This is a genomic window from Kitasatospora sp. RG8, from assembly GCF_017813315.1.
GTDB lineage: Bacteria > Actinomycetota > Actinomycetes > Streptomycetales > Streptomycetaceae > Kitasatospora.
In genome coordinates, this window is record NZ_JAGIYX010000010.1 from 54,671 (window position 1) to 112,183 (window position 57,513).

Sequence of the window (57,513 nt, forward strand, 5' to 3'; positions counted from 1 at the left end):
CTCCAGGTTCTGCCGGCGGTAGGGCAGCGGGAGGCCCGTCAGGCGGCGCGCCGGCCAGAGGTCGGAGCGCTCGCTGAGGCTCAGCTCGCCGCCCTGGCGGACCAGCCAGACCTCCTCGTAGTCGAGGTGCAGCACGGCGTCGCCCGGGACCTGGGCGAGCAGGCCGAGCGTCAGCCGGACGGCGTCGTCCTGCTGGCCGGCGACGTCGGCCGTCTTGTCGAGGCGGAAGGCCACCGCGACGGTCGCGCCGAAGGGGCGGCCGCCGATCTGCGGGTCCCCCCAGGGGACCGGCTTCACCGGGACCACCCGGACCCAGGTGCCGTACGCGGTGACCGCGCCCTCGCCGAGCAGCGGGCCGGCGGCCTCGGGGGTGCCGAACAACCGCTGCGGCCGGGCGATCTCGTCGAGCTTCTGCGCGACCTCGGACGGGGTGAGCGGGGTCACCAGGTCGAGGCTGTAGGAAATAGCCATGCTGGCCGTCTTTCTCGGTATGTCTAGGGGAAGAAGTGGACCACGTTGCCGGAGGAGTCGATGACCTTGACCTCCTTGAGGCCGTCGATCGGCCATTCCGACAGCTGCCTGCGCATGGCGGCCGCGTCGACGCCGCTGTCGGAGAGGTTCAGCACGATGCGGTCGGCCTGGCCCGAGTCCACCTTCTTCTGGATCCCGGTGGCGATGGAGCGCGGGTTCGAGGCGGTGGGCGCGTAACAGTCGAAGACCTCGCCCTCGATGCGGTAGTCGGGGTTCTTGGTCGTGCCCGGGACGTCCGGGTTCTGCTCGACCTTGTAGCCGTTCCGCGCCATGATCTCGGCGGACTCGTTCTCGCGCTGGAACGCGCGGACCGTCGTCTGGTCGGCGTTCTTCGGGATGCTGGTGGTGTGGCCCTCCGGTGTGGCGGCGGGGTCGACCCCCTTCGACGGCTGGGTGTGGAGTTCGGGCGAACTGCCGCCCCCGCCTCCGCCCTCGCCCTCCATGTGGACCCGGTCCTGGCCCATGGCGTCCTTGGCGATGTCGCTCGCGCCCATGCCGGCCACGCCGACACCGGTCGCGATGAGGCCGGCCGAGAGCACGTTGACCGGGACGCCGACCACGGCGCCCACGCCGGTGAGGTCCAGGCCGACGCCGAGGACCTCGCCGCCCGCGCCGACGGTGGCCAGGGCGAGGCCGCCCGCGACCTCCAGGGCCGCGCCCGGGTTGTGCAGCATGGCGTTGCCGACCGAGGCGAGGTCCTCCACCGCGACCTGGCCGACGTCGGCCAGGAAGTCGCCCGCGTCGGAGAGGAAGTCGCCGACGTCGTCCCAGAAGCCCGGCTCCTCCGGGGCCTTGTCGCGAGCCTTGCCGATCTTGTCGGCCGCGGTGTCGCCCGCGCTCTTGACCTGGCCCCGCGCGGTGGAGAGGGTCTGCCGCGCCGCGGTGCGCGTGCCCTCGCCCGGGTCGGTGAACGGCAGTTCGTGGCCGGCGTTCTTCTCGGCGTCCTGGTGTTCGGTCTTCGCCTTGTTGGTCGCAGCCTGGCCCTCGTTCCACTGCCGGATCGCGTCCTGGGCCTGGCCCTGCGCCCAGGTCAGGGTCGTCTGGTACGAGGTCAGGGCGGTGGCGGCGTCGTGGAAGCAGTCGCCGGCCTCCACCCACTTGGCGGGCTCGCCGTCGAAGGCCTCGCGGAAGGCGTCGCCGGCCTCCCCGGACCAGCCCTCGGTGGTGTCGATCTTCTTCAGGCCGAGGCCGGTCGAGTGCAGGGTGTCGCCGTAGCTCTTGAGCCAGGCGCTGGTCGAGGCGAGCGCCTCGGGGTTGCCGGGGACGAGCTCCTTCGGGTCGGAGGTCTCGCCGAGTTCCTTCGCCATCAGTTCGCCCCCGGGTCCTTGCCGCCGTCGCGGCTGAGCGTCCCGCTCAGGTGGCCGACGATGTGGCCGTCGACCTCGCGGTAGGCCTTCACGCTCGCGTTCAGCCGCTTCGAGACCTCCTGGGCGTCCTTCGCCAGGTTCTCCACGCCGATCTCCCAACGGGTGCAGAACTTCTCGACCACGCCGGCCAGGTGGTCGTGGCCGAAGTCCTCCTTCTGCGGGTCGAGGTCGCTGACCTTCTTGAACTGCAGCTTGGCCAGCGTGTCCGTGATGCCCGAGGCCGCGTCGTCGAGCGCGCCCAGGTCCACGCTGAAACCTTGTCCTGCCATGCGTCCCTCCCTGTCGTGCACCGGCCCCCTCGCGCCGGGCGGGCCGGCGGGGCCGATGCTGGGGACGGCCGCACCGGAACGGGCGGTTCCCCGCGGGTTGGGTGAAGCCTGTGAACGTTCGGGCCCGGTGCGGCCGCACGCCTCGGCGGGCCCCGCGGCCGGCCGCCGGCCACCGGTGAACGGCCGGTGTCAAAAAGGGGACTGTGTAGGCCAGTTGACGGTGGGCATACTGCCTGGACGGGAGACGGGGAGGGGGCTCGACCGATGGTGCAGGAAGATCCGCCCGTGGGCGACGAGGCACGGCTGCTGCCGGAGCTGTTCTGGACGGCCGACCGGGCGTCGGTGGAGGGGCAGCGGCAGACGCTGCGCTGGTACCGCGGCCTGATCGCGATGCTGGTGGTCGCCGCGGCGGTGGGGTCGCTGCCGGGGCCGGAGCACCGCGGGGACGGTGACATCACGCCGCTCTTCTCCGTGGTGGCCTTCCTGATCGCCGGCTACTTCTGGTCGCGGCTGCGCCGCAGCAACCCGCAGGGCCGGTGGTACGAGGCGCGGGCGGCGGCCGAGTCGGTGAAGACGCTCGCCTGGAAGTACTCGATGCGGGCCCGGCCGTTCGACGGTGCGGCGGACTCGGCGGAGACGGACCGCGGCTACCTGCTCCAGCTGGAGGACGTGCTGCGCGCCTTCGAGGACCCGGAGATCGTGCCGCCGGGCACCGTCCCGGAGATCACCCCGGAGATGCGCCGCGTCCGCTCCGCCAGCCTGGTCGCCCGCCGGACGCTCTACCTGCGCACCCGGGTGGAGGGCCAGCGGACGTGGTACCGCTCGCGTGCCGAGTCGTGCGAGTCGCAGGCGGTGTCCTGGGGGCTGGGGATAGCGGCGCTGATCATCATCGGTGCGGCGGCGGCGATCGCCCAGGCGACCGGCGCGCTGTCGGTGCACGTCTTCGGGGCCAGTTCGGCGGCGGCCGCCGCGGTGATCGCCTGGACCCAGCTGAAGCAGCTGCGCCCGCTGGCCGCCGCGTACCAGCTGGCCGCGCGCGAGCTGGAGAACGTCGGCAACCAGCTCTCCGACCTCGACCTGAAGGCCCCGGACGCCGAGCAGCGCTGGGCCCGGCTGGCCGCCGAGGCGGAGGACGCCGTCTCCCGCGAGCACACCACCTGGCGCGCCCGGCGGGCGTTCCCGCGCTGACGCCGCAGCGTTCCCCGGGGGGCCTTTGTCACGGGGCGGATCGGGAGGTCGTGGGGAGATCGGGCGGAGCCGCGCGCCGCCCCGGGCACAGGTGTGCGGGGTGGGTGAGGGTCGGGCGCGCAAGCCCGGACCGTAATCATTACGTGTCCATGCCCTGGTTTCATCGCCTCCGCGCACGACGTCAGTCACTGCTCGGAGGCCCCCTTGCGCATTCTCCTGATCGCCAGCGCGTTCAACAGCCTGACCCAGCGCGTCCACACCGAACTCCGTGACCGCGGGCACGAGGTGGCCGTCCAGCTGGCGCTCGGCGACGAGCAGGTGCGGGCGGCGGTTGAGCGGACCGACCCCGAGTTGATCCTCTGCCCGATGCTCACCAAGGCCGTCCCCGAGGACGTCTGGTCGCGGCACACCGTCCTGATCGTGCACCCCGGCCCCAAGGGCGACCGCGGCCCGTCCTCGCTGGACTGGGCGATCACCGAGGGAGCCGAGCGCTGGGGCGTGACCGTGCTCCAGGCGGTCGGGGAGATGGACGCCGGGGACATCTGGGCCTGCGTCGAGTTCCCCGTCCCGGCCGGCGGCAAGAGCGAGATCTACCGCAACGAGGTCGCGGACGCCGCCGTGGAGGCGGTGCTGCTGGCCGTCGGCCGGTTCCAGGGCGGGCTGTACACCCCCGAGCCGCTGGACTACGCCCGCCCGGACGTCCGCGGCGAGCTGCGGCCCCTCCTCCGGCAGGAGACCCGCCGCATCGACTGGTCCGCCGACCCCACCGCCACCGTGCTGCGCAAGCTGCGCGCCGCCGACTCGCAGCCGGGCGTCCTGGACGAGCTGTACGGGCGCGAGTACTTCCTGCACGGCGGCCACCCCGAGGACGAACTGCGCGGCCGCGAGCCCGGCGCGGTGATCGCGACCCGGGACGGCGCGATCTGCCGGGCCACCATGGACGGCGCGGTCTGGATCCCGCAGCTGCGCCCGCGCCGTACGCCCGGCGGTCCGGCCACCTTCAAGCGGCCGGCCGCGACGGTGCTCGCCGACCACCTCCACCGGGTCCGCGAGGTGCCCGTCACCCCGGCCTCGGCGGCCGGGCGGGACACCTGGGCGGAGATCCGCTACCACGAGCAGGACGAGGTCGGCTTCCTCGAATTCGCCTTCGCCGGCGGGGCGATGAGCACCGATCAGTGCCGCCGCCTGCTGGCCGCCTACCGGGAGGCCGTGGACCGGCCGACCTCGGTGCTGGTGCTCGGCCCGGCCCGGGACTTCTTCTCCAACGGCATCCACCTCAACGTGATCGAGGGGGCGTCGTACCCGGCGCTGGAGTCCTGGGAGAACATCAACGCGATGGACGACCTGGTCGAGGCGGTCCTCACCACCACCGACAAGCTGACCGTCTCCGCCCTGGCCGGGAACGCGGCGGCCGGGGGGCTGATGCTGGCGATCGCCGCCGACGAGGTCTGGTGCCGCGAGTCGGCCGTTCTCAACCCGCACTACCGGCTGATGGGCCTCCACGGCTCCGAGTACTGGACGTACACCCTGCCCCGCCGGGCCGGCGCCGAGCAGGCCGGGCGGCTGACCGAGCAGGCCCTGCCGGTCGGAGCGGCACAGGCCGAGCGGCTGGGCCTGGTCGACCGGACGGCGGGCGGCAGCGCGGCCGGGTTCCGTCGTTGGGTGGCCCGGGAGGCGGCCCGGCTGGCGGGCTCGCCGGAGCTGACCGGCCGGCTGGTGGAGAAGAAGCGCCGCCGGGCCGAGGACGAGGACGCCAGGCCGCTCGCCGAGTACCGGGCGGAGGAACTGCGCCTGATGCACCGCAACTTCTACCGGGACGGCGAGCCGTACCACGGGCTGCGGCGCGACTTCGTGCACAAGGTCTGCCCGGTCGCGACGCCGGAGCACCTGACCGGACTGCTCGGCAGGCCGGAGTAGGAGGGCCCGCAGGCGGCAGGGCCCCGGGCCCCGGTGAGGAGACCGGGGGCCGGGGCCCTGCCCGTGCTCAGCGTCCGTGCGGGGCCAGCGGCGCCGCCCGCCCGACCAGCACCGGCTGCGCGTTGACGGTGCTGCGGCTCGGCGACACCGCGAAGGCCAGCGAGCCGAAGAAGATGTAGCAGCCCAGCCCGACCACCAGCGGGAAGATGAACTGGAGCGCCATCACCCCGTCCGCCGTGCTCTGCGAGGCGTCCAGCCGGACGGAGACGGCGGCCATCCCGGTGTAGTGCATCGCGCACACCGCGACGCCCATCACCGGGGCCGCGGCGAGCACCGCGAGGGTGCCCCGGATGTTCAGCGCGGCCCAGAGCGCGGCCGTCGCGGCGAACACCGCGATGCCGACCGAGAGCCACACCGTGGTCTGGTCGTAGCCGACGTGGCCGGGCAGGACCATGGCGGCCATGCCGAGGTAGTGCATGGCCGCGACGCCGAGCCCGGTGGTCAGCCCGCCCGCGAGCAGCGCGGCGACCCGGTGGCGGCTGTAGCCGACGGCGAACATGCCGAGGCCGACCACGAGGATCGCGACGAGCAGGCTGAGCACGGTCAGCCCGGGGCGGTAGCTGATCTCGACGCCGGTGACGGAGAAGCCCAGCATCGCGATGAAGTGCATCGACCAGATGCCCGCGCCGAGCGAGGACGACGCGAACAGCAGCCAGTAGACGCGGGTGCGGCCGGTGGAGACGAGCGCCCAGCGGGTGCTGCGCAGGGCGACGAAGGCGCCCAGGCAGGCGACGAAGTACGAGACCGCCGGCGTCAGCCAGCCGTGGTCGGCATGATGGATCTCTCCCACGAGGAAGCTCCCTGACGGGTTTGGGGGGAGGACGGACGCCAGGATCGGGCGGACGCGCCGGCCGTGGGACGGCCCGGTCACGGGTGGCGATGCCGGGTGCGCGGTACGCGCGGGTGTCGCGCTCCTGCCCGGGGGAAGCCTGGCGTGTGGTGCCCCTGACAACGGGGACAGTAACCACTACCGGCGGGTCGCACAATGTTCGCGTTTTTGGTGAACTCGCAGGTCAGGGCCGTTCTTTACGTGATCGGCAAGATCTCGGCACCAAGCCCTGACGCCGCCTGCGCATGCACACTCCGCCTCCCCGGAGGGCCGTGGGGGCCTCCCGGCCGTCACTCCAGGGGAGCTAGTCCGAACGGGTGGCCGGCCGGGTCGATCAGGACCTTGAGGGTGCGGCCGTGCTGGTACTGCGGTTCGGTGGCGCCGAGTGCGAGCGCCCGGGCGGTGGCCTCGTCCAGGTCGTCGACGTAGAAGTCCAGGTGGAAGTGCTTGCTGCCGTCCGGTTCGGTCCACGGCTCCGGCCGGTAGCCGGCGACCCGCCCGAAGCCGAGCGGGCTGCCGCCCTCCGGGTTGTCCAGGATGGCGAAGTGCTCGTCCACGTGCCGGGTCTCCCACCCGAGCAGCTCGCCGTAGAAGGCGGCCAGCGCGACCGGGTCGGCGCAGTCGATGGTGACCATGGCGAGGCGGGCGAAGCCGGTGTCGTTCTGCTCGGGGGCGAGGTCGGCGAGGTCGGACATTTCTGGTCGGCCCTTCTCCTGAGGGGTGGGTGCGGAACCCGTCATGACCAGCATCGCGCTCGGGGCCGCGTGCGGCGCGGGGAGCCGCCGGCGGAGGGCGGGAGGAGGGGTCGGCGGCGGGCCGGCGGTAACCAATTTTCCTTAGCGAGAGTAATGACGTAGGCTAAATACATGCCCGAGATGTCCGAGCAGGACCTCGCAGCCATCAGTCAGCTGCGGTCGTCCACCATGCGCCTCTCCCGTCGCCTGCGTCACCAGCGGGTCGAGGAGTCGCTCAGCCCTACCGAGATGGGGGTGCTGGGCACCCTCGCGCGCTGCGGGAAGGCCACGCCGGGTGAGCTCGCCCGGAAGGAGCACGTCCAGCCGCCCTCCATGACCAGGATCGTCGCGATGCTGGAGGAGAAGGGCCTGGTGCGGAGGGAACCGCACCCGGAGGACCGCCGCCAGGTGGTCGTCAGCAGCACCGAGCAGGCGGAGGTGATCCTCCAGGAGAGCCGCCGCCGGCGCAACGCCTGGCTCGCCGAGCTCGCCGAAGGGCTCGACGAGGAGGAGTGGGCCGTCCTCCGGGAGGCCGCTCCCGTGCTGTACAAGCTCGCACATCTCTGAGGCACACCTGTTTCCGGTCAGCCGCCGGAGGACGAAGGAGAACCGCATCACCGCAGCGCCGACCACCGACACCAGGAGCGCGACGACCCCCCGACGGGTCGTCGCGCCGCGAGGGGAGACCACCGTGACACCGCCGGCCGCAGCCAGCGCCGCCGCCATCCGCACCGACGAGCCGACCACCGACCCCGCCGCAGCCTCCGCCGCGGCCGCCGACGCCCAGGCACCCGCCCCCACGGGGCTGCCGGGCAACGGCGACGACGACCCCGACGAACGCACCGCGGCGGTAGACCCCGCCGCTCAAGGCCACGGCACCGTGGCCGCGTCCCCGACCGGCGCCCGCTTCACCCGGCCCGGGGGGATGTTCTCCTCACTGCGCGTCCGCAACTACCGCTACTACTTCGCGGGCCAGGTGGTCTCCAACACCGGCACCTGGATGCAGCGGATCGCACAGGACTGGCTGGTCCTCAGTCTCACCGGCAGCCCGCTGGCCGTCGGCATCACCACCGCCATGCAGTTCCTGCCGATGCTGCTGCTCGGCCTGTTCGGCGGGGTGCTCGCCGACCGGATGCCCAAGCGCCGCCTGCTGGTCTACACCCAGGGCGCGATGGGCCTGCTGGCCGCCGGCCTGGCCGTCCTGACCATCGGGGGCGTCGTGACGCCGTACTACGTGTACGCGTTCGCGCTGCTGCTCGGCCTGGTCACCGTGGTCGACAACCCGACCCGCCAGGCCTTCGTCTCCGAGATGGTCGGCCCGAAGGACCTCGCCAACGCCGTCAGCCTGAACGCCGCCAACTTCCAGACCGCCCGGCTGGTCGGCCCCGCCGTCGCGGGCCTGCTGATCGCCGCGGTCGGCAGCGGCTGGGCGTTCGCGGTGAACGCGCTCTCCTTCGCCGCCGTGATCGGCGGACTGCTCGCCATGCGCGCGGGTGAACTGCGCCCGACGGCGCCGATCGCCCGCGAGAAGGGGCAGTTGAAGGAGGGGCTGCGGTACGTGAAGGAGCGGCCCGAGCTGCTCTGGCCGATGGTGCTGGCCGGGTTCATCGGCACCTTCGGGTTCAACTTCCCGACGCTGCTCTCCGGCTTCGCCTACGACACCTTCAAGGTGGGCGCCGGGCAGTACGGCCTGGTGAACACCGCGATGGCGGTCGGCTCGCTGGCCGGCGCCCTGCTCGCGGCGCGCCGGGGAGCGCCCAGGCTGCGCCGGCTGGTGGGGGCGGCACTGGCCTTCGGCACGCTGGAGGTGGTGGCCGCGTTCGCCCCCGGCTACTGGACCTTCGCGGTGCTGCTGACGCTGATCGGCGTGTTCGGGCTGAGCTTCAACACCTCGGTCAACTCCACGCTCCAGCTGGCCACCGACCCGGAGATGCGGGGCCGGGTGATGGGCCTGCTGGTGCTGGTCTTCACCGGTGGCACGCCGATCGGTGCGCCGGTGGTGGGCTGGGTGACGGCCTCGTACGGGCCGCGGCTCGGGCTGCTGGCCTGCGGGCTGGTCTCGGCGCTGGCCGCCGGTACGGTCGGCCTGGTGCTGGCGCGCAGTGCCGACCTGAAGGTCCGGGTCGACCTGCACCCGGGCCGCGGCGGGCGGGTGGTGGCCTTCGTGCCGCGCGTCCGCACCACTGCCAAGTCGGAGCTGGCCGCCGCCTGCTGACGGTCGGTCACCCCGGGGCGGGCGTGGTCGCCCGCCCCGGGTCGGTGGTCACGGCCGCCGCCGGGTCCGCGGCGGCCGGGCCGTTGCCGGACCCGCCGTCAGAGCCGGATCTCCAGCACCTGGCCGGGCCAGGTCCCGCCCGGCTGCTCGACCTCGAACGCCACGGTCTCGGTGAAGCCGAGCGCCCGGTACTGGCCCACCAGCTTGCGGTCGGCGCCCCCGTAGCAGTCCACCCGGACCAGGTCGATGCCGCGGCGGCGGGCCTCGTCCAGGGCGTCGGCGATCAGCGCGGCGCCGATGCCCGAGCCCTTGCGGGTCCGGTCGGTGACCAGGTTGCGGATGTACAGCTCGCGCTCCTCCACCGCGGGGATGTAGGTGCCGCGCTCCTCGGAGAGGACGCAGGAGCCCACCGTGCGGCCCTCGTCGTCCACGGCGAGGCGGATCAGGAAGGGCTCACGGCCGTACTTCTCGGTGTGCTCGACCCTGGTCGGGTTGCCGCTGAAGGGCTGGTCGCCCCACTGGCCGGCGCGGCCCTGTGCGGCGAGCCAGGTGACGGCTCCGTCGAGCAGGGCGAGGATGTCGGCGATGTCGTCGGGACCGCCGGTACGGATCTTCATGGAATCCGTTCTAACCCAAACGGCTCCGCGCGGGAAGACGGTGGGCCGATCGCCGGGCGCGGGAGGAAGGCCGGGCGGATCGCGAGGGATCGCGGGGGATCGCGGGGACTCGCAGGGGAAGGAAAATGGCTCCATGAGGCTCTTTGTGGCGGTGCTGCCGCCGGTCGAGGCGTTGCAGGGGCTCTACGACGCGGTGGAGCCGGTGCGCGGGCTGCCCGGGGCGGACCGGTTGCGCTGGACGACGGTCGAGGGCTGGCACCTGACCCTGGCCTTCCTCGGCGAGGTGCCGGTCGAGCGGCTGCCCGAGCTGGAGGCCGGGCTGGCCGGGGTGGCCGAGGTGCACGCCGTGCACCGGCTGCGGCTCGCCGGGGCCGGCCGGTTCGGCGACCGGGTGCTCTGGGCCGGGGTGGAGGGCCAGACCTGGGCGCTGCGGCGGCTCGCCGAGGCGGTGAACGAGGCCACCGCGGACGTGATCGGCGAGGTGGACGCGTTCACCTTCCACCCGCACCTGACCCTGGCCCGGGCCGGCTCCTCGCGCGGCCACCGGCGGGCGGTGCAGCGGATGGCGGCGGCGGAGCTGGACTCCCTGGCGCTGGCGCTCGGCGACTACCGGGGGCCGGAGTGGGAGGCGGCCGAGCTGCACCTGATGAAGAGCGAGCCGGACGGCGGCGTCACGCACTACGAGACGGTCCGCGCCTGGCCGCTGGCCGACTGGAGCTGAGGCCGGGGGCGCCGTACCGCGCGCCCCCGGCCCCGGGGTCGGCCGGACCGGCGGATCAGCCGGTGTAGTAGCCCTGGACGTCGGCCACCAGGTCGACGCTGCCGTGCGGGTTGTACAGCTCGATGCAGCCGTCGGCGCCGACCGGGACGACGGTCATCGCGGCGGTGTCCTTGCCGCCGGCGTAGTTGAGGTTGGACGTGGACGGGATCGCGTCGCCGCTGCGGAAGGCGGTGATGTGGCCGTCGCCTGCGGCGTTGGTGCCGGTCAGGTTGAGGACCACGGCGGTGACGTTCTCGGGCACGCCGCCCAGGCCGGTCACCTTGACCCGGACGGTGCTGCCGGGGCCGGCCTGGCCCGCGGGGGCGCCCAGCCCGGACCGGGTGTCGAGCACCCGGGTGGGGGCGGCCGGGACGAACAGGCCGTGGTCGCCGGAGGCGGTGCCCGGGTAGTGGTGGTCGAACCGCCCGATGTAGTCGACCACCAGGTCCACCTGGCCGGCGTTGTTGTAGAGGGCGAGGCCGCCCCGGCCCACGTCGATGTACGACAGGTTGGTGACGGTCTGGCCGGCCGCGAAGTTGAGGTCGGAGGTCCGCCAGACGCTCTGGCCCGCCGGGTAGACGGTGACGTGGCTGGCGTCGGTCGGCTCGGTCGCGGTGACCTGGAGTACGAGCTCGGAGTCGCCGGCGTCCGCGGGCATCACCGAGGAGACGTCCGCCGCGATGGCGTTCTGCTCGCCGGCGCCGACCTTGCCCTGCCGGTCGCCGATGGTGGTGCGGGTGTCCAGGAGGCGGGTGGGCCGGCCGAGCACGAAGGTGGAGCCGGGGTAGTTCCCGTTGGTGCCCTTGGCGGTGTAGAAGCCCTGGAGGTCGACCACCAGGTGGACGCTGCCGACGTGGTTGTACAGGTCCACCACGCCGTTGGCGCCGACCTGCACCGTCACCCGGTTGGTGGTGACCTGGCGGCGCGGGTCGAAGTTGAGGTTGGACACCGTCGGCACCTGCTGCCCGTCGGGGAAGGCGGTGACGAAGCTGTCGCCGGTCGGGTCGACGGCGGTGACGTTCATGACCACCGCGGTCGGCACGACGTTGGTGCCGAGCCACTTGCGGAGGTCGAGCCTGGTCACGCTGTCGGGGCCGACCTTGCCGCTGGGGGCGCCGTTGCCGACCCGGGTGTCCAGGATGCGGTAGTTCGACACCGAGAACCAGGTGCTGGCCGGGCCGGTCTGGCTGTTCCCGGCCGCGACGGCCGAGGGTGCCGCGGGCAGGACGGTACCGGCCGCGAGGACGAGCGCCGCCAGGGCGGCGGTGCGGGATGCGCGCATGTGTTCTGTTTCCCCCAGTGAATGTGAAGATCCCTCGGACCTTCGAGGAGGCATGGTAGCGGCCGCCGCTCGCCGCTGGTCAACGGGATAACCGCTGTGCCGCCCGGGGGCGTTCGCTCACGGCCACACGCGCATCGCGTCGGCGGCGACGCGTTCCAGCTCGGCCCGGTCCGCGCCGTCGCGGGCGCGCTGGGACATGCCCTGGAGCACGGCGGCGGTGAACCGGGCCAGTGCCGCCGGGTCGGTGCCGGCGGGCTCGTGGCCGGCCGCGACGTCGGCGCGGATCAGGGACTCCAGGGCGCGGACGTTGGCGTTGCGCAGCTCCCGGACGGCCTCGGTGACCTCCGGCGAGGTGCAGTTCACCGTCGAGCTGATCAGCAGGCAGCCCCAGGGGTGGTCCGGGTCGGTGGCCTGGGCGGCGGCCTCGCGCAGCATCCGGGCGACGCCGGCCCGGGCGGTGGGCTCCTCGGCCAGCGCGTGGGTGGCGTACGCGCCGTGGCTCTCCCGGTAGCGGGCGACGACCTCCTCGAACAGTGCCCGCTTGTCGCCGAAGGCCGCGTACAGGCTCGGCGGGCGGATGCCCATGGCGGCGGTGAGGTCGGCGACCGAGGTCGCCTCGTAGCCGCGCTCCCAGAACAGCCGCAGCGCCTGCTCCAGGGCGGCGTCGCGGTCGAAGGAGCGCGGGCGTCCGCGCTGGGGGGTGGTCGTCGCCGGGGTCGTGGCCATGGAGGGATTCTATATCGAGCACTACAAAACGCGTGCTACGGTTCCTTTCATTAGCGACCGCTACAGAAATGAGGGGGCGTGGCCATGGGCGCGCTTGAGGGCAGGACGGCACTGGTGACGGGCGGCAGCCGGGGGATCGGACGGGGCATCGCCGAGCGGCTGGGCCGGGAGGGCGCGCTGGTCGCCGTCCACTACGGAGGCAACGCGGCGGCGGCCGAGGAGGTCGTCGAGGCGATCGGGCGGGCCGGCGGGCGGGCCTTCGCGATCGGCGCCGAGCTGGGCGTCCCCGGCGACGCGAAGGCGCTCTGGGCGGCCTTCGACGAGGGACTCGCGGCCGCCGGCGGGGGAGAGGGCCTGGACATCCTGGTGAACAACGCCGGGATCGGCCAGTTCGGGCGGGTCCACGAGGTGGCCGAGGCCGACTTCGACCGGGTGTTCGCGGTGAACGCCAAGGCGCCGTTCTTCATCGTCCAGGAGGGCCTGGGCCGGCTGCGGGACGGCGGCCGGATCGTCAACGTCTCGTCCGGCGTCACCCGGGTGGCCTTCCCCGGCGCGGTGTCGTACGCGATGACGAAGGGTGCGCTGAACACCCTGACGCTGACCCTGGCGGAGGAGCTGGGCCCGCGCGGGATCACCGTCAACGCGGTGCTGCCGGGCGTCGTCGCCACCGACATCAACCCCTGGCTGGAGGACCCGGCGGCGCGCGCCCGGGTGGCCGCCTACTCGGCCTTCGGCCGGGTCGGCGAGGCCGCCGACGTGGCGGACGTCGTGGCCTTCCTCGCCTCCGACGACTCCCGCTGGGTCACCGGCCAGAACCTGGACGTCAGCGGCGGGTCCAACCTCGGCGTCTAGGTCCGCGCGGGGCCCGGGTACGCTCGTTGACCGTGGATCCCAAGACTCGTATGCGTATCGTGACCGGCGCCCTGGTGCTGCTGCTCGTCGTCGTGCTGGTCAGCTCACTGGTCAACCGCTAGCGCACCCGCCCCGGCGCACGTCCGGGGCCCCGCGGACACGCAGAAGGGCCACCGCCCGCAGGCGGTGGCCCTCACGCGTGTGCCGGACGGTTCAGAGCTGCTCGACCACGTAGTCGATGCAGGCGGTGAGCGCCTCGACGTCCGCCGGGTCGATCGCCGGGAACATCGCGATGCGCAGCTGGTTGCGGCCGAGCTTGCGGTACGGCTCGGTGTCGACGATGCCGTTGGCACGCAGTGCCTTGGCGACGGCGGCGGCGTCCACCGAGTCGTCGAAGTCGATCGTGCCGACGACCTGCGAGCGCTCGGCCGGGTTCGCCACGAACGGGTTGGCGTACGAGGACTTCTCGGCCCAGCCGTACAGGCGGGACGAGGAATCAGCCGTACGGGCGACGGCCCAGTCGAGCCCGCCGTTGCCGTTCAGCCACTCCAGCTGGTCGGCGAGGAGGAACAGCGTGGCGATCGACGGGGTGTTGTACGTCTGGTCCTTCGACGAGTTGTCGATGGCCGTCGGCAGGTCGAAGAACGGCGGGATGTAGCGGCCGGAGCCGGCGATCTCGGCGGCGCGCTCCAGCGCGGCCGGGGAGAAGGCCGCCAGCCAGAGCCCGCCCTCGGAGGCGAAGGACTTCTGCGGGGCGAAGTAGTAGACGTCCGTCTCGGTGATGTCGACCGGCAGGCCGCCGGCGCCCGAGGTGGCGTCCACCAGGACGAGCGAGCCCTGGTCGGCGCCGGCCGGGCGCCTGATCGGCATCGCGACGCCGGTGGAGGTCTCGTTGTGGGTGAGTCCGTAGACGTCCACGCCGGCCTCGGCGACCGGCAGCGGGTGGGTGCCCGGGGCGGTCTTGATCACGGTCGGCTCGGCGAGCCACGGGGCTGCCTTGACCGAGGAGGCGAACTTGGACGAGAACTCGCCGAAGTCGAGGTGCTGGGACTTCTCCCGCACCAGGCCGAAGGCCGCGATGTCCCAGAAGGCGGTGGAGCCGCCGTTGCCGAGCACCACCTCGTACCCCTCGGGGAGGGAGAAGAGGCTGCTCACGCCCTCGCGCACGCGCTTGACCAGGTTCTTCACCGGGGCCTGGCGGTGGGAGGTGCCGAGCAGGGAGGTCTCGGTCGCGGCGAGGGCACTCAGGGCCTCGGGGCGCACCTTGGACGGGCCGCAGCCGAAACGGCCGTCTGCGGGCTTGATGTCAGCGGGGATCTGGATCTGAGCCACGCGCGCAGCCTACCGGCCGGTCGCTCCCCGGCGTGCTGTCGGTCCGCCCGCTGAGATGTGATCTTCGCGGCTCCCGGAAGCGGCGGCAGCGGGCCCGGCACGGTGCCGGACCCGCTGCTCAGCAGGGGTTTCGTCAGTGCGCGATGGCCTCGTAGCCCTCGATGTCGCGCGGGCTGCGCGGGCCCGGGCCGATGTAGCGCGCGGCGGGGCGCACGAGCCGGCCCGTGCGCTTCTGCTCCAGGATGTGCGCCGACCAGCCGGCGGTGCGGGCACAGGTGAACATCGAGGTGAACATGTGCGCCGGGACCTCGGCGAAGTCCAGCATGATGGCGGCCCAGAACTCGACGTTGGTGGCCAGCACGCGGTCGGGGCGGCGGTTGTGCAGCTCCTCCAGCGCGGCCTTCTCCAGCGCCTCGGCGACCTCGAAGCGCGGCGCCCCGAGCTCCTTGGCGGTACGGCGCAGCACGCGGGCGCGCGGGTCCTCGGCGCGGTAGACGCGGTGGCCGAAGCCCATCAGGCGCTCGCCCTTGTCCAGGGCGTTCTTCACCCAGGCGGTGGCGTCGCCGGTGCGCTCGATCTCCTCGATCATGCCGAGCACGCGGGACGGCGCGCCGCCGTGCAGCGGGCCGGACATCGCGCCGACGGCGCCGGAGAGCGCGGCCGCGACGTCGGCGCCGGTGGAGGCGATGACGCGGGCGGTGAAGGTGGAGGCGTTCATGCCGTGCTCGGCGGCGGACGTCCAGTAGGCGTCGATGGCCTTGACGTGCTTCGGGTCCGGCTCGCCGCGCCAGCGGATCATGAAGCGCTCGACGACCGTCTCGGCCTTGTCGATCTCGCTCTGCGGGACCATCGGCAGGCCCTGGCCGCGGGCGGACTGGGCGACGTAGGACAGCGCCATCACGGCGGCGCGGGCGAGGTCGTCGCGGGCCTGCTCGGCGGAGATGTCCAGCAGCGGCTTGAGGCCCCAGACGGGGGCGAGCATGGCGAGGGCGGACTGAACGTCGACGCGGATGTCGCCGGAGTGCACCGGGATCGGGAACGGCTCGGCGGCGGGCAGACCGGGGTTGAACTTGCCGTCCACCAGCAGGCCCCAGACGTGGCCGAAGGAGACGTGGCCGACCAGGTCGTCGATGTCGACGCCCCGGTACCGCAGTGCGCCGCCTTCACGGTCGGGTTCGGCGATCTCGCTCTCGAACGCGACGACTCCCTCAAGCCCGGGTACGAAGTCGGACATGCGACGGCTCCTTCAGTTCTGCGATCGGCGGACCGCCGTGGTGGGGCGGTACGCCAGTGACCGATGGTGGTTGGCACTCGGTGCCATCCTCACAGGCACAGAGTGCATTGCGCCATACACCACCGTGGTGATGTTGCCCTGGGGCCCGCTTGACTTTTCGCCCGGAGGCCGGTCGTGCCAGGGAAATCTCCCGAACCAAACCCCAGGTTCCGGACAATTCACCGTAGGCCGGGCGGTCAAGCGGTGGCGAGTCACCTTATCTCCCACCGGGGTTTGTCCGGAGGTAGCGGTGCCGGTTGCTTGTCGTACGGGATGATGTTGACGTGCAGACCCCGGAACGCGCCCAGTCGACGCCCCCGAGCCCCGCCACCCGGATCCTGGCCGAGGAGGCCCGGCCCGGGCCGGACCTCACCGTGATGCGCAAGCACTACACCCACGAGGGCCTGGTCGAGGAGCAGCTCACCGCCGAGCCGATCGCCCTGTTCACCCGCTGGTTCCACGAGGCGGACGACGCCGGGGTGGTGGAGCCCAACGCGATGGTGCTCTCCACGGCCGACGCCGAGGGGCGGCCCAGCTCGCGGACCGTCCTCCTGAAGGGCTTCGACGCGCGCGGCTTCGTCTTCTTCACCAACTACGGCTCGCGCAAGGGCGCCGAGCTGGCCGTCAACCCGCATGCGGCGCTGCTCTTCCCGTGGATCGCGCTGGCCCGCCAGGTGATCGTCCAGGGCCGGGTGGAGAAGGTCGGCCGGGACGAGACCGCCGCCTACTTCCGCACCCGCCCGCACGGCTCGCAGCTCGGGGCCTGGGCCAGCGAGCAGTCCAGCCCGGTCGGCAGCCGGGAGGTGCTGGAGCAGCGGTACGCGGAGCTGGAGCGGCGCTACCCGGAGGGCGAGGGGGTGCCGGTGCCGCCGTTCTGGGGCGGGTACCGGGTGCTCCCCGAGCGCGTGGAGTTCTGGCAGGGCCGGGAGAACCGGCTGCACGACCGGCTGAACTACCTCGCCGACCCGTCGGCCCCGTCCGGCTGGCGGGTGGAGCGGCTCTGTCCGTGAGTGCCGCGTGGGCGGGGTGGGGCGGCGGCCCGGGTGGCGCATCTTGGCCGGTGAACTACCTTGCCACGCTTCAAAGGTGAGGCAACGTCAGGTCCTCCGGTGTAACGTGGCCGAAAGGCCCGGACTGGGGTCTGGGCCGCACTCTTCCGAGAGAGTGAGGCATCTGATGGATGACACCGCCGCACCTATCGCCGCCGGGCCCGCCGACCCGGGCGGCGTCCCCCGCCGGCCGACCCTGGGCGAGCTGGCCGGCATGTCGGCGGCCGACCTCGGCGCGCTGCTGCGCCGGACGGGAGTGGAGGAGGGGAGGTCCTGCGCCGTCCCGGTGGCCAGATTCTCCTCCGCGGCGTGACCCAACGAGCTGGGATCTTCCTGGATCCCGGCTCCTTTTGCGTCAACTGACCTGTATCTTAAGCCAAGTTGGTGGGGTGGGACCGGGGGGTTCAGTGCGGCCGTACTTCTTCTTCAGCTATGCGCGGCGGGACCACATGGCCGGCGGCGCCTTCGTCGACCAGTTCTTCAGCGATCTCCGGGACGAGCTGGCCCGGATCGAGCCCGCGGCCGGGCCGGGCGAACTCGCCTACCGGGACACCGAACGGCTGCGCGTCGGCGACGACTGGGAGCAGCAGCTCTCCCGGATGCTGGCCGTCAGCCGCACCATGGTGGCGCTGTACTCCCCGGCCTACTTCGCCAGTTCGTACTGCGGCAAGGAGTGGACGGCCTTCGACGGCCGGATGCGGCGGCACCAGAAGATGACCGGCGAGGCGGTGCCGGCCCTGATCCCGGTGGTCTGGGAGCCGCCCCCGGCCGGCCTGCCCGCCGAGGTGCTGCGGATCCAGTACAGCCAGCACGACCTGGGCGTGGCCTACGCCACCGGCGGGCTGCGCGACCTCCTGCGGGCCGACCCGCACGGACCCGACTACCGCCGGGTGGTCCGGGCCATCGCCGAGCGGGTGCGGGAGGCGGCCTGCCTGCCCCTGACCGAGCTGCCCCACCTCGACCTGGGCCGGGTGGACGGCTGCTTCCCGGTGCCGGACGCCGTGCCGCCGCCCGGGCGCAGCGGGATGGTCCGGATCTTCGTCGCCGCCGGCCACAAGGCCGCCGGCCACACCGCCGCCCGCCGCACCGCCGACCCGTCCCACGCCGGGAGGCGGACGGCGGACGCCGCCGTGTACGCCGTGCCCGGCATCCCGGCGCAGCGGCAGGACGAGGACCGGTACCGGGGCGGCTGGTACGGGGACCGGCCCAGGGACTGGGCGCCCTACCACCCGCCGCGGCTGCCCCCGCTGGTGGTGCAGGCCCAGCAGGCGATCACCCAGGCCGGCCACAGCACCACGCTGGAGGAGGTCGGGCCGGGCCTGGCCGCCAGCCTGGACCTCGCCCGCGAGAACAACGAGGTCAGCGTCCTGCTGGTGGATCCGTGGGCGGCCGGCGCCGAGCCCTACCGGCAGGCGCTGCGCGACTTCGACGACCAGAACCACCCCGTCACCGGCGTCCTGGTGCCGGCCGGCACCGACGACCCGCCCGAGGGGCCGGCGCGCAGCAGGCTCTGGGGAGGGGTGCGCGACGTCTTCCCGCGCAACTGGCTGCACAGGTCCGGGCCGGAGCCGCTCTTTAAGGTGCGCGTCCCGCGGGAACGCTTCGAAACGGACCTGCTACGTACCGTTACGGTTGCCCAGAATCGACTGTTAGACGAGACGGACGAAGTCGATCCGGTTCTCGCGCGGGCTGCGTTCGGCCTGGGCCCCGGCGTCGCGGCCATGCCTGCTCTGCTGATCCCGGCGTGGCCGCCGGCAGTGTCCCCTGAAGCAGCCCTGCCCCCGGCTCCCCGGGAGCCCCGCGAAGGAGACTCCGAACGATGACCGCCGATCAGGTGGCCCTGGCGGACGCCGAGTCCGCCGTCCCGTCGACACCCGGGACCGGGTCGGTCGTCACCTTCTACTCGTACAAGGGCGGCACCGGCCGCACCATGGCGCTGGCCAACCTCGGCTGGATCCTGGCCAGCCAGGGCCTGCGCGTCCTGGTGGTCGACTGGGACCTCGAAGCGCCCGGCCTGCACCGGTACTACCACCCGCTGCTGATCGACCCCGAGCTGCACGCCACCGACGGCCTGATCGACCTGCTGCGGGCCTACGTCGAACAGGCGCTGCCGGCCCCCGGCGACGCCGCCGCGGCAGCCCCCCGGGACTGGCTGGCCGAGCCCGGCCGGCTCGACCGCTACCTCTGCGGCCTCGCGCTCGACCTGCCGGCCGGCGGGCGGCTCGACCTGATGCCGGCCGGCCGGCAGAACGCCTCCTACTCGGCCGCCGTGACCAGCTTCAACTGGCGCAGCTTCTACACCCGCGCGGACATCCGGGGCGCCGAGTTCCTGTACGCGCTGCGCGAGCAGTGGACCGGCTCGTACGACTACGTGCTGATCGACAGCCGGACCGGGGTCAGCGACACCTCGGGCATCTGCACCGTGCTGATGCCCGACACCGTGGTGGACTGCTTCACCCTCGGCGCCCAGAGCATCCGCGGCGGCGTCGACGCGGCCCGCGCGATCGTGGACGCCGACGAGCGCGACATCCGGGTGCTGCCCGTCCCGATGCGGGTCGAGGACGCCGAGCGGGCCGGGCTGGCCGCCGGGCGCGACCTCGCCCACGACGCCTTCGCCCCGTACCTGGACCGCTGGCTGAGCGCCGAGCGCCGGGCCGACTACTGGCGGGACGTCGAGGTCCCGTACAAGCCGTTCTACGCGTACGAAGAAGTTCCGGCCACCATCGTCGACCGGCCGCAGCAGGGCCGCAGCCTGCTCGGCGCGTTCGAACGGCTGGCGGAGTGGCTCACCGAGGGCCGGGTCCGCGCGCTGCGGCCCGTCCCCGACCGCGCCCGCCGCCGGCTGTACGCGGCCTACCTGCGCACCGGCCGCACGAGGTCCCGCCAGGTGCACGTGAGTTACGCCCCGGGGGACCGGATCTGGGCCGAGTGGGCCGCCGCCGCCCTGGCCGGCTTCGGCTACCTCGCCTCGCTGCACAGCGCCGCGGCGCCGATGGACGCCGGGCCACCCGGCGACGCCGCCCTGCCCGAGGCCGCCGGGCCGGTGGACGGCGACGGCCGGGCGCTGGTGCTGCTCTCGCCCGAGTACGCGGAACTGCCCCGCGGCCGGGAGATCTGGCGCAGGCTCACCTCGGCCGAGCAGGACGGCGGCTCAGCCGGCCTGCTGCCGCTCGCCCTGACGGCGCCGGGCGAGCGGCTGCCCGAGCCGTTCGCCGGCCACCGGGTGTCCGAGCTGGCCCGGGGCTCCGCCGAGCAGGCCGAGACCCAGCTCTTCGAGCTGCTCGGCCCGCCGCCCGGCGCCGGCCGCTGGCTGGAGGCCGACGAGGAGGCCGCGCCCGCCCCCGCCCGCTTCCCGACGGGCCGGCCCGCGGTGGAGAACCCCCCGCCCCGGCTGCCCACCTTCACCGGCCGCGCCCGGCTGCTGGAGACCCTGCGGGACGGTTTCACGCTCGGCCCGGCGGCCGAACCCGTGCAGGTCCTGTACGGCATGGGCGGGGTCGGCAAGTCGCAGGCCGCGGTCGAGTACGCCCACCGGTTCGCGCCCGCGTACGAGGTGGTCTGGTGGGTGCCGGCCGAGGACCCGGCCGGCGTCCCGCAGCGGCTCGCCGAACTCGCCGCCGAACTCGGCCTGGAGGGCGGCGGCGACGCGGCCCGGACCGCCCGGGCCGTCCTGGACGCGCTCGGCCGGGGCCTGCCGCACCGGCGCTGGCTCCTGGTCTTCGACAACGCGGAGGATCCGGAGCAGCTCGCCGCCTGGATTCCGGCGGGCACAGCCGACGGCCACGTCCTGGTGACCTCGCGCGACCGGCGCTGGGCCCGGCACCGCGGACGGACCGAGGTCGAGGTCTTCGACCGGGCGGAGAGCGTCGAGCTGGTCCGCCGCTTCAACGCCGGGGTCGGGGCCGCCGACGCCGACCGGATCGCCGAACTCCTCGGGGACCTCCCGCTCGCCGTCGGCCAGGCCGCCGCCTGGCTGCACGAGACCCCGATGCCGGCCGCCACCTACGCCGAACTGCTGGACGAGACGCTCACCGACATCCTCGACCGGTCGGTCCAGGCGGACGCCGAGTACTCGACCGTCACCGCGGCCACCTGGCGGATCGCCGGCGCCGACCTGCGCCGGATCAACGCCCCCGCCGCCCGGCTGCTGGAGGTCTGCGGCTTCCTCGGCCCGGACGCCATCCCGATCCGGCTGCTCTACAGCGCGCCCGTGACCGAGGCCGTCGGGCTGCCCCCGGGCACGGACGGCCAGCTCGCGACGGGCGAGATCCTGCGCACCGTCAACCAGTTCAACCTCGCCCGGTACGACCAGGCCGGCGGGACGCTGAGCGTGCACCGGATCACCCAGGCGCTGCTGCGCGACCAGGTCACCGAGGCCGACCGGGCCCGGGTGCGGGCCGTCGTGCACCGCGCGCTCGCACTGGACTCCCCGGGCGACCCCGACACCCCGGACAACTGGGCCCGGTACGCCGAACTGCTGCCCCACCTCGGGCCGTCCGGAGCCACCGCGAGCACCGACCCGGCGGTCCGGCGGTGGATCGTCGAGTCGGTCCGCTACCTCTGGCACCGCGGCCTGCTCGACGCCGGCCGCGACCTCGCCGAACGCGCCCTGGCGCAGTGGTCCACCGACGGCCACGACGGGCCCGGCCAGGACGGCGGTGACGACGGCGGAGACGACGTGCCGGCCCTGCTGATGGGCGTCCAGCTCGGCAACATCCGGCGTTCCCAGGGAGCCGCGCAGGCGGCCTACGAGCTCGACCGGCACGCGCTGGAGCGGCTGCGCGCGGCGCTCGGCCCGGACCACCTGCACACCATCGCCGTCGCCAACAGCCTCGGCGGCGACCTGCGCCACCTCGGGCACTACGCGCAGGCCCGGGCGCTGGACGAGCAGACCCTGGAGACCGCGCTGCGGGTGCTGGGCCCCGACCACCCGCGCACGTTCATGAGCATGAACAACCTGGCCGTCTCGGCCTTCATGACCGGCGACTTCCGGGCGGCGCTGGCCGGCCACCAGGACGTCTACCGCCGCCAGTGCGCGGTGCTGGGCGAGCACAACCCCTACGCGCTGCTGTCCGGCCTCAACTACGCCCGCGACCTGAGCGGGAACGGGCGGTTCCAGGAGGCCCTGGAACTCCTGGAGCACGTCGTGCGGAGCTACCGGGAGATCGTCGGGGACGACCACGACGACACCCTGCGCGCCCGCCGGAGCCTCGGGATCGTGCTGCGCCGGCTCGGCCGGTACCGGGAGGCGCTGGCGAACGACGAGGACGTCCACCGGCGCCTGCACGCCCTCAACGGGGCCGACGACCACGGCACCGCGGCCGCCGCCGGCAACCTGGCCGGCTCCCTCGGCGCGCTGGGCGAGACCGGGCGGGCCGTCCCGCCGGCCGAGGAGGCGTTCGGGTACTGCCGCACCCACCTCGGCGAGGACCACCCGACCACCTGGGTCTCGGCCGTGAACCTCGCCGTGGCGCTGCGCCGGGCCGGCCGCACCGCCGAGGCCCGGCAACTCTCCGGCCGGGCCCTGGACGGTCTGGGCGCGGCGCTCGGGGACCGTCACCCGTACGTCGGGATCGCGATGCTGAACCACGCCGACCACCTGGCCCTGGCCGGTGACCCGGCGGCGGCACTGGCCCTGGACGAGCAGGCCGCACAGCTGCTGGCCGACGTCCTCGGCCCGGACCATCCCGACACCCTCGCGGCGGTCTCCAACCTGTCGCTCGGCCTCGCCGCCGCCGGCGACACCGCCCGGGCCGGGCGGCTGGTGGCGGACGCGCTCGCACGGGCCCGGGAGTCGATGGGCGAGACCCATCCGGTGACGGTGGCGATCAGGGAGGGCCGGCGGCTGGAGAGCGACATCGAGGTGCGAGCGGTGTGAGTCGGCAGGCCGTCACCGGGGGCGGTGCGCCGTGCAGGTGCCGCTACGCGACCGCCGAGTGGGTGAACTTTCCGCAAGACTTCGCTGGATGGCGGGGTAGAGGACACGGAGGCTCGTGGAACAGCGCGGTGTTGCCCCCGTGCTGCCACTACATTGGTCGAAAGGCGCCGGGGTATACCCGGAGTCGGCTCTCTCTAACCCCCATCGTGGAAGAGAATCGAACATGACACCCGCACTGGACACCAAGCCCAAGCATGACCTGACGGATCATCACCAGTCGGACCGGCCGACCCTGGCCGATCTGGCCTCGCTCGGGGCCGACGAGCTGGCCACGCGGCTCCGACGTGCCCTGCCAGGCTCCGATACCGGTCTGGTGCCGGTCGCGGCCTTCAACTCCTCCATCTGACCAGCCGATCGACCATCGGCTCCGGCTGAAAACGACTGACCATGACGCGATCCCTGCTTCCGTTCACGCAGTTCGTTGTGAAGGTCCACAGCCGGTGCGATCTCGCCTGTGACCACTGCTACGTCTACGAGCACGCCGACACCAGTTGGCGCGCCCGGCCCAAGGTCATCGGCGACGAGGTCCTGGCCAAGGCCGCCGAACGGATCGGCGAGCACGCGGCCGCCCACGGCCTCACCGTCGTCCGGGTCGTCCTGCACGGGGGAGAGCCCCTGCTGGCCGGCCCGGACCGACTGCGCCGTGCCGCCGAGGAGTTCAGGGCCGCACTCCCGCCCGGCTGTGCGCTCGACCTGCGGATCCACACCAACGGGGTGCTGCTGAGCCCCGCGTTCTGCGACCTCTTCGACCGGCAGGACATCAAGGTCGGCGTCTCCCTGGACGGCGACCGCGCGGCCAACGACCGGCACCGCCGGTTCGCCGACGGCCGCAGCAGCCACCCCCAGGTGCTGCGGGCGGTGGGCCTGCTCCGCCGGCCCGAGTACCGGCACCTCTACGCCGGCCTGCTCTGCACCGTCGACATCGACAACGACCCGGCCGCCGTCTACCGCGCGCTGGCCGAACTGGAGCCCCCCGCCGTCGACTTCCTGCTCCCGCACGCCACCTGGGAGCAGCCGCCGAGACGCCCCGTCGGCCGGACGGAGAACCCGTACGCCGCATGGCTGCTGGCCGTCTACGACCACTGGGAGGGGGACGGCCGGCCGTTCGCCGTCCGGACCTTCGACTCGGTCCACCGCACCCTGCACGGGCTCTCCAGCCTCACCGAGTCGCTCGGCCTGGAGCCCGCCGCGCTGGTGGTGCTGGAGACCGACGGCACGTTCGAGCAGGCCGACAGCCTGAAGACCGCGTACGACGGCGCTCCCGCCACCGGCCTCGACGTCTTCCGGCACAGCCTCGACGAGGTCGCCCGGCACCCCGGCATGGCCGCCCGGCAGTCCGGGCTGGCCGGCCTGAGCGCCACCTGCCGCGGCTGCCCCGTCGTCCGTTCCTGCGGTGGCGGTCTGTACGCCCACCGCTACCGGGCCGATGGTGGATTCGACAACCCCTCCGTCTACTGCGGGGATCTCATGACACTCATCCACGGCATCGCCGACCGCGGCGAGCCGGACCCCGGGGCCGGCACGGCCCCGCGAGCGGCAACCGGCCAGGCCGTTTCCGCGCAGGCCGTTTCCGCGCAGGCCGTTCCGGTGCAGGCCGGCGAGCCGGCCGTGCCCGCCGGCCTCACCGACCGGCAGCTCGGCCAGCTGGCCCGCGGCCACGGTGACGCGGACACCGTCCGGGCCCTCGCCCGCTCCCAACTCGCCCTCACCCGGGCGATGCTGGCGGCCGTCCGGGGCACCTCCGGGCTGCGCTCCTCGGCCGCCTGGGACCTCCTCACCGACCTCGACGCCGCCGCACCGGCCGCGCTCGACACGGTGCTCGGCCACCCGTACGCCCGGGCCTGGGCGGCCCGGAGGCTCGGCGGCGACCCCGGCGCCGGGCTCGGGCGGCTGGCCGAGCTGGCCGGCGCCGCGGCCGTCCGGGCCGGGCGGGGCGACGCCGTGGCCGTCCCGGTCCGGGAGGGCGCCCTGCACCTGCCGACCCTCGGCCGGCTCACCCTCGCCGGGGGCGGGGAGGCGCTCGTCACCGGCACCGGCGACGGGTTCACCGTCCGCACGGCCGGCGGTGAGGTGCTCACCCTCGGCGCGGGCCACCGGGACCCGCGCTGGGAGCCGGTCCGGCTGGTCCGCCCGGCCGGGGGCTGGACGCTCGCCCTGGAGGACACCGACCCGCAGCGCGACAGCCACCAGTGGCCGGTCGGCGACCGGCTCGGCGAGGCCGAACTGCACGCCTGGACCGGGGCGTTGCGCGAGGCCGTCGAGCTGCTCGACCGGGACCTGCCGGCCTACGCCCAGGGCCTGCGGACCGGACTGACCACCGTCACCCCGCTGCGCCCCGGCCCGCCCGGACGGGACGTCAGCGCCGCCGCCCGGCAGGCCTTCGGTGCGGTCGGGATCGCCCGCCCGGCCACCGCGCCGACCCTGGCGCTGCTGCTCGCGCACGAGTTCCAGCACGTCAAACTGGGCGCCGTGCTGGACCTGCTGGACCTCTACGACCCCGCCGACACCGCGCAGTACGACGCGCCCTGGCGGCCCGACCCGCGCCCGATCGAGGGCCTGCTCCAGGGCACCTACGCCCACCTCGCGGTGACCGCCTTCTGGGGCACCCGGACCGCCATCTACGACGGCCTGCCCGGGACGGCCGCCGAGCACGCCCGGGCGCAGTTCGCGCTCTGGCGCGGGTACACGGCCGAGGCGGTCGAGAGACTGGCCGGTTCGGGGTCGCTGACCCCGGTCGGCCTGCGCTTCGCCGACGGCATGCGGGAGACGGTCGGGCCCTGGCTGGACGTGGCCCTGCCGAAGGCGGCCGAGGACGCCGCCCGGCAGGCTCGGCAGGCCAGGCGTCCGGCCGCGCCCACCGGCTGACCGCGCCCCGCGCACCACGCCCGGCCCGCGCACGACGCCTGACCCGCCCACGACGCCCTGGCCGTCCACGACGCCTGACCGCCCACGACGCCCTGGTCGGCCTTCGCCGTGCCGATGACGTGACGGTCGCCCAGAACCGACTGTTACCAAGGGTGTGAGCCACCCCCCGGGGGGCGCAGAACCGGCCGATCGCGACCGGTGGTTGCCCTGGCGCCTTCCGTCGTGGGCGCCCCTCGGGGTTGTAGGCTCGCGCTCATCCCCCCTCCGGCACCGGAGCCTTCCTCCGGGCCCATCACCCTCGGGAACCGCCATCCTCACCGAACCGAGTCCCGTGCCGTCCCGGCAGGACATATCGCCAAATAAGTTGACTCGAACGATGCTCGCGGAGCAGTTCACCGAGCTCGGCGTCCGGCCGGGCCAGGTGCTGCTCGTCCAGGCCTCGCTGCGCCGGCTCGGCCCGGTCGAGGGCGGTGGCGCCACCGTCGTCGAAGCGCTGCTGGACGCGCTCGGCGGCCCCGGCCGGGGCACCCTGGCCGCGTACACCGGCACCCCGGAGAACTCGGACACCTCCCGGATGGTCAGGGAGATGATGCAGGGCTGGCTGCCCGAGCAGGTGGACGAGTGGCGCGCGAGCATGCCCCCCTTCGACCCGTACACGACGCCGGCCTCGCCGACCATGGGCACGCTTTCGGAGCTGATCCGCATCCACCCGGACGCGGTGCGCAGCAACCATCCGCAGTCCTCCTTCGCCGCGGTGGGGGCCCGCGCGAAGGACGTCACCGAGCTGCACGAACTCACCTGCCACCTCGGCATGGCGTCGCCGCTCGGCCGGCTGTACGAGATCGGTGCACACGTGCTCGGCATCGGGGTGGGGATGGACAGGTTCACCGCCTTCCACCTGGCCGACCTCCAGATGCCGGACATCCCCGTCCGCCACTACGGCTGCGTGGTCAAGGAGGGCGGCGGCAGCCGCTGGGTCCACTTCGACGGCCCGCTCCTGGACGACCTGCACTTCGGGGAGCTCGGCGAGGAGGTGCTCCGCTCCGCCGCCGGCGTCCGGCACGGCAGGGTGGGCGGCGCGGACTGCCGGCTCCTCCCGATGCGCGAGGCCGTCGATCTCGCGGTCGGCATCCTGCGCGAGCGGCGCTGGCTCAGGCCGGATCTGGCCACGGCGTAAGGGCCGTACGGGGGCGGTCGTTTCAGTCATGTCAACTCGCATGGCCCGCTGTGCTATTCCATTGGACCCTCAGTCGTTCCTACACTGAAGCCCCGCGTACGGGGACTCGCGGGAAAGAGGTTGCCGGCGGGCCAGGGGGAGGCGCGTGTGAACGACCATGGCTGGGACGAGGAAGCCGCCCGGCCGTACTTCTTCCTCAGTTACGCCCACACCCCGAAGGCCGGCGCGCGTGGCGCCGGGGATCCCAACCACTGGGTGCGACAGCTGTACCGCGACCTCTGCGAGGCCGTGCTGCAACTGACCACCGTGCCCGCGGGCGTACCGGTCGGGTTCATGGACGAGTCCATGCACCAGGGGGAGTTGTGGGCCGACCGGCTCTCCGAGGAGCTGGCCACCTGCCGGGTCTTCGTGCCGCTCTACTCGCCGCGGTACTTCAACAGCCTCCCGTGCGGCCAGGAGTGGCACTCCTTCACCCAGCGGCCGGTCTACCCGGCCAACCTCGACTCGGAGCGGACCAGCGGCATCGTGCCGGTGCTCTGGGCGCCGATGAGCCGCTACAAACTGCCCGAGGTGGCGAGCGAACTCCAGTTCAACCACGCCAGTTTCGGCCCCGACTACGCCACCGAGGGCCTCTATGCGCTGATGAAGCTCAGCTACTTCCGGTCCGCCTACGAGCTGGCCGTGCACCGGCTGGCCCGGCGGATCGTCGAGGTGGCCGAGGAGACGGTGATCCCGGTCGGGCGCCGCCTCGACTTCAACGCCCAGCCCAGCGCCTTCAACGTCACCGCGCCCACCAAGCAGCTGCGGATCTCCGTCCTCGCCTACCACCGGGGCGAGGTGCCGCCCGACCGCAACCCCGACTACTACGGCGCCAGGCGCACCGACTGGCACCCGTACCGGCCGGCCGCCTCCCGCCCGCTGGCCGAGCACGCGGTGCGGCTCGCCCGGCAGCTGGGGTTCCAGGCCACCGTGCACGAGTTCGACGGCGAGGCCGAGGCGATCATCGCCGGCGGCGACCCGGTCGCGCCGGGGCTGCTGCTGCTGGACCGCTGGGTGCTCCAGGACGAGCGGTGGAGCGAACTGGTCCGCCGCTTCGACCGCTCCGACTGCTCCTGGGTGAGCGTCCTGGAGCCGTGGAACCTCGACGACCCGGACTGCGTGGAGAACCACCGCGAGCTGGGCGAACTCAGCGACCGGGTCCTGCGGTTCACCCACCGGTCCGTCCGGCCGAGCTTCCTCGGCGCCACCGGCGGGCCGCCCGGGCTGGGCAGCCTGGAGGAGTTCGACGACGCGCTGCCCCGGGCCGCCATGAAGGCCAAGTACGCCTTCGAGGGCCGGACCAGGACCGAACCCGAGGAACCACCGCCGCCACGGCCCAATCTGCGGGACGCTTTCCGGTACGGGCGCGGTCGGGACGGGCCCGAACCCTTCGCCTACGACGACGACCAGCCACCACGCGACTCAGGCGAACGCCCGGACGACGGGACACCGCCCCGGGGAGGAAGCACATGAGCGAGCGGAGCGAGCGAATCACCGGGGGCTGCGCGTTTCGCGAAGCGACCGCCGAACGCAGCGAGGTGGGCGCATGAGTGACAACCGCACCAGGAACCTCCGCATCGGGGGCCTGACCGCAGCCGAACTCGCCGCCCGGCGCGAGGCGGAGCAGGACCGGCAGGGCCGGATCATCACCTTCTACTCGTACAAGGGCGGCACCGGGCGCACCATGGCGCTCGCCAACACCGCCTGGATCCTTGCCGCCAACGGCTACCGGGTGCTCACCGTCGACTGGGACCTGGAGGCACCGGGCCTGGCCAAGTTCTTCCACCCGTTCCTCGACCCGGCGGTACTGGCCGGAACCACCGGCATGATGGACCTGATCGCCGAGTACCGGGAGGAGGCGCTGCGCCCGGTCGAGCACGCCGACGGCTGGCACCTCGACTTCGCCCGGGTCCACCCGCACGCACTGTCGCTCTCCTGGCCGATGTTCCCCGCCGGCGGCAGCCTGGACTTCCTCTCCGCGGGCCAGTTCAACCGGGACTACTCCGAGGCCGTCACCCACCTCGACTGGGACATCTTCTACGACCGCTTCGACGGCGGGCAGTTCTTCGACGCGCTCCGCGCCGACATGGGCAAGCGCTACGACTACGTGCTGATCGACTCCCGGACCGGCCTCTCCGACATCGCCGAGATCTGCACCGTCCAGATGCCCGACGACCTGGTCGTCTGCTTCACCCTCAGCGACCAGTCGATCGACGGCGCCTCCCGGATCGCCCAGCACATCCACGACCGCTACCGCGAGCGCGGCATCCGCATCCTGCCGGTGCCGATGCGCATCGACGAGGGCGAGAAGGAGAAGGCCGACGCCGGCCGGGCGCTCGCCCGGATCCGCTTCGACGGCCTGCCGGCCGGGCTGAACGGCGAGGAGCTCGCCCACTACTGGGGCTCGGTGGAGATCCCGTACCGGCCGTTCTACGCCTACGAGGAGATCCTCGCCACCTTCGGCGACCAGGGCGGCACCCAGACCTCGATGCTCGCCGCCTGCGAGCGGCTGACCGGCGTCATCACCGAGGGCCGGGTCACCTCCCTGCCCCCGGTCGACGAGGAGGTCCGGCTGCGTTACGTGGACGCCTTCACCCGGCGCCGCCCGTCCGTGCCGGCCGACCTCTACCTCTCCTACGTGCCCGAGGACCGGATGTGGGCGGACTGGATCGAGTCGGTCCTGACCCGGGCCGGCTTCCGGGTGCTGCCGAGGGACCTCAGCGCCGGCTCGGACCCGCGCCACGAGACCGAGCGCGGCATCGACGCCGCCTACCGGACGGTCGCGGTGCTCTCGCCCGCCTACCAGCGTTCGCCGCAGGCCCGCGCGCTCTGGGAGTCCGTCGTCAGCTCCGACCCGTCCGGCACCCGCCGCCAGCTGGTCCCGGTCCGGGTCGGCGACGTCCGCCTCACCGCGCCGTTCAGCAACCGCAACCCGGTCGACCTGGTCGGCCGCGACGAGACGCAGTCGGTGCAGACCCTGCTGCGCGCCCTCGGCCGCGGCGACGTGCCGCTCGCCGAGACCGCCGGCACCGGCCCGCGCTTCCCCGGCAGCAAGCCGCAGGTCTGGGACGTGCCGCCGCGCAACCCGTCCTTCACCGGCCGCGCCGCCGTCCTGGAGCAGCTGCGCAACCAGCTGCGCGGCGGCATGGCCGCCGTCCTGCCCACCCCGCAGACCCTGTACGGGCTCGGCGGCGTCGGCAAGACCCAGGTGGCGCTGGAGTACGCGCACCGCTTCATGTCCGACTACGACCTGGTCTGGTGGATCGACGCCGAGCAGACCGAGCTGGTCGCCCCGGCCCTGGCCGACCTGGCCCGCCGGCTCGGACTGCGGGTCGGCGACTCCGTCACCGAGGCGGCCGAGGCGGCCCGCGAGGCGCTGCGCCGCGGGGTGCCCACCGCACGCTGGCTGCTGATCTTCGACAACGCCGATGAGCCGTCCGAGATCCGCCGGTTCTTCCCCGGCGGCTCCGGACACATCCTGGTCACCTCCCGCAACCAGGCCTGGTCCGGGCACGCGGAGGCGCTGGAGGTGGACGTCTTCACCCGCGGCGAGAGCGTCGAGCACCTCTGCCGGCGCGCCCGCGGCCTCTCCCGCCCCGACGCCGACCGGGTCGCCGAGGCCGTCGGGGACCTCCCGCTGGCCGTCGAGGTCGCCGCCGCCTGGCTGGACACCACCGGCACCCCGGTCGACACCTACGTCGCCCAGCTGCAGGCCGAGGCCGCCCGCGCCCTGGCCGGCGCCCGCCCGGCCGACTACCCGACCCCGGTCGGCGCCACCTGGAACGTCTCGATCGCCCGGCTGCGCACCCAGTCCCCGGCGGCGGTGCGGCTGCTCCAGCTCTGCGCGTTCTTCGCGCCCGAGCCGATCTCGATGAACCTCTTCTACAGCGACCAGATGATCCGCGCGCTCGTCCAGTACGACGCCGACCTCAGCGACAAGTTCATGCTGGGCAAGGTGATCCAGGCGATCGGCCGGTACGCGCTGGCCAAGGTCGACGCCGGCACCAACAGCTTCCAGGTGCACCGGCTGGTCCAGGCGGTCATCCGGGCCGAGATGACCGATGACGAGCAGGAGATCGCCATCCACGAGGTGCACCGCATCCTCACCGGCGCCCGGCCCGTCCTCGGCGACACCGACGACCCCGCCAACTGGCCCGCCTTCGACGAGATCTGGCCGCACCTCTCGCCCTCCAAGGCGCACAACTGCGACGAGGCCGACACCCGGCAGCTGCTCATCGACCGCGTCCGCTACCTGTGGAAGCGCGGCGAACTGGACCGCGCCCGCGACCTCGGCCACGCCCTGGACGCCGAGTGGACCGGCAAGCTCGGCGAGGACGACCGGCAGACCCTGCTGCTGCGCTTCCAGCTCGCCAACGTGCTGCGCTCGCAGGGCAACTACGCCGAGGCGCTGGCCCTCGACGAGGCCACCCTGGAGCGCCAGCGGGCCCTGCTGGGCGAGCACCACCCGTACACCCTGATGACGGCCGGCTCGCTCGGCGCCGACCGGCGGGCCCTCGGCCGGTTCCAGGCCGCGCTCGACCTCGACCGCGAGATCCTCGACCAGTTCCGCGAGTTGTTCGGCGACGACAACCCGCGCACGCTCTCGATGGCCAACAACCTGGCGATCGACTACCGGCTGGTCGGCGACAGCGAGGCCGCCCGCGAACTGGACCAGGAGACCCTCGACCGGCGCACCGCCGTCCTCGGCCCGCGCCACCCGTACACCCTGTCCACCAAGTCCAACCTCGCCCGTGACCTGCGCGAACTCGGCGACTACCGCGGCTCGGTCGAACTGCTCCAGGAGGTGACCAACGACCTCGGCGACGTGCTCGACCCCGACCTTCCGGAGAACCTGCGCAACGCCAAGTCGCTGGCCGTCTCGCTGCGCCGCACCGGCCAGCTCGCCGAGGCCCGCCGGATCACCAAGGAGACCTACGAGCGCTACCTGGAGCGGTACGGCGCCGACGCCCCCGACGCGCTGGCCTGCGCGCTCAACCTGGCCGCCGACCACAGCGCCTCCGGGGACAAGGAGGCCGCCCGCGACCTCTGCACCACCGTCTTCGAGGGCCACCGGCGGCTGTTCGGCGACGAGCACCCGTTCACCCTGGCCTGCGCCAACAACCTCGGCATCTACCTGCGGGGCAGCGGCGACGTCCAGGGCGCCATCGCGCGCGGGCTCGCCACCGTCGAGGGGCTCACCGAGTCCGTCGGCGCGGAGCACCCGTACACCCTGAACGCGATGATCAACCTGGCCAACGCCTACGGGGAGGACGGCCAGATCGCCAGGGCCGAGGAGCTCGGCCGCACCGCGTACGCGGGCCTCTGCGACCGCTACACGCCCCGGCACCCGGACGCGGTGGCCTGCGAGGCCAACCTGGCCGTCACCCTGCGCGCGGCCGGCCGGCACACCCAGGCGGCCGAGCTGCGGGCCAAGGCGATCTCCGAGCTGATCCGGCAGTTCGGCGAGGAACACCCGAACACCGTCTCGGCGCGCGGCTGGAAGCGGATCAACCGCGACCTGGAGCCGCAGCCGGTCTGACGGGGAGGTTCCGGCCGGGGCCGGCGGGTACGCTGCGGGACCTATGAACGAGCAGCTGCCCCCGGTCCTGGTCACCCGCCGCCTCGCGCCGGGGGTGATCGAGCGGCTCACCGCCCACCACGCGGCCACCCTGCACGACTCGGACCTGCCGATGCCGCGCGCCGAGCTGCTGGCCGCCGTCCGCGGCCGGTCGGCGGTGGTCACCACGCTGGACGACGCGGTCGACGGCGCGTTCCTGGACGCGGCCGGCCCGGGCCTGCGGATCGTCGCCAACCACGCGGTCGGCCACCACAACGTCGACCTCGCCGCCTGCGCCGAACGCGGAGTCCTGGTCAGCAACACCCCCGGCGTGCTCACCGCCGCCACCGCCGACATGGCCTGGGCGCTGCTGCTGGCCGCCACCCGCAGGCTGGGCGAGGGGGAGCGCCTGCTGCGCTCCGGGGAGCCGTGGGCCTGGGCCCCGAACTTCATGCTCGGCCTGGAGCTTGCCGGCACCCCGCTGGGCGTTCTCGGCATGGGCCGGATCGGTCAGGCCGTGGCCCGCCGCGCCCGGGCCTTCGACATGCCGGTGAGCTACCACAACCGCTCCGAACTGCCGCCCGGGAAGGCCGAGGGCGCGCAGTGGCTGCCGCTGGAGGAACTGCTCGCCACCTCCACCGTGCTGGTGGTCACCTGCCCGCTCGGCGCCGCCACCCGGCACCTGCTGGACGCCCGTCGGCTGGCCCTGCTCCCGGCCGGGGCGGTCGTGGTCTCGATGACCGCCGGGGTGGTGGACGAGGACGCGCTCGCCGCCGCGCTGGAGTCGGGCGCGCTGTTCGCCGCGGCGGTGGACAACTTCGAGCGGGAACCGGCGGTGCCGTCGGCCCTGCTCGCCCAGGAGCGCGCGGTGCTGGCCCCGCACCTGGGCAGTGCCACCGTGCGGACCAGGCAGGCGATGGGCGGGCTCGCGGTGGAGAACGTGCTGGCGGTGCTGGCCGGCGGGGAGCCGGTCACCCCGGTCGGGGTCTGAGGGCCGGGCCCGGGCTCAGGGCCTGCGCCCGGGGGCCGCGGTGTGGCCGGCCGCCCAGGCCAGCGCGGTGGTCATCACCCGGAACGCCCCGAAGTGCGCGGCGCCGGGCTCCAGGAAGAGCTCGGCGCCGGGGATGTGGTCGGCCAGCCAGCGGGAGTGCTCGACCGGCGAGAACTGGTCGTCGGCGCCGTGCCAGAGCCACGCGGGGACCGTGATGTCCTGCACCTTGAAGCCCCAGTCGGCGGTGAAGGCCAGCACGTCGTCGATCCAGCCGTCGGCGCCGTGCCGGAACGCCTCGCGGTAGTTGCTCTGCAGCATCCGCCGCAGCCCGGTGTCGGCGACCACCTCCCGGTCGTTGGGCGTCAGCTCCGGCCGCAGGCCCTTGAGCAGCCGGACCGGGTCGGCCTTGATCTGCTCGGAGCGGAACCGCATCGCCGCGGCGATCCGGTCGTGCCCGCGTTCGGCCTCCCGGTACGCGCGGATGTTGGACGGGGTCATTCCGCCGTACCAGTCCAGCCCGGCCGCGTTCCGGGGCGCCAGGCCCACCAGCACGGCGACCCGGCTGACCCGGTCGGGCAGCAGCGCCGCGCAGGCCAGCGCGTGCGGGCCGCCGCCCGAGCGGCCCAGCACCGCGAACCGGTCGATCCCGAGCTCGTCCGCGATGGTCCGCACGTCGGCGGCCGCCGCGCTCACCCGGCGGCCGGGCAGCCGGGCGGAGTCGCCGTAGCCGGGCCGGTCGAAGGAGACCAGCCGGACGCCCAGGCGGTACAGCACGGTGCTGCGCGGGTGCGGGCCGACCCGGCTGCCGGGCATGCCGTGCAGCAGGAACACCGGCCGGCCGCGCGGGTCGCCCAGGGTCTCGACGGCGATGGCGCGGCCGTCCGGCGCCTTGACCATCCGTAATGACACGCGGGCCTCCTCGGTACGGGTGATGCTTCCGTGGTGCCGGTCTGTTCGGGGCCGGTCCTCCGGCCGTCCCGGTCCGGTGGTTCCGGGCCTCAGTGGTCCCGGTCGGTCGTGCCGCGGACCTCGCGGCGGGCCTGCCAGGTGGTGTGCTCGCGGGAGACCGCGTCCTCGGCGTCGCGGGCCAGCCGGGACCAGATCTCCTCGGCGTCGGAGGACGTCACGTCCAGCTGGGCCAGCTGGCTGCGGATCAGCTCCAGTTCGTCGGCGGCCAGGCCGTACGCGGCCGCCAGCGGCCGGTACTGGCGCAGCTGCGCCCAGGCGGCGACCGAGGCGGCCACCGCCGAGACGGTGCCGAGCGCGTCGTAGCCGAACTCGCCCATCGCGCGCAGCACCGCCAGGACCAGGCCGAGCAGCGGCAGCACCACGCCCAGCACGCCCGTCCAGAAGCCGGCCCGGGCGCAGTAGCGGGCCTTCGAGCGGTACCAGTCGTGCTGGACCTGGATGCGCTCGCGCAGGTACACCTCGCGGCGCACCGCCAGCGGCTGGTCGCGCAGGCCGCGCATCGCGTCGGTGATCCGCGCGCCGGAGTCCTCCGCCGCGGCGCCGACCGCGCGGCTGCCCCGGAAGGCGTTCAGCACCCGGCCGAGCTGGAAGCTGTACAGCCCCTCGGCGTCCGGCAGGCTGCGCGGCGGCGGCTGGTACGCGTCGGCCCGGACGCTGAACTTCCAGGCCAGCGTCTTGACCGACTCCGCGGCCGCCCGGCCCTCGTACCAGAGGCCCTGCGGGTTCTGCCGGCTGATCACCAGGGCGAGGGCGATCGCGCCGAGGTAGGCGGCGGCGGCCGGCCAGGCCCAGGGCGCGCCGTCGGCGGAGCCGAACGCGGCGGCGGCCACCAGCAGTACCAGCTCCCACGCGGAGAGCAGTACGGACCGCCGCTGCCCCTGCAGGGAGGCGGAGTCGGCGGACCAGAACAGCGCGGGCATCAGCTCCTGCTCGCGCACTCTTCCCATCGGACCCGCACCCGATGCCATCCTCGGCCCCCACCCGTCGCTCCGGTCGCACCCGCTCTCCTGCCCCGCCCGCCGCGCCGGTACGCCTGGCCCGGGCCGGCTCCGGCCGCATTGGCCGGGATGCCGCCGGAGGTTGTCCCATATCGCGGCCCTCCGGCGGCGGCCGCCGCGCGCGGCTCAGTACGTGTAGAAGACCCGGTCCGCGTTGTCGGCCATCTGCTTGGCGTTCCACTCGGTGCCGCCGGGCACGTTGCCGGAGCGGAACAGCGGCGGGGTGGCGCCGGTGCCGGCCGCCGCCGCGTCGGCGAGGCGGCCGACCGCCGAGGCGACCACGGCCTGCATCAGCGCGCTGGTCACGATGGTGGAGACCGGGCCGAACGAGGTCTCGGCGGCCGGGTGGGTCAGCTCGCCGTCCCCCACCGCGATCTTGTTGTCCAGGACGACGTCGCAGTGGTCCTTGAGGTAGCTGCCGGACGGGTGCGCCGAGGGTACCTGCTCCGGGTACGCCAGCGAGGTCACCCCGATCACCTTGAGTCCGCGCTCCCGGGCGTGGCGGGCGAGCTCGACCGGCATCACCTGGCGGCCGGAGAGGGAGATGACGAACAGCAGGTCCCCCGAGGTGGCCGGGGTGAGGTCCAGGGTGGTGGTGGCCAGGCCGGAGACCCGCTCCAGCGCGCTGGAGAGCGGGGCGGGCATCACCGTCACCCCGGACATCCCGGGGACGTCCAGCAGGTTGACCGGGACGAGCCCGCCGGCCCGGTAGACCACGTCCTGGGCGGCCAGTGAGGAGTGGCCGGAGCCGAAGGTGAAGATCCGGCGCCCCTCGGCGACCGCCTCGGCCAGCAGCGCGGCGGCCGCCTCGATGGTGTCGGCCTCCTCGGTGCGGACCCGCTGGAGGTGGGCGATCGCGGCGTCGAAGTACCGGCCGACCAGGTCGCTCATCTGTTGCCTTCGCTCTCTGCCGGTGGGGGAGCCGGCCGGGTGGGGCGGCCCGGGTGGTCCAGACCGCCGATGGAGAAAGCTACGGCCAGCACCGTGCTGCCTCACCGGTACCGCTGTCAACAGGAACGAAATGCGGTCCCCGAGGCCCCTGCGCGGGCTCGGCAGTCGGTGCGGTACGTCAGAATTGGCGGTGAGGACACCGAAGAAGGGAACCAGCGGCGATGTCTGGGCTGATCGACACCACTGAGATGTACCTTCGCACCATCCTGGAGCTGGAGGAGGAGGGCATCACACCGATGCGCGCCCGCATCGCCGAACGTCTGGAGCAGAGCGGCCCCACGGTCAGCCAGACGGTCGGCCGGATGGAGCGCGACGGACTGCTCCGGGTCGCGGGCGACCGTCACCTCGAACTCACCGAGGACGGCCGCCGGCTCGCGGTGCGGGTGATGCGCAAGCACCGCATCGCCGAGTGCCTGCTGGTCGACGTGATCGGTCTGGAGTGGGAGCAGGTCCACGAGGAGGCCTGCCGCTGGGAGCACGTGATGAGCGAGACGGTCGAGCGCAAGGTGCTCGCCATGCTCGGCCACCCCAGCCAGTCCCCGTACGGGAACCCGATCCCGGGCCTGGACGAGCTGGGCGACGCCAAGGCCGAGGGCGAGGGCTTCGACGCGGCGCTCGTCCCGCTGGACACGGTCCGCCCGGGCGAGGCGGGCGCGGACGTCGTGGTCCGCCGGATCGGCGAGCCGATCCAGACCGACGGCGAGCTGATGCGCACGCTGCGCCGGGCCGGGATCCGTCCGGGCTCGACGGTGCGGGTCACCGCCGGGGTCGGCGGGGTGCTGGTCGGCAGCGGGGAGACCGCGGCCGAGCTGGGCAAGGAGATCGCCGCGCACGTCTTCGTCGCGCAGGCCTGATCCCTGGGGCAGTCGAATGAGCAGGGCCCGGTGCATCCCCGTGCACCGGGCCCTGCTCGTCCTCCCCGTCCCTCCCTGTTCCTCCCTGCTTCCGTGGCACCGGCCTCCCCGAACCCGGCCGGTGCCACGGCCCCTCCGTTCCCTCCCGTCCCTCCCTGTCCCCTCCGTCCCCTCCGTTCCCTCCCGGTTCCCTCCCGACCGCCCCGCCCGGCTTCCCCGTCCGAGCGCCCCTTCCGGCGTCCCCGCACGGTGGAATTCCTCCCCTCGGCAGATCATGGCAATCCTTGAGCGTTGTCACTCGTACGAGGGGCTTTCGCCGTTGACCAGCGGGTACACCGAAGCCTTATCCGCACGTGCGTGTGACGGGCCTTGTCCCCGGTGGGAGACAAGGCCCGTCAGCCGCGCGCGGGGTGTCGCGCTGTGCACGCCCTCACCCGATAGGCGTAGGGCGGCCGTCCACGGGACGGTGAACCTCCGGGCCGGTGCCGGGGGACCGTCCGGCTCAGGGGGTCAGCGCACCGCCGCCGGCTGGGCCGGCTGGAGGCGGGCCGACGGCGCCTCGCGCCCGCAGGCGTAGGCCAGCGGGCTGACCAGCTCGGCGGCGTCCGGCAGCCAGCGGTTCAGTGCGGAGGGCGAGCGGGCCCACTGGGCGAAGCCGGTCGGGCCGACCCGGGACGGCGGGGCCACCGTCCAGTCGCCCTCGCCGCGGGCCACCAGGTCCAGCCGGCCGGGCGGCCAGCCGAGCTTGCGCAGCATCTCGGGCAGCTTGGCGGCCACCCCGGGCAGCACCAGGAAGTGCAGCCGCCGGCCGGAGCGGCCGGGTGCGGCCGGGACGGCGACCACCGGGCCGAGCTGGAGGTCCATCCGCTCCATCCGGGCCAGTGCCAGGCAGCCGGCCACCTCCGGCACGTCCAGCACGTCGAAGGAGCGGCCGGTGGGCAGCAGGATCGAGGCCTCCGGTCGCTCGGTCCACCAGCGCCGCACCGCGCCCGGGCCGGCGCTCGCCTTGCGCGCCCAGTCCGCGTCGATCGGGTGCGCACCCGGCATCGGGCAGCGGGCGTCGCCGCAGGAGCAGCGGGCCGGCCCGTCGCCGTCGATCAGCCAGGCGCCCGGCGCGACCTCCCAGTGCCGGCTCTCGGCGTAGCCGACGGCTTCGATGAGCAGCGGGGGCAGTCCGGCGGTGCCGCCCTGGTCGGGGGAGTCTGGGATGTCTTCCACGCGCTGCACAACTACCGTGCGTGAGGCTGGTTACGGCCGGGCGGGGGCGGGTCTTGCGCGCGGTGGCAATGTCACCCGAACCGGTGAGGCAACCGAGTTGGAGCGGACCGGGTGGACGGGGGTGGGCGCAGTGGGGGCGCACGGGAGCATTTCCCAGGGCGCGCGGGGGGTGGGGATCGTCACCGTGGGTATCCCGGTGGCGTTGCTGATCGCTAACCTGGTGTCAGATTCCTTGGACGGTCGGACAGTCGGCAACAGATCAGCAGAATCGTCGCCCACCGGCCGGGCCGGAGGGTGTGGGGAGGCGAAGCCCAATGGCCGCGAGACCACTTGTCGCACGACAGCCCAACGAGCGTCTGCAGCAGCTGATCCAGGAGGCCAGCTGCTCCAACGCCGGTCTGGCGCGGAGAGTCAACCTGTGCGGTGCGGAGCACGGCCTGGACCTGCGGTACGACAAGACGTCCGTCGCCCGCTGGCTCCGCGGCCAGCAGCCGCGCGGGCAGGCCCCGGCGGTGATCGCCGAGGCCCTCGGCCGCAAGCTGGGGCGGAGCGTGTCGGTCGAGGAGATCGGCATGGCGGACGGCAAGAACCTCAGCTCCGGGATCGGGCTGCAGTTCGCGCCGACGCTGAACGCCGCACTGGAGCAGGTGTGCGAGCTGTGGCGCAGCGACGTCGGCCGCCGGGACTTCCTGACCGGGGCCACGGTGGCGGCCTCCGCCCTCGTCGAGCCCAGCCGGGACTGGCTGATCACCCCACCCGACCCGGTGGTGGCCCGTACCGGCGGCCCGCGGGTCGGCCCGACGGACGTCGCGGCGATCCGGGCGACCACGGCGATGCTGGTCGACCTCGACCACCGCTTCGGCAGCGGGCACGTCCGCCCGGTGGTGGTCCACTACCTCAACAGCGTGGTCTCCGGCCTGCTGGGCGGCGCGTACCGGGAGGAGACCGGACGGCAACTCTTCGCGGCGGTAGCCCGGTTGACCGAGCTGGCCGGCTACATGGCGGTGGACACCGGGCAGCCGGGCCTGGCCCAGCGCTACTACATCCAGGCGCTGCGGCTCGCTCAGGCCGCCGACGACCGCGGCTACGGCGGGTACGTGCTGGCGGCCTCGATGAGCCACCTGGCGGCGACGCTGGGCAACCCGCGGGAGATCGCCCAGCTGGCCCGTGCCGCGCAGGAGGGCGCCCGCTCGGTGGCCACCCCGACGGCGATGGCGATGTTCTACGCGGCCGAGGCGCGCGGCCACGCCCTGCTCGGCGACGCCCGGTCGTGCGAGGCGGTGGCCGCCAAGGCGCTGGAGGCGATGGAGAGGCGCCGCCCGGAGGACGACCCGGACTGGATCGTCCACTTCGACGACGCCTACCTGGCGGACGAGCTGGCCCACTGCCACCGGGACCTGGAGCAGGCCGGCCAGGCCGAGCACTACGCGCGCCGGGCGCTCGACCTGCACCCCCCGACCAGGGTGCGGCGCCGGGCGGTCGACCTCGTCCTGCTGGCCACGGCCCAGCTCCAGCAGCGGGACCTGGAACGGGCCTGCGAGACCGGCGCCCAGGCGGTGCGGCTGCTGAGCGGGCTCCGGTCCAACCGGGGCGTGGAGTACCTGGACGAGTTCCGGCGGCGGCTGGAGCCGTTCCGGGAGCAGCGGGTGGTCCGCGAGTTCCAGGCCCGGGCGGAGGCGGAGGCAGCCTGACCTGGAGCGGGGGGGGCGCGTCGTCGGCGCGTACGTGAGGGGCCGGTGAGGGATGGACCGCCCACGTGGTCACCCGGTTCGGCGAACCGGTAGCGTGGGCGCGACGTCCAAGGAACTGTGATGCTCCCAAGAACCGACGAGATGTGGTCCGCCGTCAGCGCGCGGTCGTGCACAGGTGAGGAATCGCGTTGAGTCAGCGCCGCTCGTACCCGAACTCGGGTGACTTCAACCTGGACGACCTGTTCCGCCCGGAGCCCGGCCAGCCGCAGGGCCAGGGCGGTGCGCCCGGCCAGGCCGGGCCCGGCCAGCAGTACCTGCCGCCGGACGGTCAGCCGGAGTACCTCGGCGAGGGCGCGCACGCGCTGCCGACCCAGGCCATCCCGGCCCAGGGCGCCCCGTGGGGCGGCGCTCCGCACCCCGGGTACGGCGCTCCGCAGGCCGATCCGGCCCCGGCGACCCAGTACCTGCCGCCCTACCCCACCGCGGACCCGCAGGCGGCCGGCTACCCGGCCCGGCCCGGCTACCAGCAGCCCGCTCCGCCGCAGGCCTACCCGCAGGCGCAGCAGGGCTACCAGCCGGCCCCGCAGGAGTACCCGGCCCAGCCGGAGTACGCGGGGCCGGACTACCCGACCGGCCCGGTCCCCGCGCGGGGCGGCGACGGCGGGCGTTCGTCCGGCAAGCTGATCATCGGCGGCGTGGTGGCCGGTTGTGCGGCGGCCGGCATCCTGGTCGCCGTCCTGCTGAGCGGCGGCGACGACCAGTCCGCCGGCAAGGAGAAGCAGGCCAATCCGGTGACCACCGGCAGCGCCGCCGCGAGCGGTGGCCCGGCGACCGCGAGCGCGTCGGCGGCGACGGTCAACCCGGAGGTCAAGGCGCAGGCCCAGCCGCTCTCCGATCTGCTGGGCACGGCCAACGACAGCCGCCAGGCGGTGATCGGCGCGGTGGCCTCGGTGCAGAAGTGCGACAAGCTGCCCGAGTCCCAGCAGGCGCTGGCCGACGCCGCGGGCAAGCGCCGGGATCTGCAGACCAAGCTGGCGGCGCTGAAGACGGACAAGCTGCCGGGCGGGCCCCAGCTGGTCGAGCAGCTGAACGCCGCCTGGACGGCCTCGGCGACCGCCGACGACGAGTACGCGGCGTGGGCCACGGACATGCAGGCCGCCTGCGACGCCAAGAAGGCCGACAACCAGCACTACAAGAACGCGGTCCAGGCCAGCGGCACGGCCACCACCGCGAAGAAGCAGGCCTCCGGCCTCTGGAACACCATCGCGGGGCAGACCGGCCTGCCGACCCGCGGCGACGGGGACCTGTAGCACGGGGGCCGGCGGCCGTGACGGGACCCGCGCCCGCGGGACCTGTGCCGAGGGGCCGCACCGGCTGCCCGGTACGGCCCCTCGCGGTACGGCCCTCGGGGGTGAGCCCCGGGGCCCGGGGTCAGGCCGGCGGCCTGCTCCCGGTGAGCACCCAGCGCACGTCCACGAAGCCGGGCTGCTGCAGGGTCATCCGCCCGCCCTTGACCACCTGGTACGTCACCCAGGTGTTCACCAGCCGCGGCGACTCGGTGCTCGGCAGCATGTTGGTGGTGCCCCAGTTCAGCGGCGGGGTCAGGCCGACGTCCACCTGCTCGCCGCTGTCCAGCAGCCCGGTGACCGTCTTGGAACTGACCGGGCGGCCGGCCGCGTTCAGCCGGTCGGCCACCTGCCGGAACACCTCGTACGCGACCCAGGTGGTCTGCACCCCGGGGTCGGAGACGTCGATGCTGCGGCCGCCGGCGGCGTCGCTGCGGACCACCGCGCGCAGCGCGTCCCAGGTCTTGGCCGACTCGGGCGGGTACCAGCCGGTCACGTAGGCACCGGCCAGCGGGCCGCTGTCGCCGCCGGTCGAGTCGACCACCGACTGCTGGACGCTGCCGATGACCGAGGCGATCCTGGTGTTCCGCGGACTCAGCCGGCGGTAGGAGTCGAGCAGGTTGCCGGTCGGCTCGGCGCCCAGGGCGGACGTGAGGCAGTTGCCCGCCTCGTCCTTGCCGATCGCCTTGCGGGCCACCGGCGTGTAGTCCGAGGACTGCTCCGGCGCCTTGACGTCCAGCAGCTTGATCCCGGCCGGCTTGAGCGCGTTGGCGAGGTAGCCGAGCAGGTTGTCACCGGCCGGGGTGTCCGGGCGGACCAGCGAGACGGCCTTGCAGCCGGCCTCCACCAGCTGCCGGCCGCTGCCGCCGATCAGGGCCGGCATGCCGCCGGCCACCGGGTACGACAGCGGGCTGCTGAACTCGGGCTGGGAGAGCCCGTACCCGCCGATCAGGGGGATGCCGGCCCGCTCCAGGACCGGCATGAAACGGTCGCCGTACTGGCTGTACGAGCCGATCACCGCGACCGCCTGGGCGCTCACCGCCTGCTGGGCGCAGGCCGTGGCGCCGTCCGCGGTGTTGTGCTCGTTGCAGGTGAGGACGCGCAGCTTGCGTCCGTTCAGGCCGCCCTTGGCGTTGACGTCCCGGCCGATCGCATCGGCGAGGGCGGTCATGCCGGGCCGGTCGGCGGACCCGGTACCGGACGGTGCCCAGGTCATCACGGTCAGGTCGCCGGCACTGGTGGCGGCATCGGCCGGTCCGCCGCACGCGGAGGCCGAGAAGAGGGTTGGGAGCAGTGCCACGGCGGTGGCGGCTGCGGTGATCGGGCGGCGGTGGCGCCGTGTCGCGATCGGATTCTGACTCTGGAACGAGCCCTTTCGGCCGGTCATCGGTCTTCCCTCCCGGGGCGCTCTGCGGCGCACCGGCACCAGCCAAGCCCCGGCGCCACACGCCGAGAGGGCCGAAAAGGGAACGGTTGGCAAACGGCGGCCGAACTCCGGGCTTGGACGCGTGTAGAGCCGGAGTAGAGCACGAACCTTTGGGGAACGTACGATCGTCCACCATGTCCGCCAGCACAGATTCTTCGTATCGGTCTGCCCGAAACCCTTCTCGTCCGGGCCACCGCTCCAGCACGATGGGCGGCATGCCGCTCAACGACCTGCCCTGGTGGCGCTGGCGTGCCCGACTGCGCTCGGCGTTGCACATGCTGTCCGACCCCGGCTTCCAGCAGGAGACCTGGCTGGCCGGCCGCGAGGGCTTCGGTGACGTGACCGACGCCGTGTACCGGCTGGTGGAGGACACCTGGCTGGACCGGTGGTCGGCCGAGAAGTACGTCGGCACGATCTTCCGGGACTCGGCCGAGGCCGCGGTGGTGGACGTCGCGGTGCTCCGGGTGGTCCGCATCCTGCACCAGGTCGGCGCGGACGCCCCGGCCTCCGCCTATCTCGGCCACCACGGCTGGCCGGAGGCGGTCCGGGCGGCCCGCGAGGCCCACGTCAAGCTGGCCGTCAACGACGGCGAGGACCCGGACGCCCCGCCGCGCTCGTTGGACGTGCTGCGCATCCTGACCGCGTCCTGACCCGGGGCCGATCCGTGCCGACCCGGCCCTGACCTGCTCCGACGCCGCCCCGACCGGCTTCGGCCCGGTTCCGGGGCGGTGCTGCGCGGTGCCCGCCGGGGCCCCGCGCCCCGTGGCCGGACCGGGCCGTCCCGCAGTGCGGGCAGCGGGACGGCGGCTGTCCAGGATGTGACACGCTGGGGCACTCACCAGGAGCACGACCCCAGGACGGGAGACCCCCCACCGTGGAACAGCAGCCGGCCAGCGCCCAGTACGTCCTCACGCTGTCCTCGCCCGACAAGCAGGGCATCGTCCACGCGGTCTCCAGCTACCTCTTCATGACCGGGTGCAACATCATCGACAGCCAGCAGTTCGGCGACGGTGACAGCGGGCTGTTCTTCATGCGGGTGCACTTCTCCGCCGTCGAGCCGGTCACCGTGGACAAGCTGCGGGCCAGCTTCGCCGCGATCGGGGCCTCCTTCGGGATGGAGTGGCAGATCCACCCGTCCGAGGAGCGGATGCGGATCGTCCTGATGGTCAGCAAGTTCGGGCACTGCCTGAACGACCTGCTCTACCGCACCCGGATCGGCGCCCTGCCGGTGGAGATCGCCGCGGTGGTCTCCAACCACACCGACCTGCGCGGCCTGACCGAGAGCTACGGCATCCCGTTCCACCACATCCCGGTGACCCGGGACACCAAGGCCGAGGCCGAGCAGCAGCTGCTGGACCTGGTCGCCAAGGAGAAGGTCGAGCTGGTCGTACTGGCCCGCTACATGCAGGTGCTCTCGGACCAGCTCTGCACGGCGCTGTCCGGCAAGGTGATCAACATCCACCACTCCTTCCTGCCGAGCTTCAAGGGCGCCAAGCCGTACCACCAGGCGCACGCCCGCGGCGTGAAGCTGATCGGCGCCACCGCGCACTACGTCACCGCCGACCTCGACGAGGGCCCGATCATCGAGCAGGAGGTGGCCCGGGTGACCCACGACGTCACCCCGGACCAGCTGGTCGCGCTCGGCCGGGACGTCGAGTGCCAGGCGCTGGCCCGCGCGGTGAAGTGGCACAGCGAGCACCGGGTCCTGCTCAACGGCACCCGCACGGTGGTCTTCGCCTGATCCCCGGCTCCTGACCCCGGGCCCCGAGGCTCCCGGGTTCCGGCGCCGAGGGCCCGTGGCCCCGTGGTTCCGGGGTTCCTACGGCCGGGAGAGCAGCGGGACCGCGTGGAGCACCTCGTGGATCGCCGCCCGGTCGCCGTGGGCGCCCACCGGCAGCCGGTCCGGGTCGCGGTGCGCGGCCGCCAGCTGGCAGAACTCCAGCCCGTCCAGCACCAGCGCGGCCACCGGGTCCCCGCCGGGCGGGCCGCTCTCCGGGCCGTCCAGGGGGATCAGCCACTCACCGGCCGCCGGGCCGTCGATCACCAGCCGGACCCGCCGGCCCGTCCGGCCGTCCGGGCCCGGTGCGACCGCGGGCGCACCGGCGTGCTCGGGCCGCGCCGCGCGCAGCCCGGCCAGCACGGGCGGGAGCATCCGGACGGCCAGGTCGACCATCTGCCGGAGGTGCTGGGGCGCCGGCGGGTCGTACGGGTACGCCACCGCGCGGGCCACGTCCTCGCCGTGGACGAAGCACTCGAAGGCCCGGTCGACGAAGGCGTCGCGCAGCGGGACGGTCGCGAAGCCGTAGTCGACGGGCGTGTTGCCCTGCGGGGCCAACGCCGCGGTGCGGACCAGCTCGTGGCAGTGCCGGCGCCAGCGGGCGCGCACCGTCTGCGGCGGCAGGCCGGCCTGTTCGGCGGTCAGCCGGGCGGTGCGCTCGGCGATCGCGGCGAACGGCGGGCGGCCCTGCGGCGGAACCCGGGGCACGGTCGGTGCCGGGTCCTGCGGCGGCACCCGGCGGCCGGCCGCAGGCGTGCCCCCACCGGGGACGGGGTCGGGCAGCCCGAGGGCGAGGGCGAGGTAGCCGTCCACGGCGGCGAGGTGGCAGAGCACCTCGGCCGGGCGCAGGTACTCGGTGCCGCCGTGCCAGGGGAGTTCGGCCACCTCCTGCCACTCCTCCGGCCCGAGGTCGCGCAGCAGCGCGTCGAGCTTGGCCGTCTCGGCGGTGTAGGGCGCACCCCAGACGGGGACGGGCAGTTCGGCCGGGCGCCGGGCGAGACACCAGTCGAGCACCTGCTGGCGCAGCGAACCGGGTTGGTCGAGCGGTTCGTCGACGGCGAGCCAGCCGGCGGCCTCGCGCAGCCGGGCGGCCTCCTCGGCGCAGCCCGGGCAGGCCTTCAGGTGGAGTTCCAGTTCGGCGGCCTCGGGGTGCGGGCAGGCGCCCAGGGCCCAGGCGCCGAGCAGCGAGCGCAGGGCCTCGTGCTGGTCCTCGGTGGTCGTCACGTGCCCCCGTCCTCGTTCCGGTGCCGCGGTCCGTCGTGGTGCCTGTCGTGGTGTCGATTGCTGTGCCGATTGCTGTGCCGGTCGTCCTGACCGCGCCGCGTCTGTGGCTCGTCCTGCTCGTCCTGCTCGCCCGGGTGTTCTCCCGGGTGCCGTTCCCCGTGCGGCCGGCCGTCGCCGGCTCTGTCGTCGCCGCCCCGGCCCTCGCCGCTCCGGTCGTCACCGGTCCTGCCGCGGCTGTTCCGGGCCCGTCGCTGGCGGTCGCGCTCCTCGGCGAGTTCGGTGGCCAGCAGCTCCAGGCCGAGCCGCATCCGCTGCTTGGCGGCCTGTTCGCTGATGCCGAGCCGGCGGGCCGTCTCCTGGTAGGTGCGGCCGTCGTAGTACGACACCGTGATCGTCTCGCGCAGGCTGTGCGGCAGGGAGTCGACCGCGACCTGGATCCGGGCGGCGGTGGCCACCGTCCGGATCTCCTCCTCGACCGGTGAGTCCTCGCCGTAAGTGCCGCTGCCGGAAGAGCGGTTGACGGCCTCGCCGCCCTCGCCGCCCGGGCCGTCCCGGTAGCCGTCGCCGAAGGCCGGGACCTCGGCGGCGCGCCGGACCCGGAGCCGGTCCACCGCGCGGCGGTGGGTCAGTGAGCCGATCCAGGAGCGGAGCGAGCCCTGGGCGGGGTCGAAGGACTCGGGGTGCTCCCAGACGTGGGCGAATATCTCGCGGGTCAGTTGGGCGGCCGCGGCCTGGTCGGCCAGTATCCGCCCGGCCAGCCCGTGCACCATCGGCGCCAGCTGGTCGTAGAGTTCGCCGAGAGCGGTCTCCTCACCCCGGGCCAGCCGGAGTTGGAGCTGCTCGTCCCAGCGCGGGGCGCTGCCGGGGATGGCCATCGTCAACCACCCTCCTGCCGTGGGATCCGCCGCCTTACTCAACGGTATCTTGCGGTCTTCCGGGGACGGGTGGATTCCGGGGAGAACGGAGTCCGCAGTTTCGGATCGTCCTCCGGGGCCGGTGCCGCGGGCCTCGTTCCGGATCGTCACATCGGGGGATCTGCCGCCGATCCCGCTGTTCGAAGACCGGTGGACATATGTAGCAAGGGGCGTTCGCGAGTGGCGGGCCGGGCCGCGGGGGTGTCCGGCGGTAGGTTCGCCACTGCGTGTCCGGCCGGTCGGCCGCCGGTCGGACGCCGGTCGGACGAGCGCCGGTACGAGGCTCGCGTGAGTGAACGGGACAGTATGCACTGCCCTGTCCCCCGATCGCTGGAATATGCCCGAAGCGCTTGCTGCGCCCCGTCCGCCGACTCATCCTGAGGCGTATTCGTGTCGCAGCCTGTGCGCGACGGACGAGACGGCGCGGGCACGACGTACCGGGTTGACGTGCGGCGCGGCCCGGCGTGCGGTGGCCCGGCGCGCGCCAGGGCCGGCCGGCTGGACGATCCGGCCTGATCGAGACGACGGCCGAACTGCGAGTGCGGGTGGTGGAGCGGTGCAGGTTCTTCAGGTACAGCTGGCGGTGCAGGCGGACCCCGCGGAGGTCGGCCGGGCCCGTCGGTGGGTGCGCTCGCGTCTGCTCAACCACGGCGTGGACCCGGACGCCCCGATCGCCGAGACGGTCGTGCTGGTGGTCTCCGAGCTGGTGACCAACGCCGTGGTGCACACCGGTTGTCCTGCCGTGCTGCGGCTCTGCTTCCCGATGGACGGCTCCGCTGCGGGCGGCGACCCGGTACAGGCCGGCACCGCGGACGGCGCCGGCCCGGACGGTTCCGGCTGCCAGGTACGCGAGTCGGCCGCCGTCGGCCCGCTCCGGGTCGAGGTCGCGGACGCCAGTCAGGCCGCCCCCGCCCCGCGGCACGCGGGCGCGGACACCGACGCCACCAACGGCCGCGGCCTGGAACTGGTCGAACTGCTCTGTGACCGCTGGGGTTGGTACCCGGACGGTTCGGGCAAGCGCGTCTGGTGCGAGATCGGCGCGGACGCCCGGCCGGCGGACCCGTTGGCCGCCGTGGACTGGGCCGCGCTGGCGCAGTGACCCTCCCCGCGGACACCGGGCGGTCACCCGGCGATCATCGGGCTGAAAGCTGACGCAACCATTCCGAATTTCTGACAACCCATTGACGTGACGTATCCGACTGATCACGCTTGGGAGCAGCTCTCCGTTGCGAGGGGACGCCGAGGGAACACCCGAACGCCGCTGCGGTGCTGCTGTCCAGGGGGATCGTGTCAGCAGGGGGGCCGTGGTCTACCGGTCGCGCGGTGGCTCCTTGGCGAGTGCGGAGTGCGGTTGCGCGGGGTCAGGGGCCCGCGCGAGGGGGTTGGATGGCGGCCTGCCGTGCCGTGCTCGGGGTGCGTGCGGCCTGCCGCCATCCAATCCGTCCACTGCCGGGGGCGTCTTTCGGCCACCTGGTCAGCCCACCTGCTCCGGGGCCCGGAACGTGCGCCGGTACGCGCTCGGCGCGACGTCCAGCCGGCCGCGCAGCTGGAGCCGGAGCGAGGCGGCCGTCCCGAAACCGGACTCCCGGGCCACCTGGTCGATCGTCAGGTCGGTGCGCTCCAGCAACTGCCGGGCCCGTTCGGTGCGCTGCACCGTCAGCCACTGGCCGGGGCTGGCGCCGGTCTCCTCGCGGAACCGCCGGGTGAAGGTCCGCACGCTCATCCCCGCCCGGCCGGCGAGCAGGCGCAGCGGCAGCGGCTCGTCCAGGTGCTCCAGCGCCCAGGCCCGGACGGCGGCGGTGCCCGGGCCGGTCTCGGCGGCCGGGCGGGGGATCGCCACGTACTGCTTCTGGCCGCCCTCGCGCCACGGCGGCACCAGGCAGGTGCGGGCCACCGCGTTGGCCACGGCGCTGCCGTGGTCGCGGCGCACGATGTGCAGGCAGAGGTCGACGCCGGCGGCCACCCCGCCCGAGGTGAGCACGTCCCCGTCGTCCGTGAACAGCACGTCCGGGTCGAGCCGGACCTTCGGGAAGAGCGCGGCGAACCGGCCGGTGTAGCTCCAGTGGGTGGTGGCCGGGCGGCCGTCGAGCAGACCGGCGGCGGCCAGGACGAACGAGGCGGTGCAGATCGAGACCAGCCGGGTGCCGGGCCGGATCCGGGCCAGCGCGGCGGTCAGCGCGGGGCTGAGCCGGGCGTCCACCTGTTTGGGCCCCTCGTCGGTGGAGGCCGGGACGACCACGGTGTCCGCCCACTCCAGCAGTTCGGGCCCGTGGTCGACGGCGATCCGGAAGTCGCTGCTGGTGGCGACCGGCCGGCCGTCCACGGTGCAGGTGGCCACCTGGTAGTACGGGACGCCGGCGGCGTCCTTGGCGGACTCGAAGATCCTTGCGGGGATGCCCAGTTCGAAGGCGATCACCCCGTCGAGGGCCAGTACCGCGACCTTGTGCGCCACCCGGTCTCCCGTTCCGTGCCCGATCAGGGGTCCCAGCGTACGCCGGGCCGCTGGCCCGATTCTTGCGAAACCTGGCAGTCAGGCCACTCGTGGGTGCCGGGGCCGTTCGGGAGACTCGGCCGGGTGAACGAACGGAACGCCCCCACGATCGACTCCCCGCCCACCCCGCCGACCCCGCCCGCTGCCGGCCGGCCCCGGCTGCACTACGCGTGGGTGGTGGCCGGCGTCTCGCTGCTGGTGCTGCTCGGCTCGGCCGGGTTCCGCTCCACGCCGAGCCTGATGATGGACGCGCTGCACAACGAGTACGGCTGGTCGATGGGGACGATCTCCAGCGCCACCTCGGTCAACCTCACCCTCTACGGACTCACCGCCCCCTTCGCCGCAGCCCTGATGGACCGGTTCGGCGTCCGGCTCGTGGTGGTCTGCGCGCTGCTCACCATCTCGGTCGGCTCCGGCCTCACCATGCTGATGCGCGAGCCCTGGCAACTGGTGCTCTGCTGGGGCGTGTTGGTCGGCCTCGGCAGCGGTTCGATGGCCGGCGCCTTCGCCACCACGATCACCGGCCGCTGGTTCCGGGCCCGGCAGGGGCTGGTCACCGGCGTGCTCACCGCGGCCGGCGCGGCCGGCAACCTGGTCTTCCTGCCGCTCGGCGCCTGGCTGGTGGAGGAGCACGGCTGGCGCTCGGCGGTGGTGGTCGTCTCGTTGGCCGCCAGCGCGGTGGCCGTCCCGGTGCTGCTGCTGATGCGCGAGCGCCCGGCCGACCTCGGCCTGCTCCCGTACGGAGCCACCGAGGAGCCGCCCGCGGCGGCCGGCGGGCGGGCGGTGGCACGCTCGCTGCGGGTGCTCCGCGAAGCGGTGCGCAGCCGGGCGTTCTGGCTGCTGGCCGGCTCCTTCGCGATCTGCGGTGCGACCACCGCCGGGCTGGTCGGCACCCACTTCATCCCGGCCGCCCACGACCACGGCCTGCCCGTCACCACGGCCGCGAGCCTGCTGGCGCTGGTCGGCGTCTTCGACGTGGTCGGCACGATCGCCAGCGGCTGGTTCACCGACCGCTTCGACTCCCGGCTGCTGCTGGTCGTCTACTACGCGCTGCGCGGGCTCTCGCTGCTCCTGCTGCCGCAGCTGTTCGCGGGCTCGCTGGAGCCGCCGATCCTGGCCTTCGTGATCTTCTACGGCCTGGACTGGGTGGCCACGGTGCCGCCGACCGTCGCGCTCTGCCGCCGCCACTTCGGCGAGGACGCGCCGATCGTCTTCGGCTGGGCGCTGGCCTGCCACCAGATCGGCGCGGCCGTGGTGGCCGGCCTGGCGGGCCTGACCCGGGACGCGCTCGGCAGCTACGACCTGACCTGGTACGCGGCCGGCGGGCTCTGCGCGGTCGCCGTCGTGCTCTGCCTGGCACTGCGGGGGAGCGGGCCGGCCCGGCGGGCCCCGGCACTGTCGTAGGCGGCGGGTAGGCTCCGCGCCCATGACACTCGTCTTCACCCTGGACCCCGACCTCGACCCCGGGCTGCGGGCCGCCGCCGTCCGGCTCTGGACGGACGTCACCAACGCCGGGGGCGCGGTCGGCTTCGTCGCGCCGGTGACGGAGGACGAGGTCTGGAAGACCGCCGACGTGCAGTTCGCGGGCGTCGGGCCGGGCGAGCCGGACCGCCTGCTGGTCGCCCACGATGCGGAGACCGGCCGCCTCGCCGGCCTGCTGTTCTTCGAGTCGATGCGGTTCGGGCCGATGGACCACTGGCGGCTGCTCAAGCGGGTCATGGTGCACCCGGACTTCCAGGGGCGCGGCTACGGCGCCGAGCTGATGGCCGAGGCCGCGCGGGTGGCCCGGGCCTGGGGGCTGGAGAGCCTGCGGCTCACCCTGCGCGGCGGGCTCGGCCTGGAGGCGTTCTACGGGCGCTGCGGCTGGACGGAGGCCGGCCGGGTCCCGGCGGCGATCCGGGTCGCCCCCGGGGACGACCGCGACGACGTCACCATGTGGCTCGACCTGCGCTGATGACGCCCCCGGCGCCGGGGGCGACGTGGCCGACGGCGGGTGTGACGTGACCGACGGCGGGTGCGGCGGCCGTCCGGACGCGGGAGACGGGTGACCCGTTCCCCGCGCGGCCCGTCGGGCATGCTTCACTGGGAGACCGGCCGAGCCCCGCACAGAGAAGGATGTGTTCCCGGTGAGCAGCAATGTGAGCAGCAAGTCGCACGCCACGCTCCGTTACACGTCCCTGCGGGTCAGCATCTTCCTCGGCTGCCTGCTGGTGGCCCTCCTCCTCGGCCACTTCGGGGTGATCCCGGTCGCGGGCGAGCTCGGGGTGATCTTCCTCTTCCTGCTGGCCGCGGTGGTCTCGGCGCCGCTCAGCTACGTCCTGCTGAACAAGCAGCGGAACGAGATGTCGGCCCAGATCTCCGGCAAGGTCAACGACCTGCGCAACCGGACGGCCGACCGGATCGCGGCGCAGAACGCCGAGGAGGACGCCGCCGACGAGGCCGCCCGCGCGGCGGCCCGGTAGCCGCGGCGGCCCGCTGGAACCGGCCCGCACCGCCGCCGTGTCCACCTCCGCCCCCACGCCCGAACCCGCGTCCGCCTCTGGCTCCGCGTCCCGGAACGACGGGCCCGCGTCCCGGGACGACGGGCCCGCGCACGAGAAGTCGGCCGGTCCGACGTCCCGTGCTTCCGGCGTGCCCGGCGTGCCCGGCGTGCCCGGCGTGTCCGGCGTGCCCGGTGCGGCCGCCGCGCCGAGTGCGCCTGGCGCGTCCGCCGCGCCCGCGGCCGCGACGGACGAGGTGGCCAGCGGCACCTGGCCGGCGCCGGTGCGCAGACCCACCGGAAGGGACGTCGCCCGTCTCGCCGGGGTCTCCCAGGCCACCGTCTCGCTGGTGTTCTCCGGCTCCGAGGCGGGCCGCCGGGTCTCCGACGCCACCCGCGAGCGCGTCCGCGAGGCCGCCCGCAGCCTCGGTTACCGCCCGCAGGCGGCCGGCCGCCAGCTCCGCCTCGGCCGCAGCGGCATGATCCTGCTGGCCGTGCCGAACATCCTCGGCCCGTTCTTCGGCCGGGTACTGGAGGGCGTCCACGCCGAGGCCGGCAGACACGGCCTGGCCGTCGTGGTCAGCTCCGGCTGGGGGAGCGCCACCCTCGCCGACGCCGCCACCACCAGCCGCTTCGACGGCCTGCTGATCTGCTCCCCGGACGACAGCCAGCTCGGCGAGCTGCCCGCCGACACCCCCGCCGTCTTCCTGGACGCCGACCCGGGCACCGACCGGGCCCGCCCGACCATCGAGCTGGACGTGGCCGGCGGCATGCGCGCCGCCGTCGAGCACCTGGCCGGACTGGGCCACCGACGCCTCGGCCGGCTGCGCTCCACGCACTCCGCGTACACCTTCCGGGTCCGCCAGGCCGCCTTCGAGGAGGCCGCCCGCGCGCTCGGCCTGGACGTCGTCGAGCTCGGTGTCAGCCTCAACGAGGGTCAGCCCGCGGCCCGAAGCGTCGCCCGCCGGCTCCTGGAGCGCCCGGACCGCCCGCACGCGGTGATCTGCGACGACGACCTGGTGGCCTCCGGGGTCTACCAGGCCGCCGCCGAACTCGGACTGCGGGTGCCCGGCGACCTCTCGGTGGTCGGCATCGACAACGTTCCGGTGGCCGCGCTGCTCGCCCCGCCGCTGACCACCGTGGACCTGCCCGGCGAGGAGCTGGGCCGGGCCGGCGTCTCCGCCCTCGCCGACCTGCTCCGCGGTGAGCCGGTGGCCCCCGTCCCGCCGCTCGCCACCTCGCTGGTGCTGCGCTCCTCGACCGCGGCCTCCGACCGCTCCTGACGGCCTGCCGCCGGGCGCGTCTGCCCCGGAACGCCGCGCCCGGGACCGTCGCGCCGTCAGGCCGTCCCGGGTGTGTCCGCCCACCCGAACGGGTGAAAGATCGCCGCCTCGTCTCGCGCATACCGACGTGACGATTACGGCCGATGTCCGTGCCGACGTCCTCGCCGTCGTCCACGGCGAGCCCTTCGCCGACTCGGGCGCCGCCCTGGTCGCCGACGCGCGCGCCGACCCACACGAGCCACCTGACCCACACGAGCCACCTGACCCGCACGAGCCACCTGACCCACACGTGCCACCTGACCCGCGCGAAGCACCCGACGCAGTCGCCGACCCACGGCGGCACGCTGCCCGACACCAGCGGCGGGACCACCACCCTCGTGGGCGTGCTCGGCGCGGCCGTCCTCGGCGCGGACCTGCGGCTCACCCCGGTCGCCCGGGGAGGCCGCGGCGGCCACGGCTGTTCGGGAAGCCCGTGCCGGGCGGTGCCGGGTGGGGGAGTGAACAAGTGACTGCGCCCGTCGGCCAGACCACCCGGTCCGACGGGCGCAGTCACGTCTCTGGGGCGGGCCCGGCCCGCCTCCGCGGGCTGGCTCGGTCCACCAGGACCGGCTCAGCCCACCGGTACGGGCTCAGCCCACCAGCACCGGCTCCGCCGCCGGGACCGCGGCGGCAGGCGCGGGCCGGAACCAGCGGCGGGCGCCGAAGAGCAGCAGCCCGCCCAGGGCGATCCCGCCCGCCGCGCAGAGCGCCACCGAGCGCAGCGACCCCTCGGCGAGGCTGCCGGAGACGGCGTAGCCGAGCGAGTTGCCGGTCGCGAACAGCGTCACCAGCCAGGCGAACGCCTCGGTCACGGTGCCGGCCGGCGCCAGTTCGGCGACCAGGACGAACGCGGCGGCCAGCAGCGGCGCCAGCCCGATCCCGGAGAGGAACGCCAGCCCGGCCATCGCGTACGGCCCGGGGAGCAGCACCAACGGCAGGTAGCTGACGGCCATCCCGAGCGCCATCACCCAGGTCCGGGTGGCCGTGCTGCTGCGCCACCGCACCGCGCCGTAGGCGAGCGCCCCGAGCAGGCCGCCGAGCGCTGCCAGGGCCAGCAGGGTTCCCGCGCCACCCGGCAGTGCGCCGTCGTGGGCCTCGGCGTAGGCGATGAAGAGCACGTTCTGCGCGCCGACCGCCCAGCCGGCGCCGGCCAGGCCGACCAGTAGCAGGACCAGCCCGGGGGAGCGGAGCGGTCCGAGCAGGCCGGCCGAGTGGGCGCGCGGCGGCGCCTGCCAGGCCCGGGCCGGTCCGGCGGTGGCCACGATCAGTGCTCCGGCCAGCCCCAGGCCGGCGGCCACCCAGAGCGCCGCGACCGGGCTGACCGCGCCCGCGATGCCGGCCACCGCGAGCGGTCCGGCGACGTAGAGGATCTGCTGCGAGGCGGAGTCGAAGGCGTACGCGGTGTCGAGCTGCTTCTCCTCGACGACGTCCGGCCAGAGCGAGCGGAGGCAGGGTTCGAGCGGCGGCATGGCCAGGCCGGCGATCGCGGCGCCGACCGGTGCGGCCACGGCCGAGCCGGGCGCGAGCGCGAGCAGCGCGTAGCCGCCGCCGGCGACCACGGCCGAGGCGAGCAGCACCCGCGGCTGTCCGGTGCGGTCCACGATCCGCCCCAGGACCGGCCCGCCGACGGCGGCCGAGATCGCGTAGGCGGCGGTGGCCAGCCCGATCCGGCTGTACGGCGCGTCGGCCTCGCGCAGCGCGAGCGCGATCACCAGGGCGGTCATGCCGGCGGGGAGGCGGCCGAGCAGGGTGCCGAAGAGGAGGCGGCTGACGTGCGGGGCGCGGAGCAGGGCGACATAGCCCATGGACGGTTCTCCGGTTCCGGGCAGGGAGGGGCGGGGGGCTGTCCTGCCAAGTTATACGTATAACCGGCGTCGGTCAATCGAGGTGACCCCCTGGGGTGGCCGCCGGCCCCGCGGAAGATCTGATGGTGCGTCAGCCTCGTTCGTGTCCGGAATTGATCGCACCGCCGCCTGCATCTCAAACAACTACTTTGAACATCTCAAACCTTTGCTGCTAACGTACCGGCCATGACCACCTCAGGAGCACCCCGGACGAACGGCCTGGGCTCGATGCCCGGCGCCGCCCGCCGGTGCTGCCTGCCGGGTGCTGTGGACAGCCCGCGCCGTTGTCGCGCCATGAGCTGTATTCAGGCGGCACGCCCCTGACCGGGGGCCGACCCCTCCCGTCCGGCCCGCGCGCCGTGCCGCCTTCCCCGCCTCACTTCACCGTCAGCAACGCCCTCCCCCGGAGTCGCACCGTCATGTCCACAGCGCCCGAGGCGACCTCGTCGCCGTCCGTGCTCGCCAGGCTGCGAAGCTCGAAGCTTGGCAAGACCCCCTTCTGGGTCCAGATCGTCGCCGGCCTCGTGCTCGGCATCGGTCTCGGCTACCTGGCCCGCGCGGCCGACATCTCCTGGCTGGCCACCACCCTGGAGACGATCGGCAGGATCTTCGTCCAGCTGCTGAAGCTGGCCGTCCCGCCGCTGGTCTTCACCGCGATCGTGGTGTCCGTCGCCAACCTGCGGAACGTCACCAACGCGGCCCGCCTCGCCGCCCGCACCCTGCTCTGGTTCCTGGTCACCTCGCTGATCGCCGTCGCGATCGGCCTGGGCCTGGGCCTGCTGACCAACCCGGGCGAGGGCACCAACCTCAAGACCGAGGGCCTCAAGCCGCCGAAGTCCACCGGCACCTGGATCGACTTCCTCACCGGCATCTTCCCGACCAACATCGTCGACGCCTTCACCCAGGTGAACGTCCTCCAGATCGTCTTCCTGGCGGTCGTGGTCGGCGCGGCGATCATCAAGCTCGGCGCCAAGGCCGAGCCGATCCTCAAGCTCAACGAGTCCGTGCTGGAGCTGGTGCAGACCGCCCTCTGGTGGATCATCCGGCTCTCCCCGCTCGGCACCCTCGGCCTGATCGGCAAGTCCGTCGCCAAGTACGGCTGGGACCTGCTGAAGCCGTTCGCGACGCTGACCGTCGACATCTACGTCGGCTGCGCGCTGGTGCTGTTCGTCGTCTACTCCCTGCTCCTGAAGTTCGCCGGCGGCCTCAACCCGGTCAACTTCTTCAAGGGTGCCTGGCCCGCCATCCAGCTGGCCTTCGTCTCCCGCTCCTCCGTCGGCACCCTGCCGGTCACCCGCCGCGTCACCGAGCGCCTCGGCGTCCCGAGCGAGTACGCCTCGTTCGCCGTCCCGTTCGGCGCCACGACCAAGATGGACGGTTGCGCCGCGATCTACCCGTCGCTGGCCGCGATCTTCGTCGCCCAGGTCTACGGCATCGACCTCGGCATCAAGGACTACCTGCTGATCGCCTTCGTCTCGGTCATCGGCTCGGCCGCCACGGCCGGTCTGACCGGTGCGATCGTCATGCTGACCCTGACCCTGTCGACGCTGGGCCTGCCCCTGGAGGGCGTCGGCCTGCTGCTCGCCATCGACCCGATCCTCGACATGATGAGGACCGCCACCAACGTCGCCGGTCAAGCTGTCGTCCCGATCCTGGTCGCGGCCCGCGAGAAGACCCTCGACCTGGCCGCCTACAACAACCCGCACGGCGACCTCTACGAGGACGCCCAGTCGGCCGTCATCCCGGCCCAGGCCTCCGTGAAGGCGCCCGCCGCCGCCTGACGCCCGTACTCCTGGAGCCCGCCCCCACGCCGTCCGGCGCGGGGGCGGGCTTCGTCGTGGGGGAGGGGAGCCGCTGCTTCCGCTGCGGCGTGCAAGCGGCAGGTGACTGCTGGGCTGTTCAGACGGATCACGCGGACGTGTGCCCAGGGCGAGGGCGGGGCGACGACCGAGGGGTCACCGCCCGTGTTAGGAGTGGGAGATTCGGTATCGGGTGAGCCTTGAGGGCGCGAACCCGGTCGTCCGGGAAGTTGCCGTTGTGGAAGGCGGGACGGAATGTCGGAGCAGACCTCCGGGAATCCTCTTCGATTCGAAATCCACCCGGCGATTCGATGGCTGATGGGGCTGGTGGGCGTAGTGGCCCTGGTGGCCGGCGGAATCGCCACCTTCAAGAAGGACACGAACAGCGTGGGGGTCGGCGGGCTGTTCGTGGTGGGCGTTGTGCTCCTGCTCTCGGCGGTCAGCGGGCAGATGCCGAGCTCGATCTCCCTCGGGAAGGACCAGAAGATCCTCTGTGCCGCGAAGGTGGCGTCCGACTCGACCATCGAGGACGCCAAGAAGCAGAACGCGGAGAACGCGAGTCAGGTCTCACCGGAGATCATCGACAGGTTCGTCCAGGCCGACGACGAGGCCCAGGTGCGCGATCTGGTGAACGAATTCACC

General features: G+C 73.8%; 47 protein-coding genes (2 of these 47 only partly in view). 28 read left to right on the plus strand and 19 right to left on the minus strand.

What is annotated here, in order from left to right:
- The 3 genes in view from J5Y04_RS17320 to J5Y04_RS17330 are tightly spaced (at most 23 nt apart) and all read right to left on the minus strand, a layout consistent with a single transcriptional unit that may run on beyond the window.
- Positions 1-471, minus strand: partial view of a SitI3 family protein gene (locus J5Y04_RS17320; RefSeq protein ID WP_209412933.1) — the 5' portion only. The gene continues 24 nt to the left of window position 1, outside the view; only the first 471 of its 495 coding nucleotides appear in the window; the start codon lies at positions 469-471; its stop codon lies off the left edge, out of view.
- Positions 472-494: 23 nt separating this feature from the next.
- On the minus strand, positions 495-1,838 hold the full coding sequence (locus tag J5Y04_RS17325) for a putative T7SS-secreted protein (protein ID WP_209412934.1): 1,344 nt from the start codon (positions 1,836-1,838) through the stop codon (positions 495-497).
- Positions 1,838-2,167, minus strand: a complete 330-nt coding sequence (locus J5Y04_RS17330) for a hypothetical protein (RefSeq protein WP_209412935.1) — start codon at positions 2,165-2,167, stop codon at positions 1,838-1,840. Before J5Y04_RS17330 ends, J5Y04_RS17325 begins: the two co-directional genes overlap by 1 nt.
- Before the next feature lie 285 nt (positions 2,168-2,452).
- Between J5Y04_RS17330 and J5Y04_RS17335 the strand changes: the two genes are divergently transcribed.
- The gene (locus J5Y04_RS17335; RefSeq protein ID WP_209412936.1) at positions 2,453-3,355 is read left to right on the plus strand and encodes a DUF4231 domain-containing protein; all 903 of its coding nucleotides are present in this window, start codon (positions 2,453-2,455) and stop codon (positions 3,353-3,355) included.
- A 204-nt stretch (positions 3,356-3,559) separates the two neighbouring features.
- Positions 3,560-5,272 (plus strand): hydrogenase maturation protein, encoded by a 1,713-nt coding sequence (locus tag J5Y04_RS17340; RefSeq protein ID WP_209412937.1) that lies wholly within the window; start codon positions 3,560-3,562, stop codon positions 5,270-5,272.
- A gap of 67 nt (positions 5,273-5,339) precedes the next feature.
- Here the strand turns inward: J5Y04_RS17340 and J5Y04_RS17345 are convergent, their stop codons facing one another.
- Both J5Y04_RS17345 and J5Y04_RS17350 read right to left on the minus strand, forming a co-directional pair.
- The gene (locus tag J5Y04_RS17345; RefSeq protein WP_209412938.1) at positions 5,340-6,122 is read right to left on the minus strand and encodes an MHYT domain-containing protein; all 783 of its coding nucleotides are present in this window, start codon (positions 6,120-6,122) and stop codon (positions 5,340-5,342) included.
- A 329-nt stretch (positions 6,123-6,451) separates the two neighbouring features.
- Positions 6,452-6,901: a VOC family protein gene (locus J5Y04_RS17350; RefSeq protein WP_245204953.1), complete on the minus strand. Its 450-nt coding sequence runs from the start codon at positions 6,899-6,901 to the stop codon at positions 6,452-6,454.
- Positions 6,902-7,027: 126 nt separating this feature from the next.
- Between J5Y04_RS17350 and J5Y04_RS17355 the strand changes: the two genes are divergently transcribed.
- Positions 7,028-7,462: a MarR family winged helix-turn-helix transcriptional regulator gene (locus tag J5Y04_RS17355; protein ID WP_209412939.1), complete on the plus strand. Its 435-nt coding sequence runs from the start codon at positions 7,028-7,030 to the stop codon at positions 7,460-7,462.
- Between the two features lie 313 nt (positions 7,463-7,775).
- Positions 7,776-9,110 carry an MFS transporter gene (locus J5Y04_RS17360; protein WP_307853170.1) on the plus strand — a complete coding sequence of 445 codons (1,335 nt, stop codon included), beginning with the start codon at positions 7,776-7,778 and terminating at the stop codon, positions 9,108-9,110.
- A gap of 98 nt (positions 9,111-9,208) precedes the next feature.
- On the opposite strand, the gene J5Y04_RS17365 is transcribed toward J5Y04_RS17360, so the two are convergent.
- Positions 9,209-9,727 carry a GNAT family N-acetyltransferase gene (locus J5Y04_RS17365; protein ID WP_209412940.1) on the minus strand — a complete coding sequence of 173 codons (519 nt, stop codon included), beginning with the start codon at positions 9,725-9,727 and terminating at the stop codon, positions 9,209-9,211.
- Between the two features lie 133 nt (positions 9,728-9,860).
- Here J5Y04_RS17365 and thpR point away from each other — a divergent pair, with 133 nt between their 5' ends.
- Positions 9,861-10,448, plus strand: a complete 588-nt coding sequence (gene thpR / locus J5Y04_RS17370) for an RNA 2',3'-cyclic phosphodiesterase (protein ID WP_209412941.1) — start codon at positions 9,861-9,863, stop codon at positions 10,446-10,448.
- A gap of 55 nt (positions 10,449-10,503) precedes the next feature.
- Here thpR and J5Y04_RS17375 read toward each other — a convergent pair whose 3' ends face one another.
- The gene (locus J5Y04_RS17375) at positions 10,504-11,769 is read right to left on the minus strand and encodes a hypothetical protein (protein ID WP_209412942.1); all 1,266 of its coding nucleotides are present in this window, start codon (positions 11,767-11,769) and stop codon (positions 10,504-10,506) included.
- A gap of 117 nt (positions 11,770-11,886) precedes the next feature.
- Positions 11,887-12,495 carry a TetR/AcrR family transcriptional regulator gene (locus J5Y04_RS17380; RefSeq protein ID WP_209412943.1) on the minus strand — a complete coding sequence of 203 codons (609 nt, stop codon included), beginning with the start codon at positions 12,493-12,495 and terminating at the stop codon, positions 11,887-11,889.
- Between the two features lie 84 nt (positions 12,496-12,579).
- Between J5Y04_RS17380 and J5Y04_RS17385 the strand changes: the two genes are divergently transcribed.
- Positions 12,580-13,347 (plus strand): SDR family oxidoreductase, encoded by a 768-nt coding sequence (locus tag J5Y04_RS17385; protein ID WP_209412944.1) that lies wholly within the window; start codon positions 12,580-12,582, stop codon positions 13,345-13,347.
- Between the two features lie 213 nt (positions 13,348-13,560).
- On the opposite strand, the gene serC is transcribed toward J5Y04_RS17385, so the two are convergent.
- Together serC and J5Y04_RS17395 are read right to left on the minus strand one after the other, a co-directional pair.
- A complete protein-coding gene (serC, locus tag J5Y04_RS17390; RefSeq protein WP_209412945.1) occupies positions 13,561-14,679 on the minus strand; it encodes a phosphoserine transaminase in 1,119 nt (372 codons plus the stop codon).
- Between the two features lie 133 nt (positions 14,680-14,812).
- Entirely contained in the window at positions 14,813-15,913 is a 1,101-nt protein-coding gene (locus tag J5Y04_RS17395) for a citrate synthase 2 (protein WP_209412946.1), read from the minus strand.
- Positions 15,914-16,329: 416 nt separating this feature from the next.
- On the opposite strand from J5Y04_RS17395, the gene pdxH reads away from it, so the two are divergent.
- The 9 genes from pdxH (at position 16,330) to J5Y04_RS17440 (ending at position 33,568) form a co-directional block, all read left to right on the plus strand.
- Complete coding sequence (gene pdxH / locus J5Y04_RS17400; RefSeq protein ID WP_209413070.1) at positions 16,330-16,962, plus strand: pyridoxamine 5'-phosphate oxidase; 633 nt, start codon at positions 16,330-16,332, stop codon at positions 16,960-16,962.
- A gap of 446 nt (positions 16,963-17,408) precedes the next feature.
- Entirely contained in the window at positions 17,409-18,824 is a 1,416-nt protein-coding gene (locus tag J5Y04_RS17405) for a TIR-like protein FxsC (RefSeq protein ID WP_209412947.1), read from the plus strand.
- Entirely contained in the window at positions 18,821-22,879 is a 4,059-nt protein-coding gene (gene fxsT, locus J5Y04_RS17410; RefSeq protein WP_209412948.1) for an FxSxx-COOH system tetratricopeptide repeat protein, read from the plus strand. Before J5Y04_RS17405 ends, fxsT (J5Y04_RS17410) begins: the two co-directional genes overlap by 4 nt.
- 223 nt (positions 22,880-23,102) lie before the next feature.
- Positions 23,103-23,285, plus strand: coding sequence for a hypothetical protein (locus tag J5Y04_RS17415; protein ID WP_209412949.1), 183 nt, complete (start codon positions 23,103-23,105; stop codon positions 23,283-23,285).
- Positions 23,286-23,326: 41 nt separating this feature from the next.
- Positions 23,327-25,804, plus strand: coding sequence for an FxsB family cyclophane-forming radical SAM/SPASM peptide maturase (locus J5Y04_RS17420; protein WP_209412950.1), 2,478 nt, complete (start codon positions 23,327-23,329; stop codon positions 25,802-25,804).
- Between the two features lie 376 nt (positions 25,805-26,180).
- Positions 26,181-26,981, plus strand: coding sequence for an aminoglycoside N(3)-acetyltransferase (locus tag J5Y04_RS17425; RefSeq protein ID WP_209412951.1), 801 nt, complete (start codon positions 26,181-26,183; stop codon positions 26,979-26,981).
- 147 nt (positions 26,982-27,128) lie between these two features.
- Positions 27,129-28,493 (plus strand): TIR-like protein FxsC, encoded by a 1,365-nt coding sequence (locus tag J5Y04_RS17430; RefSeq protein WP_209412952.1) that lies wholly within the window; start codon positions 27,129-27,131, stop codon positions 28,491-28,493.
- 73 nt (positions 28,494-28,566) lie between these two features.
- Positions 28,567-32,559 (plus strand): FxSxx-COOH system tetratricopeptide repeat protein, encoded by a 3,993-nt coding sequence (gene fxsT / locus J5Y04_RS17435; protein ID WP_209412953.1) that lies wholly within the window; start codon positions 28,567-28,569, stop codon positions 32,557-32,559.
- Positions 32,560-32,602: 43 nt separating this feature from the next.
- A complete protein-coding gene (locus J5Y04_RS17440) occupies positions 32,603-33,568 on the plus strand; it encodes a D-glycerate dehydrogenase (RefSeq protein ID WP_209412954.1) in 966 nt (321 codons plus the stop codon).
- Positions 33,569-33,583: 15 nt separating this feature from the next.
- Here the strand turns inward: J5Y04_RS17440 and J5Y04_RS17445 are convergent, their stop codons facing one another.
- The 3 genes from J5Y04_RS17445 to J5Y04_RS17455 all read right to left on the minus strand — a co-directional run bounded on the left by J5Y04_RS17445 (position 33,584) and on the right by J5Y04_RS17455 (position 36,426).
- Positions 33,584-34,465 (minus strand): alpha/beta fold hydrolase, encoded by an 882-nt coding sequence (locus J5Y04_RS17445; RefSeq protein ID WP_209413071.1) that lies wholly within the window; start codon positions 34,463-34,465, stop codon positions 33,584-33,586.
- A 101-nt stretch (positions 34,466-34,566) separates the two neighbouring features.
- The gene (locus tag J5Y04_RS17450) at positions 34,567-35,475 is read right to left on the minus strand and encodes a DUF4231 domain-containing protein (protein WP_209412955.1); all 909 of its coding nucleotides are present in this window, start codon (positions 35,473-35,475) and stop codon (positions 34,567-34,569) included.
- Positions 35,476-35,661: 186 nt separating this feature from the next.
- Positions 35,662-36,426 (minus strand): SIS domain-containing protein, encoded by a 765-nt coding sequence (locus J5Y04_RS17455; protein ID WP_209412956.1) that lies wholly within the window; start codon positions 36,424-36,426, stop codon positions 35,662-35,664.
- 221 nt (positions 36,427-36,647) lie between these two features.
- On the opposite strand from J5Y04_RS17455, the gene J5Y04_RS17460 reads away from it, so the two are divergent.
- Positions 36,648-37,340 carry a metal-dependent transcriptional regulator gene (locus J5Y04_RS17460; RefSeq protein ID WP_209412957.1) on the plus strand — a complete coding sequence of 231 codons (693 nt, stop codon included), beginning with the start codon at positions 36,648-36,650 and terminating at the stop codon, positions 37,338-37,340.
- Between the two features lie 510 nt (positions 37,341-37,850).
- Here the strand turns inward: J5Y04_RS17460 and J5Y04_RS17465 are convergent.
- The gene (locus tag J5Y04_RS17465) at positions 37,851-38,549 is read right to left on the minus strand and encodes a bifunctional DNA primase/polymerase (protein WP_307853171.1); all 699 of its coding nucleotides are present in this window, start codon (positions 38,547-38,549) and stop codon (positions 37,851-37,853) included.
- Positions 38,550-38,872: 323 nt separating this feature from the next.
- Here J5Y04_RS17465 and J5Y04_RS17470 point away from each other — a divergent pair, with 323 nt between their 5' ends.
- Both J5Y04_RS17470 and J5Y04_RS17475 read left to right on the plus strand, forming a co-directional pair.
- Positions 38,873-40,249, plus strand: coding sequence for a transcriptional regulator (locus J5Y04_RS17470; RefSeq protein WP_209412959.1), 1,377 nt, complete (start codon positions 38,873-38,875; stop codon positions 40,247-40,249).
- 188 nt (positions 40,250-40,437) lie between these two features.
- Positions 40,438-41,559: a hypothetical protein gene (locus J5Y04_RS17475; RefSeq protein WP_209412960.1), complete on the plus strand. Its 1,122-nt coding sequence runs from the start codon at positions 40,438-40,440 to the stop codon at positions 41,557-41,559.
- A 121-nt stretch (positions 41,560-41,680) separates the two neighbouring features.
- Here J5Y04_RS17475 and J5Y04_RS17480 read toward each other — a convergent pair whose 3' ends face one another.
- Positions 41,681-42,982: an ABC transporter substrate-binding protein gene (locus J5Y04_RS17480; RefSeq protein ID WP_209412961.1), complete on the minus strand. Its 1,302-nt coding sequence runs from the start codon at positions 42,980-42,982 to the stop codon at positions 41,681-41,683.
- Between the two features lie 173 nt (positions 42,983-43,155).
- Here J5Y04_RS17480 and J5Y04_RS17485 point away from each other — a divergent pair, with 173 nt between their 5' ends.
- Together J5Y04_RS17485 and purU are read left to right on the plus strand one after the other, a co-directional pair.
- Positions 43,156-43,671, plus strand: coding sequence for a hypothetical protein (locus J5Y04_RS17485; RefSeq protein WP_209412962.1), 516 nt, complete (start codon positions 43,156-43,158; stop codon positions 43,669-43,671).
- A gap of 224 nt (positions 43,672-43,895) precedes the next feature.
- Entirely contained in the window at positions 43,896-44,762 is an 867-nt protein-coding gene (gene purU, locus J5Y04_RS17490; RefSeq protein ID WP_209412963.1) for a formyltetrahydrofolate deformylase, read from the plus strand.
- Between the two features lie 78 nt (positions 44,763-44,840).
- Here the strand turns inward: purU and J5Y04_RS17495 are convergent, their stop codons facing one another.
- Together J5Y04_RS17495 and J5Y04_RS17500 are read right to left on the minus strand one after the other, a co-directional pair.
- Positions 44,841-46,022 carry a zf-HC2 domain-containing protein gene (locus J5Y04_RS17495; protein ID WP_209412964.1) on the minus strand — a complete coding sequence of 394 codons (1,182 nt, stop codon included), beginning with the start codon at positions 46,020-46,022 and terminating at the stop codon, positions 44,841-44,843.
- Entirely contained in the window at positions 46,019-46,897 is an 879-nt protein-coding gene (locus J5Y04_RS17500) for a sigma-70 family RNA polymerase sigma factor (RefSeq protein WP_209413072.1), read from the minus strand. Before J5Y04_RS17500 ends, J5Y04_RS17495 begins: the two co-directional genes overlap by 4 nt.
- A 595-nt stretch (positions 46,898-47,492) precedes the next feature.
- Between J5Y04_RS17500 and J5Y04_RS17505 the strand changes: the two genes are divergently transcribed.
- Positions 47,493-48,035: an ATP-binding protein gene (locus J5Y04_RS17505; RefSeq protein ID WP_209412965.1), complete on the plus strand. Its 543-nt coding sequence runs from the start codon at positions 47,493-47,495 to the stop codon at positions 48,033-48,035.
- Positions 48,036-48,410: 375 nt separating this feature from the next.
- Here the strand turns inward: J5Y04_RS17505 and J5Y04_RS17510 are convergent, their stop codons facing one another.
- Entirely contained in the window at positions 48,411-49,388 is a 978-nt protein-coding gene (locus J5Y04_RS17510) for a helix-turn-helix domain-containing protein (RefSeq protein ID WP_307853161.1), read from the minus strand.
- 123 nt (positions 49,389-49,511) lie between these two features.
- On the opposite strand from J5Y04_RS17510, the gene J5Y04_RS17515 reads away from it, so the two are divergent.
- The 5 genes from J5Y04_RS17515 (at position 49,512) to J5Y04_RS17535 (ending at position 53,698) form a co-directional block, all read left to right on the plus strand.
- Positions 49,512-50,831: an MFS transporter gene (locus J5Y04_RS17515; RefSeq protein ID WP_209412966.1), complete on the plus strand. Its 1,320-nt coding sequence runs from the start codon at positions 49,512-49,514 to the stop codon at positions 50,829-50,831.
- 22 nt (positions 50,832-50,853) lie between these two features.
- Positions 50,854-51,381, plus strand: coding sequence for a GNAT family N-acetyltransferase (locus J5Y04_RS17520; RefSeq protein WP_209412967.1), 528 nt, complete (start codon positions 50,854-50,856; stop codon positions 51,379-51,381).
- Positions 51,382-51,553: 172 nt separating this feature from the next.
- A complete protein-coding gene (locus J5Y04_RS17525; RefSeq protein WP_307853162.1) occupies positions 51,554-51,889 on the plus strand; it encodes a DUF4229 domain-containing protein in 336 nt (111 codons plus the stop codon).
- Between the two features lie 169 nt (positions 51,890-52,058).
- Positions 52,059-53,189 (plus strand): LacI family DNA-binding transcriptional regulator, encoded by a 1,131-nt coding sequence (locus J5Y04_RS17530; RefSeq protein ID WP_209412968.1) that lies wholly within the window; start codon positions 52,059-52,061, stop codon positions 53,187-53,189.
- Between the two features lie 143 nt (positions 53,190-53,332).
- Positions 53,333-53,698, plus strand: coding sequence for a hypothetical protein (locus J5Y04_RS17535; RefSeq protein WP_209412969.1), 366 nt, complete (start codon positions 53,333-53,335; stop codon positions 53,696-53,698).
- 120 nt (positions 53,699-53,818) lie between these two features.
- Here J5Y04_RS17535 and J5Y04_RS17540 read toward each other — a convergent pair whose 3' ends face one another.
- Positions 53,819-55,033 (minus strand): MFS transporter, encoded by a 1,215-nt coding sequence (locus J5Y04_RS17540; protein WP_209412970.1) that lies wholly within the window; start codon positions 55,031-55,033, stop codon positions 53,819-53,821.
- Between the two features lie 458 nt (positions 55,034-55,491).
- On the opposite strand from J5Y04_RS17540, the gene J5Y04_RS17545 reads away from it, so the two are divergent.
- Complete coding sequence (locus J5Y04_RS17545; protein WP_209412971.1) at positions 55,492-56,853, plus strand: dicarboxylate/amino acid:cation symporter; 1,362 nt, start codon at positions 55,492-55,494, stop codon at positions 56,851-56,853.
- 345 nt (positions 56,854-57,198) lie between these two features.
- Positions 57,199-57,513: the 5' portion of a hypothetical protein gene (locus tag J5Y04_RS17550; protein ID WP_209412972.1), read on the plus strand. The gene runs 72 nt beyond the window's last position; the window shows 315 of its 387 coding nt (coding positions 1-315); it begins with the start codon at positions 57,199-57,201; the stop codon falls past the right edge of the window.

Bases quoted from the DNA above. Each gene is read 5' to 3' on its own strand.
- J5Y04_RS17480 (WP_209412961.1), bottom strand. From the start codon at position 42,982: ATGACCGGCCGAAAGGGCTCGTTCCAGAGTCAGAATCCGATCGCGACA.
- J5Y04_RS17350 (WP_245204953.1), bottom strand. From the start codon at position 6,901: ATGACGGGTTCCGCACCCACCCCTCAGGAGAAGGGCCGACCAGAAATG.
- J5Y04_RS17535 (WP_209412969.1), top strand. From the start codon at position 53,333: ATGTCCGTGCCGACGTCCTCGCCGTCGTCCACGGCGAGCCCTTCGCCG.
- J5Y04_RS17375 (WP_209412942.1), bottom strand. From the start codon at position 11,769: ATGCGCGCATCCCGCACCGCCGCCCTGGCGGCGCTCGTCCTCGCGGCC.
- J5Y04_RS17455 (WP_209412956.1), bottom strand. From the start codon at position 36,426: ATGAGCGACCTGGTCGGCCGGTACTTCGACGCCGCGATCGCCCACCTC.
- thpR (WP_209412941.1), top strand. From the start codon at position 9,861: ATGAGGCTCTTTGTGGCGGTGCTGCCGCCGGTCGAGGCGTTGCAGGGG.
- J5Y04_RS17470 (WP_209412959.1), top strand. From the start codon at position 38,873: ATGGCCGCGAGACCACTTGTCGCACGACAGCCCAACGAGCGTCTGCAG.
- J5Y04_RS17355 (WP_209412939.1), top strand. From the start codon at position 7,028: ATGCCCGAGATGTCCGAGCAGGACCTCGCAGCCATCAGTCAGCTGCGG.
- J5Y04_RS17330 (WP_209412935.1), bottom strand. From the start codon at position 2,167: ATGGCAGGACAAGGTTTCAGCGTGGACCTGGGCGCGCTCGACGACGCG.
- J5Y04_RS17445 (WP_209413071.1), bottom strand. From the start codon at position 34,465: ATGGTCAAGGCGCCGGACGGCCGCGCCATCGCCGTCGAGACCCTGGGC.
- fxsT (WP_209412953.1), top strand. From the start codon at position 28,567: ATGAGTGACAACCGCACCAGGAACCTCCGCATCGGGGGCCTGACCGCA.
- fxsT (WP_209412948.1), top strand. From the start codon at position 18,821: ATGACCGCCGATCAGGTGGCCCTGGCGGACGCCGAGTCCGCCGTCCCG.
- J5Y04_RS17485 (WP_209412962.1), top strand. From the start codon at position 43,156: ATGTCCGCCAGCACAGATTCTTCGTATCGGTCTGCCCGAAACCCTTCT.
- J5Y04_RS17380 (WP_209412943.1), bottom strand. From the start codon at position 12,495: ATGGCCACGACCCCGGCGACGACCACCCCCCAGCGCGGACGCCCGCGC.
- pdxH (WP_209413070.1), top strand. From the start codon at position 16,330: ATGCGCAAGCACTACACCCACGAGGGCCTGGTCGAGGAGCAGCTCACC.
- J5Y04_RS17460 (WP_209412957.1), top strand. From the start codon at position 36,648: ATGTCTGGGCTGATCGACACCACTGAGATGTACCTTCGCACCATCCTG.
- J5Y04_RS17325 (WP_209412934.1), bottom strand. From the start codon at position 1,838: ATGGCGAAGGAACTCGGCGAGACCTCCGACCCGAAGGAGCTCGTCCCC.
- J5Y04_RS17520 (WP_209412967.1), top strand. From the start codon at position 50,854: ATGACACTCGTCTTCACCCTGGACCCCGACCTCGACCCCGGGCTGCGG.
- J5Y04_RS17385 (WP_209412944.1), top strand. From the start codon at position 12,580: ATGGGCGCGCTTGAGGGCAGGACGGCACTGGTGACGGGCGGCAGCCGG.
- J5Y04_RS17425 (WP_209412951.1), top strand. From the start codon at position 26,181: ATGCTCGCGGAGCAGTTCACCGAGCTCGGCGTCCGGCCGGGCCAGGTG.
- J5Y04_RS17500 (WP_209413072.1), bottom strand. From the start codon at position 46,897: ATGGCCATCCCCGGCAGCGCCCCGCGCTGGGACGAGCAGCTCCAACTC.
- J5Y04_RS17365 (WP_209412940.1), bottom strand. From the start codon at position 9,727: ATGAAGATCCGTACCGGCGGTCCCGACGACATCGCCGACATCCTCGCC.
- J5Y04_RS17395 (WP_209412946.1), bottom strand. From the start codon at position 15,913: ATGTCCGACTTCGTACCCGGGCTTGAGGGAGTCGTCGCGTTCGAGAGC.
- J5Y04_RS17415 (WP_209412949.1), top strand. From the start codon at position 23,103: ATGACACCCGCACTGGACACCAAGCCCAAGCATGACCTGACGGATCAT.
- J5Y04_RS17540 (WP_209412970.1), bottom strand. From the start codon at position 55,033: ATGGGCTATGTCGCCCTGCTCCGCGCCCCGCACGTCAGCCGCCTCCTC.
- J5Y04_RS17440 (WP_209412954.1), top strand. From the start codon at position 32,603: ATGAACGAGCAGCTGCCCCCGGTCCTGGTCACCCGCCGCCTCGCGCCG.
- J5Y04_RS17545 (WP_209412971.1), top strand. From the start codon at position 55,492: ATGTCCACAGCGCCCGAGGCGACCTCGTCGCCGTCCGTGCTCGCCAGG.
- J5Y04_RS17420 (WP_209412950.1), top strand. From the start codon at position 23,327: ATGACGCGATCCCTGCTTCCGTTCACGCAGTTCGTTGTGAAGGTCCAC.